Here is a 57671-nt window from a genome sequence, read left to right as displayed (position 1 = left end):
CCAAAATATCAACGCCATCCATTTCTTTTTCTGCAACTTCAGCCAATTGTTTAATCGATTGACGTTCAGAAAGATTAGCGGGAAACACAAAAACATTCTGTCCTAATTCTGCAGCCACTTCTTTAAGCTTGTCTTCACGTGTTCCATGAAGTCCAACAATGGCTCCCCTTGCATGGAAACAACGTGCAATTGCCTCACCAATTCCTCCTGATGCCCCCGTTACAAGAGCTTTACGTCCTGTTAATCTAAACATTTTTTTAAACTCCTTCATAGATTAAACGCCAAGCATTCCTAGCGCTGATTCTATTTCATTAACTGTTCCAATTGTTACCCCCTTTATATCCTTGTTAATACGACGCGTTAAACCTGTTAATACTTTTCCAGAACCAACTTCAAAAAGCGTATCAACCCCATGAAAACCCATCCATTCTATTGTTTCACGCCACCGCACTCTGCCTGTTACTTGTTGAACAAGAAGAGTAGCAATACGCTCAGGATCACTTTCTGGTGCAACAGAAACATTAGCAATCAAAGGAATAATAGGGGCTGCTTTGTTAACAGTCAAAAGCGCTTTCTTCATGACATCCGCAGCAGGCTGCATTAAAGAAGAATGAAAAGGTGCAGAAACCGGAAGAAGAAGCGCACGTTTTGCACCTTTTGTTGATGCAATCTCTACCGCTGTCTCAACGGCTTTTGCTGCACCTGAAATAACAATTTGCCCACCACCATTATCATTGGCAATCTGGCATAGTCCTTCTCCAGAAACAGTTTCACAAATTTCTTCTACCACGTGCTCTTCTAAACCGATAAGTGCGGCCATAGCGCCTTCACCAACTGGAACAGCAGCCTGCATGGCATTACCACGAATGCGCAAAAGCCTTGCCGTATCTGTAAGACTGAATGTACCAGCAGCACAAAGAGCTGAATATTCGCCTAAAGAATGACCGGCAACAAACTTTACCTTTTCTTCTATACGAAGCCCTAATTGTTCCATCACACGAATGACAGCCATGGATACAGCCATTAATGCTGGTTGTGCATTGGCTGTTAACGTTAAAACATCTGCTGGTCCTTCAAAAATGATCTCTGATAATTTCTCACCCAAAGCATCATCAACTTCCTCAAAAACCATTCGCGCCGTACAAAATTGCTCTGCAAGCGCCTTCCCCATCCCAACGAGTTGACTCCCTTGCCCTGGAAAAATAAAAGCTGCACCCATTCATCGACTCCTAATATTGTGCCATTAACTTATTTTCTTTTGACCTTATTCATCCGCAAAAAGTCAAGATAAAGTGCTTTATTTAGAATGAATATCTCTCTTCAAATTATATCTTAAGGGTGGAATTTGATATAAAAACTTAGGAAAATATGGAGCTATAAACTGAATAATTCCCAGACTTATGAGACTTCCTAAAATGATACCTGCTAAAATATCAAAGGGATAATGTACCCCCACAAAGATGCGTGCCCAACAGATCAAGCATAAAAACACTATAGCAAATTTAAAAGTACCTTTGTATCGGTAAAAATAAAAGCTTGCTGTATAAGCTGAAATGGTCAAGGCATGATTACTAGGGAAAGAAGCTGTTGCTCGATGTTTAATCAGCGGTGTCGTCAATCCTACAACGAATGGGCGTGGATGAAAATAAATGAGAGAAATAAGATAACCTATCAAAAGGGCTATGCTAATGCTCACGCAAATGCTTAGCACGACACATCGTTCCCTTTCCCCACCACAAAACCACAGCAGACAAAGATGAAGAGGTATAATGTAAATTAAAAACTTTGCGCAAAAAATACCGAACAAAACTAAAATTGACCAAGACTGATGGTTGCCGACAAACATCTTAAAGAGCGTAACATCAATCTGGTTTAAAAAATCCATTTTTCTCTCCTTTATCTGTATGTTACAGCACTATCTCTTTATGGAAGAGGGAAATATACTGAAAATATATCAAGATTTAATAAATCCATTTTTTTTATGTGTATAAGCTTGCTATTTTAAAGGATAACCTGTAGATATGAAATGTTCGTTGCCGGCATTTAGCTGGAGGTTGAACGGAGGACTGTAAAATGTCAGTAGGAAATACAATGTTTCCGTCCTCCCGTGTCTCCGCTCTGAGATGTCTCAAATTGTAAACGCGTCCTTTCTTCTTTGGGTTTTTCCAAAAAGACAAGTCGCAGAGGCTTTGCGCTAAAACCGGTGAGATTTAATTGAAGAAAGGCAAAACAATGGCTCTTTATGAACATATGTTTCTTGCCCGACAGGACATTGCACCGCAGCAAGTTGATGAACTTTTGAGCCTTTATAAAGGTGTCATTGAAACGTACGGTGGAAAGGTTGGGCGTGTAGAAAATTGGGGACTTCGTCCTCTTGCTTATCGTATTCGTAAAAACCGTAAGGCTTATTATGTCTTGGTCAATATTGATGCACCAGCTGCAGCAATTGCTGAAATGGAGCGTCAGATGCGAATCAATGAAGATATTTTGCGCTATATGACCATTCGTGTAGAAAAGCACGAAAAAGAAAAATCTGCGATGCTTTCACACCTTGATCGCAATACGCACGCTGGTCAGGATGAAGAGCGCTCTCGTTCCCCGCGTCGTCAACGTGAAAATGCTATGGAAGAGGTAGAATGATGACTGACACGAATCAAAACTCTGCACGTCGCCCTTTTCATCGTCGTCGTAAAACATGTCCTTTTTCAGGGGCTAATGCGCCTAGAATTGATTATAAAGATATCAAATTGTTACAACGTTATATTTCTGAACGTGGAAAAATTGTTCCTTCGCGGATTACGGCTGTTAGTCAGAAAAAGCAGCGTGAATTAGCTAATGCTATCAAACGCGCTCGCTTTTTAGGCTTACTTCCATACGTTGTAAAATAAATGATCAAGACACTTAAGCAATTGGAGGAACTCTCCAGTTGCTTTGGTTGTATGCTTTAGGAAAATAGCTTATTGAATCCTATGTTAAGCTATTAAATATAGAAGTTGGGGTATTGATCTGCCTCTAACTGCAGAAAGCAGGACAGCAATAAATGAAAAAAAATCGCACTTATGAGATATTAACTGGCGTTTTGGCGGGATTGTTCACTGTTGTGATAGGAATGGCTATCATCAGTGTTGCCAATATCGCTCCCTCTTTTTCTCTTCTTCTTGGCTGCTTTCTTTCATTGCCAATTTTTATTGTTGCATTCGGTCAAGGAACATTTGCCAGCTTCGTTGCCTTAATAAGTGCGACTGTTATTCTTGTCATAGCCACGGATATTTATATTGCTCTTGGGCTTATGCTATTATCTTTTCTTCCTGCTGTTTATGCCTCTTGGCTTCTCGGATTGGCACGACCAGCGCAAAAAGAAAACGCATTGATATGGTATCCATTATCATCCGTTATTTTTCATTTAACCAACTTTATTGCTCTTATAGTTACCTTCATTGGACTTTATATAAAAACCCGTCCAGACACCCCTCTCATTGCGAAAAAAATCATTGAAAACATCATACAAGCTTTACAACAAGTGCAGTCATTAAAAGAAGCTAATATACTGAATGTTAGTGAATTTTTAATGGCACATGCCGCAACTTTAGCAGCAATCGCTCTGACAGTTTATAGTTTGATTTTTCTCATTGGTAATCTTTATTTTTCAATGATAACAGCCCAATATATGAAGTGGCTGAAAAGACCTCGAGATGATTGGAGTAAAACTCTTCGCCTTCCAATTTCTGGAATTGTTATTTTCATCGCTGTTTCCATCGCCTCAATGGCTGAATTGAGTGATTCTATTAATTTAGGGACGCGCATCTTTAGCTCTGCTTATACTGTCATCATATCAATTAGTGGTCTAGCCTATCTTCATAATATTACAAAAGGAGTCAATGGTCGGGTTATTATACTTTCTTTTGTTTATATTGCTATTTTAACTGTTGTTTTTTTCCCACCTATTTCTTTTATGATGCTTTTGATGGGCATTTGGGCTGCTATTCAATATAACTTTCAATCACACAAAAAACTTCCCTAAATTTATTTGTTCGAAAGGAAAAACTATGGATATTATTCTACTTGAGCGCATTCCTCGTCTTGGTCAGATGGGTGATATTGTCTCAGTGAAAGATGGTTATGCACGTAATTTTCTCTTGCCTCAAGGTAAAGCTTTACGCGCAAATGAAGCGAATAAAAAACATTTTGAGACCCAACGCGCACAACTTGAAGCACGTAATCTCGAACGCAAAAGCGAAGCGCAAAAAATTGCTGAAAAACTTGATGGTCAATCATTTATTGCTGTTCGTTCTGCTGGTGAAACAGGACAACTTTATGGATCTGTGTCAACGCGTGATATTGCTGAAATCATAACAAATGAAGGATTCTCTATTGGGCGAAATCAAATTGAACTTAATCATCCAATAAAAATGATCGGTCTTCATACGATTACTCTTAGCCTCCATCCTGAAGTTCAAATTTCTGTGGTTATCAACGTTGCTCGCTCTACCAGTGAAGCACAACGCCAAGCAGAAGGTGAAACGCTTACTTCTTCTGAAGAAATATATGATATTCAAGAAGAAATATTAGAAGAAAATCAGGAAGAATTGTTGGTAGAAGAAATTAATGACAACAATATAAACAGTCCTCATCAAGAAGCTTAATTGCTCCTTTTACTTTCTGTTTTATATCTTTTATTCCATTTAAAAGACTGGTCATAAAATACTCACATTTTCAAACTGAGTATTTTATGACTATCATATGTAAAGAAGTAATTTTTATGAAAAATTAGAAGTATATTATATCAGCACATTCCATATCAGAAATGATAACATCAACAAGGAAAAATGCTTTTGCTTCTCCAGCATAAAAAATAATTTAAAGCTCTACCCTTAAGAGTGAATTTTGCATGAGCGGTAAATTAATGATATCCTCACGCGATCTGGTGTGAATTATAAAGAAGCCATTCCACTTACACCGGTATTAGAATCTTAAGATCACATAACTTCAAAATACTTCAATTTAGAGTACCAAAACTTCCACTTAAAAATCACATATTATAAAAATAAAATACACGAAATAGATGCTATATTAATAATACATGAATGATAAATGAGCCATTAGAAGAGAGTTTTTAAAAATTATAGATTTTAACTTAAAATGAAGCTTTGTAGCTCTATTCTTTTAATGTACGATTTTCAATTTATCGCCTAAAGTCGCTAGACTTGGAATTTTAGTGGGAAAAGTTTATGGAAGAAACTAGCGTTGTTAATATCAGCTCTTCGAAAAAAGAAGATTCTCCTTCTTTTCGGCAACTTCCACATAATATTGAAGCTGAGCAAGCATTACTTGGTGCTATCTTTATCAATAATGATTCTCTCGACCGCGTTTCGGATTTTCTAAAACCAGAACATTTTTTTGAACCGTTACATCAAAAGATTTATGCTGTTTTATCTCACCTTATTAAAACAGGCAAACGTGTAGATCCGGTTACAATCAAACCTCATATCCAAATGGAAGAGAAAATTGGAGATCTTACTGTATATCAGTATGTTGTTCGCTTAGCCAAAGAGGCAGTCACCATTATTAACGCTGAAGATTATGGACGCGTTATTTACGACCTTTTTATCCGTCGTTCTTTGATTAATCTTGGAACTCAAGTCGTCAATACAGCCTTTGATGCTCCTGTAGAGCTTACGCCTACCCAACAAATTGAAACTGTTGAAAATCAGTTATTTGAGCTCGCAGAAAAAGGAAAATATGGAGGCGGATTTGAGAATTTTAATGTGGCTGTCAAAAAAGCACTCGATATGGCAAGTGCTGCGAAGCAGCGTTCTTCGCAATTATCAGGGATAGCCACCCATATTAAAACACTTGATGAAAAAATGGGAGGGTTACAAGCATCTGACTTAATTATCCTTGCGGGACGCCCTGGTATGGGGAAAACCTCACTAGCAACCAACATTGCCTTTAATATTGCCAATGCTTATAATCATAATGGCAATACCGAAGAAAATGAAGGCGGTATTGTAGGGTTCTTCTCCTTGGAAATGTCCTCAGAACAGCTTGCAACTCGTATTATTTCTGAACAAACAGAAGTCTCTTCTTCTGATATTCGACGGGGGAACATTTCAGATGAACAATTTTCAAAAATTATTCGTGCGGTAAACCAACTCCAAAAGGCCCCCCTTTATATTGATCAAACTGGGGGAATATCAATTACGCAACTGGCTGCTCGTGCGCGGCGTCTTAAGCGACAACATGGCTTAGATGTCTTGTTTATTGATTATATCCAACTCATGACAAGTAGCTCAAAGCGTTCGTCTGAAAATCGTGTTCAAGAGATTACAGAAATTACCACAGGATTAAAAGCTTTAGCAAAAGAATTGAATGTTCCTATTATCGCTCTGTCACAACTTTCGCGCCAAGTCGAAAACAGAACAGATAAACGTCCACAACTCTCCGATTTACGTGAATCTGGTTCTATCGAGCAAGATGCCGATATCGTTCTATTTGTTTATCGTGAAGAATATTATTTCAAAAATGAAGAACCCAAACTGGGTACTCTTGAACATACAAAATGGCAAGATGAAATGGATAAAATTATGGGGAAAGCTGATGTTATTGTGGCAAAACAGCGTCATGGCCCCACAGGAATCGTATCCCTTGCCTTTCAATCTGACTTTACACGCTTCAGTGATCTGGCAGATAGCAATTATCTTCCAGAACAAATCGGTTAAATTACCATGGTACGCAACCGTATTCAATTTGTCTGTCAAAATTGTGGAACTGTCTATTCTCGTTGGGCAGGGAAATGTAGCGCCTGTGGAGAATGGAATTCCCTTATTGAAGAAAATGTAAATGGCGGCATAGGAAGTGCTCCTAAGCAGAGTACACGTAAAGGACGCATCGTCGCCCTTACATCTCTTTCTGGAGATATCCAAGATGCTCCACGTATTCACTCTGGTATTGCTGAACTTGATCGTGTTACCGGTGGGGGATTTGTTCGTGGATCAGCACTCCTTGTTGGTGGTGATCCAGGTATTGGAAAATCAACATTACTCACACAAACAGCTGCTGCTTTATCCCGCAAGGGGCATAATGTTATCTATGTCTCAGGTGAAGAGGCTATTGCACAAATTTGTCTACGCGCGCAAAGACTTGGAGCTCATAATACAGAGGTGAAACTTGCTGCTGAAACCAATGTTGAAGATATTCTTGCAACCTTAAGCGAACATAAAAACCTTGACATGGTGATTATAGATTCAATTCAAACTCTATGGTCAGATACAGCAGATTCAGCCCCCGGCACTGTCACACAAGTCCGTATTGGTGCTCAGGCAATGATCCGCTTTGCCAAGAAAACAGGAGCCGCTGTTGTTCTTGTTGGTCATGTGACAAAAGATGGGCAAATTGCTGGACCTCGGGTTGTTGAACACATGGTTGATGGTGTTCTCTATTTTGAGGGTGAAGGAGGACATCATTATCGCATTCTTAGAACTGTAAAAAATCGCTTCGGACCAACAGATGAAATTGGTGTTTTTGAAATGTCTGATAAAGGATTACGCGAAGTGATAAATCCATCCGAATTGTTTTTAGGAGAACGCAATGAAAAAGCACCAGGTGCGGCTGTTTTCGCCGGTATGGAGGGAACTCGCCCGATATTGGTGGAAATTCAAGCCCTTGTTGCTCCTTCTTCTCTTGGAACACCACGACGTGCGGTTGTCGGATGGGATGGAAATCGTCTTTCTATGATTCTTGCCGTTTTAGAGGCCCATTGCGAAATTCGTTTTGGACAGCACGATGTCTATCTGAATGTGGCGGGGGGATATCGTATCTCAGAACCTGCTGCTGATTTAGCTGTAGCTGCTGCTTTGGTCTCTTCTCTTGCCAATATCCCTTTGCCAACGGATTATGTATATTTTGGTGAAGTCAGTCTTTCAGGAGCTACCCGCGCTGTTGCACATTCAGCACAACGCATTAATGAAGCAAAAAAACTCGGCTTTCAGGGGGCATTTCATCCCACAACAACAACCGAAATGATGAAGTCACTCAATTTTCAGCAAAAAACTTTCTCCGACCTTCCCGAACTCGTCGCCACTCTTACTACAAGTAAAAAATGGTCTACACCACAGGCAGGATAATATAGAAAAAATGCTATAAAATACAAAATATCCTTGCTATAAGAATAAAAAATGACCTAACAAAAATATATTTGCACACAGATTTAAAGAACACAACTTTATGTATAAGGAACAAACAAATGATCATAACAATCCTTGATGGAATTGTCGTAGTCATCATCCTGTTGTCCGCTTTTCTTGCTATGCTTCGAGGATTTTCACGTGAAGTGCTATCGTTGATTTCTTGGGCAATCGCAGCTGTTACGACACTGTTTTTATTCAAACCTGTCTTACCTTTCTTTGAACAATATTTTTCTAATAAAATGATTGCATTGATCACAACATTGGTCACAATTTTTATTATTGTTCTTATTATTACTTCGATTATTACAATGAAGATCTCCGATTTTATTATTGATAGTCGAATTGGTATCCTTGACCGTACTATTGGTTTTATTTTTGGAGCACTTCGCGGTTTACTGATTATGGTCATCGGTATGTTGCTGATTAATGCACTTATTAAACCCGAACACCAAGCAGACTGGTTAAAAAATGCCAGAACAAGGCCTATTTTAGATTCACTAGGACAAAAAGTTTGGGAAATACTCCCAAAAGATCTTGGATCTGTTCTCGAAAAGGCAGAAAAGTTGTTTAAAGACAACGATAAACATACGAATAAACAACCTCATGAAAAAACACTTCTCAAAAATGGAGAATAGCTTTTCATAAGGAAAGAGAACTCAATGATGTAAAATGTGATATGGATGATTCCTCTCTATCACAACTGAAAGAATATGATGATAAAAAGCGATATTTCTTTTCAAAAATTTTCATTAGATGATGATACCCTTCATGAAGAATGCGGGGTTTTTGGCATTCTTGGGCATGAAGATGCAGCGACATTAACCGCTCTTGGACTCCACGCACTTCAGCATCGTGGGCAAGAAGCAGCTGGTATTGTTTCTTACCATAATAAAATGTTTCATCAAGAAAAGCATCTAGGTCTTGTTGGTGATCACTATACAAACCCTGCAACACTTGCGCGCTTACCAGGAAATCGCGCGATTGGACATACCCGTTATTCAACAACTGGAGAAGTGGCATTACGCAATGTTCAACCCCTTTTTGCTGAATTGAAAGTTGGAGGTATTGCTATTGCACATAATGGTAATCTTACCAATGGTCTTACATTGCGCCGTAAACTCATCGCTTCTGGTGCTATCTGTCAATCAACGTCAGATTCAGAGGTTTTTCTCCATCTTATTGCCCGCTCACGTTATGAATCATCCTCTGATCGTTTTGTTGATGCGATTCGGCAAGTAGAAGGCGGATATGCTATGTTAGCGCTCACACGTACAAAGCTTATTGCAGCACGCGATCCAACAGGAATTAGACCTCTCGTGATGGGAGAACTTGATGGAAAGCCTATCTTTTGTTCTGAAACTTGTGCCCTTGATATTATTGGAGCAAAATATGTTCGTGATGTTAAAAATGGAGAAATTATCATATGTGAAATACAAAAAAATGGAGAAATTACGAAAAAAATTATAAAACCAGAAAATGAAAAACCAGAAAAACTTTGCTTATTTGAATATGTTTATTTTGCCCGTCCGGACTCAATCGTTGGTGGGCGGAGTGTTTATACAACACGCAAAAATATGGGAATCCGTTTAGCCCAGGAAGCTCCTTGTGAGGGTGATCTGGTAGTTCCTGTTCCAGATGGTGGAACACCTGCAGCGATTGGCTATGCACAAGAAATTGGAATCCCCTTCGAGCTTGGTATTATTCGTAATCACTATGTTGGCCGCACTTTTATCGAACCAACACAACAAATTCGCGCTTTTGGCGTCAAGTTAAAACATTCTGCAAACCGTCCTGTGATTGAAGGAAAACGGGTTATTCTGGTTGATGACTCTATTGTACGGGGAACAACATCCCTTAAAATTGTACGAATGCTTCGCGATGCAGGAGCAAAGGAAGTTCATATGCGCGTCTCTAGCCCTATGATTTTCTATCCCGACTTTTATGGCATTGATACACCTAAAGCCGAAAGTCTTTTAGCGAATCAATATCCAGATTTAAAATCTATGTGCAATTTTATTGGAGCAGACTCTTTAGAATTTCTTTCAACGGACGGATTATATCTTGCTGTAGCAGGGGAAAAACGAAATAACGCCGATCCACAATTTACTGACCATTATTTTACTGGATATTATCCTACGCATCTGGTTGATCAAGAAAATCTCTCCAAAATTCATCAATCATCTGTTCTTAAAACAAGAGATTAATGATGACAAAATATGACTTTAGTCTCCATGGGCGCGTTGCACTTGTTACTGGTGCATCAAGAGGTATTGGCTATTATTTGGCACTTGAGCTTGCTGCACGCGGTGCTCATATTATTGCTCTTGCACGAACAGTCAGCGGACTTACTGAATTGGATAATAAAATCCGAGAAAACGGAGCTCTTGCTACCCTCGTTCCGCTCGATTTACATCATATGGAAAACATTGATGCTCTTGCACTCTCAATTGCCAATCGCTGGAAAAAACTCGATATTGTCATTGCAAATGCAGGAATCCTTGGAACACTCTCACCAATAGCGCATATAGAAAACGCGGTCTTTGAAGATGTCTTTCAAATAAATCTTTTCAGTCAATGGCGCTTAATAAAAGCTGTTGAACCCTTATTACGTGAATCTGACGCTGGACGAGCCATCCTGTTATCCTCAAGCGTTGCGCATGTTGCTCGCCCGTTTTGGGGGGCTTATGCAGCCTCTAAAGCAGCTTTAGAAATGATTGCTCGTTGTTGGGCAGAAGAACTCAAACAAACGCCTATTAAGATTAATTGTGTTAACCCTGGAGCCACACGCACTGCCATGCGCGCTGAAGCTATGCCTGGTGAAGATCCGCAAACGCTCCCTTCACCACAAGAGGTTGCAAAAAAAATAGTCCATTTACTATCACCTGATCTGAAGGAAACTGGCAAACTTTTTAATGTCCGTGAAAATCGGTTTGTGGATTATCATGCTCCTCATTGATCATCATCTGAAACGTAACTCGTTGAATCTCTCTTTTTTCTGTGCTTCTCAACAGAATAAAACAGTTTATGATTCTTGGATAGCTTTTTTAGCATCGTCCTTTTTTTCTTCTAAAGCAGCGCGTTTATTATAAGCAATAAAACTACAGGGGAGAAAAATCATATAGCTAACAGCTGTAATCAATAAAGTTTTCCATGTGTAAGTCGCAAGAAAACCGACATAAATAACAATGACCAACATGCAAGGTATAACGATATCACGCCTCAAATTTTGATCAATTGTCTTTGCATTCCACACTGGTAGGCGACTAATCAAAAGAAAAGCAATAATGACTGTATAAAGACTAAAAAACAATGCCCACCCCCAATTGGGAACCAAACCAAGAGTGCCTAAATAGGTGGGTAGTAAAAGAAGTAACGCTCCTGCAGGTGCAGGAACACCAACAAAATAATTTTTCTGCCATTGTGGTATATCTGCATTATCCAACATCACATTAAAGCGCGCTAATCGCAAACAACAAGCCACACAATAAACAAGAGCTGCAACCCAACCGATGTGGTGTGCTTGATTCAAAATAAAAGAATAAACAATAAGCGCAGGGGTAACACCAAAATTGACAATATCAGCAAGAGAATCCATCTGTGCCCCGAAAGATGAACTTCCATCTATTAAACGCGCAATGCGACCATCAGCTCCATCTAAAACTGCAGCCAAAAGCACCATTAAAATAGCAGCTTCATAGCGATTCTCAAAAGCCAAACGAATGCTACTCATCCCTGCGCAAATTGCCAAAATAGTAATGATATTGGGAATCACATAGCGCATTGATGTCGGTGAACGTCGCCGATTTGCAACATCATCATGCTGCCCTTCAGGATTGAATGAAGAAAATGGCGAAAAATTTTTCATTGTGTAGTCCTAATCGTATCTGAAGTCCGTTGTGGCACTCTTATCATCAAAAGAACCTAAAACTGTCTCTCCAGCAATGGCTGTCTGCCCAACAGCAACACGCAATTTTATTTCAGTGGGGATATAAATATCAAGGCGAGAACCAAAACGAATCAACCCGAATCGCTCTCCTGTGATAACGGCATCGTTTTCTTTTGACCAACAAACAATCCGACGGGCAAGCATCCCCGCTATTTGTACGATACCAATTTTACCATGTTTGCTATCAATGACCACCCCATTCCGCTCATTAAACTGACTAGCCTTATCAAACTCTGCATTGGTAAACCGACCTGGATGATAAACAATAGACTCTACTGTACCACTGATAGGAATACGGTTGATATGGCATGAAAAAACGTCCATAAAAATAGAAATACGAACCATTTCATCTTTCCCTAAGCCTAATTCTTCAGGTGGAATACATGATTCTACAAATGAAATACGCCCATCCGCAGGCGACAGAACCCAATTTGAATTTAAAGGGATCACACGATCTGGATCACGGAAAAAATATATACACCACACAGTGAGAATAAGACCACACCAAAACAACGGACTCCATATCCAACCAAGAATGAGCGAAATAACAAAAAATGCTACAATAAAAGGATAGCCTTCTTTATGAATCGGCACAAAGCTATTATGGACAGATTGTAGAATACTCATATCATTTCCTATTCATCGTAAACTTAAAACAAGCAATAAATCTTTTTGTTCCTCTTTCTTTTATGTATTTAATCAATCACTCCATATAAAGATAGAGATTACATTTTGCCCACCTTATTTTTTACGATTAACAATACCCGTCTCGTCTTCTTCACGCATTTTACGTAATTTTTCTTCAGCTTGCGATGCTTCAAGCTGCTTATTCCACATTGAAGCATATAAACCTTTCTTTCGTAAAAGCTCTGTATGCGTCCCATTTTCAATAATACGACCACTTTTAAGAACCAAAATTTCATCAGCATTAATAACCGTAGAAAGACGATGTGCAATAATCAATGTTGTCCGTCCACGGCTTACAATATCCAATGCTTGTTGAATTTCCTGTTCTGTCGCCGTATCAAGAGCTGCTGTTGCTTCATCTAGAATAAGAAGTGGGGGAGCTTTTAAGAGTGTCCGAGCAATAGCCACACGTTGTTTTTCACCCCCTGATAATTTGAGGCCACGCTCTCCTACCATAGACTGAAAACCTTCTGGTAACATCTCAATAAATTTTGATATTTGTGCCATTTCAGCAGCTTTTTGCATCTCTTCATCTGTTGCACTTGGGCGCCCATAGCGAATATTATAGGCAATTGTATCATTAAATAACACCGTATCTTGTGGGACCATGCCGATCGCTTCACGCAAACTTTTTTGTGTTATGTCACGAATATCCTGCCCGTCAATTGTAATAGAGCCTGCATCAACATCATAAAATCGAAAAAGTAATCGAGAAATGGTCGACTTACCTGCACCAGAAGGACCAACAATGGCGACTGTTTTTCCTCCAGGGACTTCAAAATCAATATCTCTGAGAATCTGACGCGTCGAATCATAAGAAAATTTTACCTGATGAAAACGAATAGTCCCATTGCTTATCTCTAACGGTTTAGCATTCGATTTATCAACAATCTCCTGCTGAACATCTAAAAGATCAAACATTGCTTCAATATCTGTTAAACCTTGTCGAACATCACGATAAATTGAACCAATAAAATTCAGTGGAATGGAAAGTTGCATTAAAAGGGCATTAATAAAAACAAAATCCCCTAAAGTTTGTGTCTTATAAAAAACTTCATAAGCTGACATCAGCATCATGATCGTCATTCCAATACCAAAGATAAGAGCCTGACCAAAATTAAGCCAGCTTAATGATGTCCAAATCTTTGTTGCGGCTTTTTCATAACCTTCCATAGAAGCATCAAAACGATCGGCTTCTAGAGTTTCATTGCCAAAATATTTGACCGTTTCAAAATTTAAAAGAGAATCAACAGCGCGCGTATTCGCCTCAGTATCTGCTGTATTCATTTGTTGCCGAATACGAATACGCCAATCACTCGCCTTAATCGTAAAGAAAGTGTATAATAAAACCGTTGCAACAACAATGAGAAGATAATGCCATCCATAGTTGAGGTAAAAGACAAGAGCCGTTAATACAAATTCTAAAACTGTCGGTACGGTATTGAGAATTGAAAATCTTACGATCGCCTCAATTCCTTTTGTCCCACGCTCAATCACACGAGATAGTCCACCAGTTCGGCGTTCTAAATGAAATCGTAAAGATAACTCATGAATATGAACAAAGGTTTTATAAGCGAGTTGACGAACAGCGTGTTGACCAACAGTGGCAAAAAGGGAGTCGCGTAATTGATTTAATCCAGCCTGCATAATCCGCGCGACATTGTACGCCAAAACGAGCATGATGGGGATAATTAGACTGGATGGAAACCATTCAGGCAGCTGAAAGCTTGTATCAAGCACATTCGTAGAATATTTAAAGAAATACGGTACAGATATAAGAATGAGCTTGGACACAACAAGATAAAATATTGCCCATAGTACACGTATTTTCAGATCACGCCGATCCACCGGCCACATATAAGGCCATAAATTGTAAAGTGTGTGTAGAGTTGTCCCTGTATCTGATGATACAGTTTTCGTCATTTCATTGCGTTTCATAAAGCCCTTACTTCTCTATCATCCACACGAAAAAGGCAAACACCCCCCTGTGGTTGTTTATAAGTTTCTTACGCTTTTCAATAAGCTAGCTAATCGTTATTTGAGGTTAGACTGTTTTTGAAAAAGGAACAAGAAATAATCCATTATACAACTTATTATTTTGATCTGTATTCTCATACCACTCTGCTGCAAATAAATTTTCAACTTTTACATGCTTTTTTTTCAATTCTGCCTGAAGCCACTTTTTTGTTTTACCAATCTCTTTAAGACCATCATCAATAATTTCACCATTTTCTACGACAATCGTCGATTTCTTTCCCTCTTCCTTTTTAATAACAGTGCAATCACCATTGGTTTCCAAACAAACAAAAGCTGCTTCATGTAAACTACAGCCTTTAGTACGCAACATTGTAATCAAATCATTCACACTGATCCCTAAGTTCTTAATCTTATCCATTTGAAAGACCCCATCTAAAACCAGTGCAATATTTCGTCCTGCAATGAGACGACGAAAAAAAACTGAATAGCGTGAAAAAAAATTAAAAGAGGTAACCAAGGCTTGCCAAATCAGTAAAACAAGCAATAATTGTATGCAGCTAATATTCTGATTATAAATAACGCCTCCAATGATACTTCCCATCACAAAATTACTGACCAAATCAACCGGCGTCATTTGACTAAGACTACCACGACCTGTTGTTCTTAAAATAAATAGAAAAGCAACAAGACCTACAGCCAGCTTAAGCGCGATATATCCATAGTGATATAAAAATTCCATCATATTCTCCTTTTAATTTATGAGAACTGCTGGAATAGAGAAATTAGAATCGTTTTATTTCCCATACGGTTATGCGCTCACCACTCTGCGGATCCTTACTATCTTTTAAGAGAACCCCCTCGGCTGCAAGCTCATCACGAATTGTATCCGCAGCTTCCCACTCTTTATTATGGATAAGCCGCAATCTTTCGGCAATGCGCTGGTCAATAAATTTTGAATCAAGAGACGTTTTTTTTATAAATAATGGGCAGTCTATTTCTTTAATCCATTCTTGTCGTAATAGTCCTAATACATTCATCCCATTGGCAAGAGCCAAAGCATCGCCTGCTTTATAAAATTTTCGCAAAAGAGTAAATGCTTTTGGCGTATTAAGATCATCACTAAGAGCATCTATCAAAATATCATCAATCGCTTTATTGTTTTCCATCATATTCTTTTTATGGCGAAGCAATTCATACCAACGATACAGTTCACTGCTCGATTGCATTAAACGCTGCGCTGTCCAATTTAACGGTTCACGATAATGCGTTTGGAGCATCGAAAAACGTGCAGACAAACCCGCCCAATTTTCCTTCATTTCATCGGCCAACACACCATTAAATTCCAAAAAATTACTCTCTAAAACAGAACGAATAGTTATGAAATTGCCAAAGCTTTTCGACATCTTTTTACCTTCAACTTGTAAAAAGCCGTTATGCATCCAAAAATTAGCCATTCGCTCTGTCCCAAAAGCGGAACAACTTTGTGCAATCTCATTTTCATGGTGAGGAAAAATTAAATCAAGACCACCACCATGGATATCAAAAATATTCGCATTTGGATCAGCACAAGTTAAACCACCACCGTAGGGCGCTAATAACTTTGCCATTGACATGGCAGAACACTCAATATGCCAACCTGGACGACCTAAAACAGGAATTCCGCCCGGCGATTCCCAACCTGGCTCTCCTTCCACAGAAGGCTTCCATAAAACAAAATCCATCTCTTCCCGCTTATAAGCAGCAACATCAATACGCGCCCCCGCCCTCATTTCATCTAAAGAACGATTTGAAAATGCCCCATAATGGGGAGGATTTTTGATGCTCTTTATAGAAAACAATATATGATTTTCCGCTTTATAAGCATGTCCCTTTTCAAGCAATCTTTCGATGAGAGCGCGCATCTCCTCTAAATGCTCGGTCGCGCGCGGCTGGCTGGTTGGCAATAGACAACCAAGTGCTATTGTATCTTGTTGAAACTGAGAATATGTGCGTTCTGTTAATTGACGAATAGCATCATTCAGTGAAACGTTTGGATATTCGTGGGCGGCTCGTGCATTAATTTTATCATCGACATCTGTAATATTACGCGCATAGAGAACATGATCATTGCCATAAACATGACGCAATAAGCGAAATAAAACATCAAAAACAATGACAGGGCGTGCATTTCCTATATGCGCGTAATCATAAACTGTTGGACCACAAACATAAAGACGTACTTTTGTCGGATCTATTGGTGTAAAATTTTCTTTTTTACGTGTCAGCGTATTATAAAATCGCAACTCTTTCATCATTATACTCCGTAAACGATATTACGCACCGTTCTTTTGAATGCCTCTTCTCTCAAATGATCACATTATGCGGTTTAGACTAAAATTTCACCTTACCATCACTTCTTTTTCCCCTATGGTATTTACGGCTGTCTTTATCATTTATCCTAAAAACAATCTCTTTTATTTCATTGGACAAAAGCATTCTATAGATTTAGAGAGCTTTTCCCTTCTTGAAGGAAACAAGTTTAGAAAAAATTCCATAGGCAATAGAATATTTATATGAAAAATAGATTACAGGAAACAAATCTTAAAACTTTAACCCCATAAAGCTTCATCAGTATTTTCAATATTCTACAATGGGTTCCTTATTCTCTCTTACGCCCTATATTTCATAATCAATCATTGAGAATAATGTCGCAATTAACCCTCTTTTTTAACAGCGTTCTCATGACACAATTATTTTATCTGTACAGAGTTTTATTCAAAGAAAGCAATCAAAATAATGCGTCATAAATTGAGAAAAATCACTCTTTTAATATTTCTTGTCATTTCAATGCCAACCTTTGCACAACAATCTCCACCTTATGAGAAAAAATTACTTCGCCTCGCAGAAATTTTAGGATCACTGCATTTTCTCCAAAATCTTTGTGAGCCTCCAACAGACCAATGGCCAACAAACCAATGGTATGATTATATGAACGCACTCATTGAAGCAGAACACCCCATTCCACAAAGACGCGCTTATTTTTATGAAGCATTTAATGAAGCGTATCGTGCTTTCTCAGAAAATTATCACCATTGTACACAAGCAGCCATTGAAGCTAATCAAAAATATATTCAAGAAGGAAGAGTTTTATCCGAAAACCTTCTCATGCATTATAATAATTAACCTGTATCAAAAGTATCTCTTTCAATTTAAGTGATATCAATGATGTCCCCTTACAAACGAATAGAACAATAAATTGTCTTCTCGAAAATAGAGAAACTTTTGAAAAATAATGCTTCGGTGTGCTTGTATTCTTATGAGCAGCTTTTCCGTATCACTCTTGGCTTCTCTCCACACCTCAAAGGACGAACATTCCAACCAACCTAGTTTGTAAATAGCCCAAGTTCTATTGAGTTCCACTTGGCTTCCCATTTATGTGATGTGCTTTGAGACTCTACAAAAAAGCTTAAAAACATTCATCACGCACTAAAAAACATTTATGTGTTAAGGAAATTGATATGCCTTATATCACATCACCACTCTAAAAGATGATGTTTTTGGCATAACAAAATAAAACTGATGCTGTTTACACTAAAGTTTCTATAAATTTAACAGGCTCTCCTTGTGAAGGTGTAACAATTTCACCTTCCCACATAACGCGCATACCACGGATAACCGTTCCGACAGGCCAACCTTTAACCTTTTGACCATCATAAGGTGTCCAACCAGCACGTGAACCAATTAAGCTATTCGTTATGACTTCTTCTCGCTTAAGGTCAACAATGGTCAAATCAGCATCATATCCAACAGCAAGACGTCCTTTACAGCTTATACCAAAAATGCGACTAGGGCCATGTGACGTGAGATCAACAAAACGCTCAAGAGACATTTTTCCTGCATTCACATGTGTTAACATAATGGCTGCTGTTGTTTGCACCCCTGTCATTCCTGAAGGTGAAGAGGGATAAGACTGAAGCTTGTCCTCAAGGGTATGAGGTGCATGATCTGAGCCTAAAACATCAATAATCCCCTGTTGAACACCATACCAAAGAGCTTCACGGTGGCGCGGTTCACGAATAGGTGGATTCATTTGAATTAATGTACCAAACTGCTTATAATCATCAGCCGTAAGAGTCAAATGATGGTGTGTCACTTCAATTGTTGCGACATCTTTATGTTTTTTGAGAAAATCAATTTCTTCTTCTGTCGAAAGATGTAACACATGAATGCGTGCCCTCATTTCATGGGCAATTTTTACTAAACGCTGCGTACACTTTAACGCCGCAATCTCATCACGCCAAATCGGATGTGAAGATGCATCCCCTTCAAGACGCAGTATTTTACGCTCTTTAAGCCTTTCCTCATCTTCAGAGTGAAAAGCTGCTCGACGGCGTGTATTTTGCAAAATAAGGCGTACACTTTCATCATCATCAACCAAAAGATCACCGGTAGAAGATCCCATAAAGACTTTAATTCCAGCTGCACCAGGAAGTCTTTCTAATTCAGAGAGTTCATGAGCATTTTCACGCGTTCCTCCAACCCAAAATGCAAAGTCACAATGCATACGATGGAATCCGCGCTTAACCTTATCGCTTAATGTTTCTTCTGACGTTGTCAATGGATTGGTGTTAGGCATCTCAAACACTGCTGTAACCCCCCCTAACACAGCGGAATATGAACCACTTTCCAAATCTTCTTTATATTCATTGCCTGGCTCACGAAAATGCACTTGACTATCAATAATTCCCGGCAAAATATGAAGCCCCGTACAATCAATCACCTCACCAGCTGAGGCACATGTAAGGTCGCCAATTTCAGCAATACGGCCATTTGTAACACCAATATCACGCTTGCTTTTTCCATCATGATTCACAAGTGTTGCACCTTTAAAAATTGTATCAAATGTTTTAAACATAGCCATGCTCCTTACATATTGCTCACTTATCGATTATGTAACTTTGAGCAGAAAGGCAAGAACCATGATTGAAAAACAAAATGCCATTTGCTTAAAAAACCGCAAAATTATTCAAATTACAGGCGAAGAAGCAACAGATTTTTTACAGTCCCTGATCACAACAGATGTAAAAAAAATAAGTCCCCAAGAAATTTTCCCTGGAGCCCTCTTATCCCCACAAGGAAAGGTCCTTGCTGATTTTCTTATCGGTAAAAGAGAGAATGGTTATTTTATCGATATTGTGATGTCTTTGGCCGATATACTCTATAAGCGTCTGTTGCTCTATAAACTGCGTAAAAAAGTAGAAATTACACAACCATTACAAGGTCTTGTTATAGTTTCTTGGAAAAATGAATCAGATACTTTAAGTTTTGATTCAAATTTTGTTGATAAACGCTTTCCACAACAAGAAAAAATAATACGAATCTATAGCAAAGTTCCTTTTTTGGTTTCAGAAAATTATGACACATGGAATCAATTGCGAATTCGTTATGCAATTGCAGAAAGTGATCAAGACTATGAAGTTGGCAAAGTTTTTCCTCATGATATTAATTACGATCAAATCAATGGATTAGCCTTCAACAAAGGGTGTTATATTGGACAAGAAATTGTTTCACGAATGCACCACCGACGTGCAGCACGTCGCCGTATCTTGATTGTAAAAGGCCAGCGTGATCTCCCCCCTCAATCGAGCCTTGAAGCAGGAACAAAAGTACTTGGCCACTTGGGAACATGTGTTGCAAATGAAGCTCTTGCTTTAATGCGTATTGACCACGTCAAAGATGCTATGGATCATAACATTCCCTTTACTGTAAAAAACATTCCTGTCACTATAAGCATTGCTGAAAATATGAATTTTACCTTTCCTGAAAATACGATAGAAAATACGCATGGCTAAAGCTGAATTATTAAAAAGTGGAGAAGCGCGCGCTTGGCAACGAATGCTCTCTGGACGCAGACTTGATCTTCTCAATCCTTCTCCTTTTGATATTGAAATTGAAGATATTGCTCATGGACTTGCGCGTGTAGCACGTTGGAATGGTCAAACACGAGGAGAATATGCCTATTCTGTTGCACAGCATTCACTTTTGGTTGAACAAATATTTCGAAAACTTTTTCCACAGTCGCTGAAGCATGAATGTCTCTGTGCGCTCCTTCATGATGCACCAGAATATGTCATTGGCGATATCATTTCACCCTTTAAAGCTGTCATAGGTAAACAATATGAACGCATTGAAAAGCGCATCCAAGATGCAATCCACATGCGCTTTTCTCTTCCCGTTGATCTTTCTCAAAAACTTTTAAAAAAAATTAAACAAGCCGATCGTATTGCCGCATATCATGAAGCCATCACATTTGCTGGATTTAATACAGAAGAAGCCCTTCGCTATTTTGGCTCTCCCAATAATATTTCATCCGATGATCTAAATTTACACCCCTCCTCTACTCAACAAATTGAAAACGCTTTTTTAACGCGCTTTAATGACTTAGATGGCCCCAAATTATAGACTCTTCGCATTGTTGACTTTTTGTCATTACAGACTCATCAAACTGATTTATAATAATAATTTGTCGTTTTTCACATTAAATGAGTTCCCTCTAATATGGCAAGAGTCACTCATTTCAAATCTGTTTATATTAAATCAATCAAAATCACTTACTTGCACGTCATAAGCAAAGAAAGCCCTAGGGATAAAAACTGTAAAAAAGACTAAAAATACCGCTTATGAGCCCTCTCAAGTGGCAAGTTCTCGTCAACAACGTTGGTCGTTGGCAAAATGTGTGAGATGGTGCCCACTTGTTTTTTTATGAAGCATAAAGAGGGTTGTGCTTTATAAAGTTTATACAGTCCCTAGGGACTTTTCCATTATAGCATTCACGAGTGCCATGGCAAAATAGAATGAGGTGTCTAAATATTTCTTTTTAAAAGTACATCAATTAGCATTCCAATGACATTCTATTTTACATCAGAAAACTGCCTCCATTAAAGAAATAAAAAAATCATAGCTAAAATTTCATACAAAAATATATTGAAATAATGCACATTCATTACAAAAATAGACAAATGTTCTCTTATCGAACTTTTTAGCTTAAGCTAAGATTTATTTCAGTTTATAAACTTCCCTATCCGCTGGAAAAGAACGGGATGTAACATCCTCTGCATAGTTTTTGATTGCGGTTTTCATGGCTTGTTCAAGGTCTCCATAACGACGTACAAATTTGGGTACGTGAGCACCATAGCCCAACATATCTTCCATCACCAAGACTTGTCCATCACATTGATTGGATGCACCAATACCGATTGTTGGAATAGAAAGCTTTTCTGTCAATTTTACGGCTAAAGGTTCGACAATCCCTTCCAAAACAATAGCAAAAGCACCAGCCTTTTCAATCGCTGCTCCGTCATCTTCAATTCTTTGCCAATCACTCTCTTTACGTCCTTGTGTCTTAAAACCACCAAAACGATTGACCGCTTGGGGAGTAAGACCAATATGTCCCATCACTGGTATGCCACGTTTAGATAAAAAATCTATTGTTTCCGCTATATAAACTCCACCTTCAAGCTTTACAGCTCCACACCCCGTTTGTGCAAGAATACGCGATGCATTTAAAAAAGCTTGCTCTTTACTTTCTTCATAAGAGCCAAAAGGCATATCAATAACGACAAGAGCTTTTTGAGATCCACGCACCACAGCCTGCCCGTGTAAAATCATCATATCTAAAGTAACAGGAAGCGTTGTCTCAAACCCATATACAACCATACCAACGCTATCACCAACCAAAAGGATATCGCAATAGGGATCAGCAATCCGCGCAGTATAAGCTTGATAAGCTGTTAAAGAAACAATTGGCTGTTGTCCCTTTCTTTCGCGTATTTGAGAAGATGTTATACGCTTTACAGTTCTATGGATACTCATTTTCCACCCTTCTCTTGCAATATGTATTGATCAATAAGTCTTACCTCGCCAAAGCGAACAGTAAGAAGTAAAACCGCTGGTTTATTCAATGTTCCTTTGACCTCGCATAAAGTTTCCATATCCCGTAAATCTATCGCTTCAATGATTGCACGCGTTTCTTTTTGTAAAATATTGCGAACAATTTTGCATAATTTATCAACCGACCGCTCACCTTCATGGTAAAGTTTTTGAGCCACTTTTCCACTTTCAGGAATAATTTTGGCCGCTTTACGATCTTCTAATGTTAAAAGTTTATTCCGCGAAGAGTGGGCAACACCATCTGCTTCTCGTAAAATAGGGACGCCAATAATTTCAACAGGAAAAGCTAAATCTTCAACCATACGCTGAATAATTAAAATTTGTTGAAAATCCTTTTCTCCAAAAAAAGCTTTATCAGGCTGAACAATATTAAAAAGCTTAGCAACCACACTTGTTACACCACAAAAGTGCCCTGGACGTAATTTTCCCATCAAAATACGTGATAATTTTTCCACTTGCACAATTGTATCATTTCCCAAGGGCCACATTTCTTCCACAGAAGGCGCAAAAACACATTCAACACCCGCTTTTTCCAATAAAGCACAATCGCTTCTTAAGTCTCTTGGATATTGATCAAAATCTTCATCAGGTCCAAATTGTTTTGGATTGACAAAAATAGAAACCAATACGCGATCACACGTTGCTTTTGCACGCTGTACTAATGCCAGATGCCCCTCATGAAGAGCTCCCATTGTTGGGACTAAACCAATCGAAAAGCCTAAACTTCGTTCTTCTGAAGTATATTGGCGAACTTCAGCAATTGTCTTTAAAATTTCCATTTTTCCATTCTATTCAATTATGATTGGGTCAACAAACAAATGCTTGCATACCAAATCGACGCTCAAACAACTGTATCAAATTCATTCGCACCGACGGCTGTTTTATATCTCGTGGCTCCCAGACATGACGCATAAGAAAAAAACCCGTTAAGTTAAAACCATTTATTATATCCCTAAAATCAGTAGGACGAGTCGTTCTTTGCACCAGAAACTGTGGAAGAATGAGAAGCTTTTTTTTCCAAGGTTCCCCTGCTTCTTCACAGACAGCCCGCCCAGATTTTGGCGATACGTAATAAAGTTTTTGCTTACGACCTGTCGCAGCACAACAAGATAAATCAAGACCAAAACCAAGTTCTTCAAGAAGCCGCATTTCAAAACGTACAACTAATTCCGCATTTACAAAGGGTTCATCAAAATTCTGCATAAAAAGGTGTAAAATATCATATAAAGCGGGGTGCGGATCACGCTCAGGAAGAAGCCGCAGATGAAAAGCGACCAATTGCAAAGCATAAAGTGCTTCTGGTAGACAGATTAATCGCGCCGCATGTAAATCAAGTGCTTCTAGACGAAAAAGTCCCAAATGTTCTTCTAAACGCGCACTCCATTCAGCCTCCACAAAATTCCCAGACTGAAGAAGAGCTGCCATACGACGCGAACGCCCCCCTTTTACCACCCCCATATAACGACCGCGTTCACGCGTCATAACCTCAAGAATAACACTTGTTTCACCATATTGGCGTGCCCCAAGAATAACAGCTTGTTCTTTCCATTTCATTGTATTTTAATTATTTTTTAAAATATTATTTAAAAAAAATCCAATCCCATTTCGCGATAACGTTCTGGATCGGTATCCCAATTATTACGCACTTTCACAAAGAGAAAAAGATGAACCTTTTGATCCATGATTTTCATAAGCTCCTTGCGAGCTGCTTGACCAATCGTTTTAATTGTATCGCCTTTTGTTCCTAAAATAATTTTCCTCTGACTCTCACGCTCTACATAAATAACTTGATTAATTTTAACGGAACCATCTGACCGCTCTTCAAAGCTTTCTGTTTCAACCGTTGAGGAATAAGGAAGCTCATCATGAAGACGAAGAAAAAGTTTTTCACGCGTAATTTCAGCAGCAAGATGACGCATAGGCATATCGGAAATTTGATCTTCCGGATAATACCATGGCCCCTCCTGCATCATGTTACTCAACGCATGAAGTAAATCCTTGCAACCAGAACCATTTAGAGCAGAAATCATAAATGTTTGCGCAAACTTTACACGTTCATTTATTTTAGTGGTTAAGGCTAAAAGAGATGATTTAACAACTGTATCAACCTTATTGAGAACAAGAACTTTTTCTTGTCTCATAGTGTTTACAATATCTAACATCATATCAACTTCATCCGAAAGACCACTTTGAGCGTCAATTAAAACAAGCAGAACATCAGCGCTCTTAGCCCCTCCCCAAGCAGCAGAGACCATGGCACGTTCTAAGCGCTTGTGAGGACGAAAAACACCCGGTGTATCGACCAATATAATTTGCACATTATCATGAATGACAATACCGCGGATTAAAGTTCGTGTTGTTTGTACCTTATGCGTTACAATTGAAACCTTTGTTCCAACCAATTGATTAACCAATGTCGATTTACCAGCATTAGGCAGCCCGATAAGTACAACAAACCCAGAACGCGTTTTCATAACGTCACTCATGATTGCTTTTTCCTACGTTTTTCCATACTCCCTCTCGTCGCAAAATCTTCTCAGCGGCCATTCTTTCAGCATATCTTTTAGAGCTCCCCTGCCCAATCTCTGAAGCAAAACCTGAAATACTAACCTCTACCATAAAAACAGGATCGTGATCTGGACCTGAACGTTTGATGACCTGATAATGTGGTTGTGCATTGCCTTGGATATGCGCCCATTCTTGTAACTCTGTCTTGGCATCACGTCGAGCTGCATTCATTTTCTTTGCCCGACTTTGCCAATATTTTTGAATAAAGGGGCGCACACTTTCCAATCCTCCATCAAGATACATAACAGCAATCAAAGCCTCTACGACATCTGCATGCATATTGATGAGTCGACGCCCTTCAAAATTTCTCATCTCAAAACCGACTTGGATCATATCAGGCAGCCTCATTTCACGTGCAATGTCAGCACATGTCTGCGCATTAACCAGATGATTCAAACGGACTGATAATTCACCTTCACTTGCCTGAGGGAAAAGTTGATACAGCATCTCCGCAATCAAAAGCCCTAGAACCCGATCTCCTAGAAACTCTAATCTTTCATAATTCCCTTGTTCCGAATCTTGCACACTCGCGTGTGTTAATGCTCTTTTTAATTTCTCTTCATCTTTAAAACGATGCCCCGTCAGCTTGAAAAGCTGATCAATCATGAGACGTTTCATCGTTGTTTCCTTGCTTGATAAGCGGCAAATCATGAACCTTATTTATGAAAGAAAACAAACGTTTCCAACGTACATCAAATGGCCAGCGCCAAATCTGCCAAGCACTTGAACCGTTACTGATAGAAAAGAAAATCACGCTCGCGCGACCAATAAGATTTTCTTCTGGAACATAGCCTACATCCAAACGACTATCATCTGAATTGTCACGGTTATCCCCCATCATAAAATAATGTCCCTGAGGAACTTCAAAGACTTTCGTGTCATCAACTTTTGGGATGAAAGCTAAATCAAGCGTATCGTAGCGAACACCATTCGGCAATGTCTCGCGATAGACCTCAACAGGATAGTTCACTTCCGTTATATCAGAATTATCAATCTCTCCCATAAAGTGACGAGAAACAGCCTTATCATTAATATAAAGAACACTTTGACGAACTTGTATACGATCACCTGGCAGCCCAATAACGCGTTTTATATAATCGATCTTCGGATTACTTGGTAAACGAAAAACGACCACATCTCCCCGTTGAGGTTGGGATGCCCAAATACGTCCAGAAAAAAGGGGCGGAGAAAAAGGAATGGAAAAATGAGAATACCCATATGCATACTTAGAAACAAAGAGATAATCCCCTACAAGCAAAGTAGGACGCATGGAACCAGAAGGAATACTAAAAGGCTGGAAAAAAAGTGTCCGAATAAACGCTGCTAAAAGCAGAGCCTGTATTAAAACAGAAATTAATTCAAGAATCCCACCTTTTTTTTCTTTTTTATGCACTTTATCTTTTTGGACCATCACCAACTGCCTTCCCATCACAAATATAACTTTTTTTCATCATAATATCCAAATAACAAAAGCACAATCTCTCACGCCATCTATCCACGTGGAAGTGCTTCAATAATAACAAATGCCTGCGCCCAAGGGAAATCATCTGTTATACTGAGATGAATAACCGCCTCATGATGAGGAGGTAATAACTTTTGAAGTTGCCCTTGCGCACGATTTGTTAATTGCATGATTGGTTTCCCAGAGGGCAAATTAACCACCCCCATATCTTTCCAATTGATACCACAAGCGATTCCCGTCCCTAAGGCTTTAGCACACGCTTCTTTAGCAGCAAATCTTTTCGCATAAGAAGAAGATTTCTTTTTGAGATTTTCGGACCTATTCCTTTCAATATCCGTAAAAATGCGCTGGATAAAACGCTCGCCATAACGAACCAACATTCTCTCAATACGCCGTATATCAACCAAATCATTTCCAAGACCAACAATCATAAGATATTATCCGATCTTTCTTACGATGAACGCTTCTTTAAACGCCTTTTTTTTATAATCTTTTGATATCGCTTTTGTTTAAAACGAGCCGTTGCTCTGTAAACACCTATATAAGATAAACCACCAAAAACAACACCTAAAAGAGTTCCACCTAAAATCATAGGACTCATAATTGTATCCCATGCCCCTTTAAAAAGGAGAGAGAGATTTGACACTGTCAAACCGTTAAAAAGAGAACGAATTTGAGAAAGAGAGATCTCATTGACATCGCTAAAAAGCGATAAACAAAAATACCCTACTTTATAATCAGCCATGACAATCAATAAAAATGTGAGTGGATTAGAAAAAACCGTCCCAATGATTGCAGCCGCAAAGTTTGCACGCAAAATCCAAGAAAAAAATATTGCCAAGATAATATGCACCCCGAAGACAGGAGAACAGGCTAAAAAAATACCAATAGAAAACCCTAGTGCAACCTCATGCGGTGTTGCTGATATACGCAAAATACGTTTATAGATGTAAGAAAATGAGCGGGAAAATGAACGACGCGGCCATAACCAAAGTCGAATACGCGTTACAAAATCTACTGGTTCTCGACGACGAAAAAGCATATGACTCTCAATATACATCTTTTGATGATAAAATAACCTATATCATCCAAATTAATCTTTTTAAGTTTTTGCATAAAAAAAAATAGAAAGACAATTAAATATTTCGACTGCCTGGTTTAATCGCTGGAAGAGCAGAAAGATCTGCAGGAAGTTCCTCACTCGCATAAGAAGCGATCTCATATTCAGCTAGCGCAATCAACGGAACGCCAACATCAACCTTACCACCAGAACGATCAAGGATGCATGCACTTGCCAAGACCTCTGCTCCTGCTGCCACCAACGCCTCAACGGTCTCACGAATAGAAAGACCCGTTGTCACAATATCTTCAACAATAACAACCCGCGCACCCTTCTTGATTTCAAAACGACGCAATTCAAAGACGCCATTGACACGCTCTACCCAAAGAGAAGGAACACCAAGGTGACGTGAAGTCTCATAGGAAGGAATAAGACCACCAATTGCGGGACCAACAACATAATCAATTTGTTCCTTGATCGATTCTTTGATTTTTTCAGCCAATCCACGACAAAGTTTTTCCGTCAAGTCAGCATGCATAAACACTTTTGCCTTTTGCATATAAGTTGCACTATGGCGTCCCGATGTTAAAATAAAATGCCCCTCTAAAATAGCATCTGCTTGTTTAAAAATATCAATGACTTCTTGTGTATTCATTGCAAAATCTTCCTTGTTATCCATGAACCCGCCGTACTGTACTGACTGAATTTGCCTTTTTTAACTGAGAGAAAATACGATTCAAATGTTTTAAATCCCAAACTTCCAAATCAATCATCATTTCTGTAAAATCTGGTGCCGTCCGGATCAAAGATAAATTTTGGATATTGGCATCGTTAGCAGAAATTATTTGCGTAATTTCAGCTAAAGAACCAGGACTATTGACAACCAAAATATTTATTCGCGCAGGAAAACGTTCATTCATTTGAGCATCAATATCCCAGCGGACATCAATCCATCTTTCTGGCTGATCATCATAGGCCATCAACGCCGAAGACTGAATTGGATAAATAACGATCCCAGCACCTGGTTGCATAATACCAACAATCCGATCCCCAGGCACTGCTCCTTCTGGTGAAAAACGGACAGGTATATCTCCACGGGTTCCTCGAATAGGTAAGGCTTTAGATTGTTGATTCTCAACCATTGTATCCTTTTCATTTTCCGGAACTTTAAAAATCATCCCTTGAGCATTTTCAATATTGAACCACCCTTCTTCCCCAGGCTTAAAAGATGATTTTTGGACTACACGCTCTTGATAATCAGGATAAACCGCTTTAATCACATCAGCAGAAAATAATTCTCCACGCCCAACAGCAGCCAAGACATCCTCTACATCTTTACGCGCCAAACGCGGTAAAACTTTCTTCAAAACATCTTTTGAAAATTGTTTTCCCATATATTCAAATGAACGCTCAAGAATACGATATCCTAAGCCTGAATATTGCTTACGCACCGCTGCTCTGCTTGCGCGTCGGATAGCTGAACGCGCTTTACCTGTGACAACAAGAAATTCCCACGCAGCGGGCGGAATTTGAGCGTGTGAACGGATAATATCAACTTCGTCACCATTTTTTAATTTAGTCATTAAAGGCATAATACGACCATTGATTTTTACGCCCACACAAGAATCGCCAATGTCTGTGTGGACAGCATAAGCAAAATCAATAGGTGTCGCGCCTTTAGGAAAAGCAATTAATCGACCTTTTGGTGTAAAACAAAAAACTTGGTCTTGAAAAAGCTCAAGTTTTGTGTGTTCTAAAAACTCTTCCGGATTATCTCCATCAGATAAAGATTGTATCGTTTGACGTAACCACGCATAGGCGTTCGTTTCGCTTGATAACTTCGAAGTTGAATAATTGGAACCCTGCTCTTTATATATGGAATGGGCAGCAACTCCATATTCAGCAACCTCATTCATGGCAGCCGTTCTAATTTGCAATTCAACACGTTGTCTCGAAGGCCCCACAATAGTTGTATGAATAGAACGATAATCATTTTGCTTTGGTATGGAGATATAATCTTTAAAACGACCAGGAACCATCGGCCAAGTCGTATGAATGACACCAAGAGCACGATAACAATCATTCACGGATTCAACAATCACACGAAATCCAAAAATATCCGATAACTGTTCAAAAGATAGTGCTTTGCTTTCCATTTTGCGAAAAACAGAATAAGATTTTTTCTGACGGCTTTTAACATCTGCTTTAATGCCATTTTCCAAAAAAAGTTTTGTCAATTCATTTTCAATTGTGGAAAGCAAATCACGATTGCGCTTTGATAATTCAGAAAGTCGATTGGTAATCGTACGATGACCTTCTGGATTTAAATAAAAGAAAGAGAGATCCTCTAATTCCTCGCGCATATCCTGCATCCCCATACGGCCCGCAAGTGGCGCATAAATATCCATTGTCTCCTCAGCAATTCGTCGACGTTTATCATCGCGCATGACACCAAGGGTACGCATATTATGAAGGCGGTCTGCAAGTTTGACTAAAAGAACACGGACATCATCAGAAATGGCAATAAGAAGTTTACGAAGATTTTCTGCCTGTACAGCTTTCTTTGATACAAGATCAAGCTTATTAAGCTTTGTAAGCCCCTCAACCAACTTCCCAATTTCAGAACCAAAAAGCTGATCAATTTCTGCTCGTGTAGCACTTGTATCTTCAATTGTATCATGCAAAAGAGCAACAGCAATCGTCGCCTCATCCAACCGCATATCCGTTAAAATAGCAGCAACTTCCAAAGGATGGGAAAAATAAAGATCACCCGAAGCACGCTTTTGATGTGCATGCTTTTTCATTGCATAATCATAGGCTCTTTTTAGAAGAGCCTCATCTACGTCAGACTTGTAACGCTGAACACGCCCAACAAGCTCACACTGACGCATCATACGAGCATATCCTTTATCTTTTCACACCTCTAACCCTTATTGAAAATGCCTTATCAATAAAGGACAAGAAAAATAACCGCTCCTTATATGACAAGCTATCTTCACTCCTGTAATATCAACCGCCGTAATTAATAGTCGTCACTTTTTTCTGGAACAACTAAACCTTCAATCCCTGCTAAAAGCTCTTCTTCTGACATCTGATCAAATGAAGCTCCTTCTTCTTGCGATGATGCATTAAAAACACTTTCAGCTTCACTTGAATGGGTGATAAATTCACTTGCCATTTCTGGCTCATCTACTTCCACATGCTTTTGTAGCGAATGAATAAGATCTTCTTTTAAATCAGCCGGCGACAGCGTTTCTTCTGCTATTTCACGCAAAGCAACAACTGGATTTTTATCATTATCACGATCGATTGTAATTTGCGCTCCTTGTGAAATCTGACGCGCCCGATGACCTGCTAAAAGTACCAATTCAAAGCGGTTATCAACTTTATCAATACAATCTTCTACCGTTACGCGGGCCATTTATGCCTCTTTCTCAAATAAAAAAATTTAATAGTGGATGAGGGGAGTATATACAATAATCAAAATAAAACACAAGAAAAACAATATAAACTTTTATATTTTTTGCTTAAAAAACTTATTTGAGAAAATTCTTGGTAACTTTATAAAAAAATGTGTGTCCTCCTCATGCTCGTTATCAAAGCCGCACTTTAAACAATTCCAATAGATTGGATTTGAGCAAAGGAAAGTGTTTCTTGATAAAATAGCTCTTCGGAGTCTTTATTCTTTTAAAAGAAATACAAGCTCTTAAAAATCCTTTCCAATAACAACAGCCTTATGAAAACTTTTTATGATACTATATTTATGAAAGACAGAATTTTTTCTTTAAACAGCGTATATATTGCACTCTTATTCATCATATAAATGACTGCAAGATTGCTTCTTGTTACATCATCATTAGCCATAATTTATATTAAACTTTCTTCTCAAACAGTTTATTGATATTCTGGATTCCTTATCAAAACATGATCCATCATATACGCCATAAAAGACTTAAAAGAATAAAAACGATTGATGCCTAACAATATGAATAGCCCATTAACATCGCTTTGCCCAGAACCACCCCAAAATTGCAATTTATGCCCTAGGCTCCATCAGTTTATTGCTGACTGGCGTGTGAAAGAACCAAGTTGGCATAACGCACCGGTACGCCCTTTCTTTCCCTATAAAGGAGCAGACACAACGCGTCTTCTCATTGTTGGTCTTGCTCCTGGATTACGCGGAGCCAATCGAACTGGGCGTCCATTTACGGGTGATTATGCTGGGCACCTCCTTTATTCTACTTTGAAAAAATTCGGATTTGCCCAAGGAACCTTTGAAGAAAGAGCTGATGATACTCTTGAACTGATTGATGCTGCAATCGTTAACTCTGTTCGTTGTGTTCCACCAGAAAATAAACCCACCGGTGCTGAAATTAACACGTGCCGCTCTTTTTTTTCGCCTCTTTTAACAAATCTTCCCAAACTTAAAGCCGTTATTACCTTAGGCACCATTGCACACCATTCAACCATACGCGCTCTTAATGCAAAAGTTTTAGCACATCCTTTTGGACATGGCACAATCAATAACATTGGTAGATTACGCATCTTTTCCAGCTATCACTGTTCTCGTTATAATACCAATACTGGTCGCTTGACAGACGCTATGTTTCACCAAATTTTTCAAGCAGCAAAAACATACTTAGATCAATGCTAAATCAATAAAGCATATCCAAATCGATCATCCATATCTTTTTAAAAGTCTTGCTTTTTCTCGTCCCCAATCACGTTTTTTTTCCGTTTCACGCTTATCATGAAGTTTTTTCCCACGGGCTAGAGCAATCTCTAACTTAACGCGCCCACGTTCATTAAAATAAAGTTTGAGAGGAATAAGTGTCATTCCTTCACGGGATGTTGCATTAAAAAAGCGTGCCATCTCACGTTTTGAAAGTAATAATTTACGCAAACGTCGCGGCTCATGATTAAAACGATTAGCCTGCGTATATTCAGGAATATAGCTGTTTACTAACCATAATTCTCCATTTTCAAAACTGGCATAGCTTTCAGCAATATTAGCGTGATTAGAACGTAAAGACTTCACTTCCGCTCCTTGAAGAACAAGACCCACCTCAAGATTATTCAGAATTTCAAAATTAAAACGTGCTTTACGATTGTCAGCAATTATTTTTCGCACAGACGCGTTCTTTTTTTTATTCATGGCTTTGTCAATATCATTTTATGCTTTTAAAAGACCCGCATGACTAAGAGCTGCATCAATAATCTTCTTGGTGCTCTGTGTTAATGGAACAATCGGAGAACGCACTGTCTCACCACAAAATCCCAATTTTGCAGCAGCATATTTAATCCCTGCAGGGCTAGGTTCAATAAACACAGCTCGATTGAGAGGCATGAGGCGATCATTTAATTCTCGTGCTGTTTTATAATCTCCATGGAAACAAGCAGCTTGAAGTTCTGCACAAAGTTTTGGAGCAACATTGGAGGAAACTGAAATACATCCGACACCTCCATGGGCATTAAAACCTAATGCTGTACAATCATCACCAGAAAGCTGCACAAAATCTTTGCCACATTTTTCACCTTGTTCACTCACGCGCTCAATTCTGCTCGTTGCATCCTTAATACCAATGATATTGTTAAAGTCTTGATAAAGGTCTCTCATCGTTTCCACAGCCATATCTATAACAGAACGACCCGGAATATTATAAATTATAATCGGAATAGAAATAGCTTTAGCAATGGAAGAAAAATGCTTATATAAACCAGACTGATTGGGTCTATTATAATAGGGCGTAACAACCAAAACGGCATCTGCACCAGCTTTTTGCGCATGTTGTGCGAGCTCTATAGCCTCACTTGTACTATTGGATCCTGCTCCAGCAACAACAGGAACACGTTTTGCAACCTGCTCAACACACAATGCTATAATTTGCTTATGTTCTTCATGACTTAAAGTTGCTGATTCACCTGTCGTCCCAACAGGGCTTACACCGTTAATCCCTTGTGTGATTTGCCATTCAACAAAATCACAAAACGCTTTCTCATCAATTGCACCCTTCTGATCAAATGGTGTAATAAGCGCAGTTATAGCTCCCTTGAGCATGATAAACTCCCTATAATGTTCGCTTTTATTTTTTTAATAATCGCCTTTATAAATTTTAAATAGAGCATAATCTTGCTCTATCATCGAAGCAAGATGAATTTCAAAAAAAGCCTTTATAAGATCAACATATTCTTCCTTAAATTTTGAACATTTCTTTAAAATAAGCCGTCTGTATTAACGTGTTTTTCATGCTTGTATTCTATAAAGCTTTAGGTTTTTTTTACAAAAAGCAAGGTCTCAAGGTCTTTTCTCTATGCGTGTATTTTCCACCTCTCTTTTCGTAGCAACCTTTACTACACTTATACTGGCAATAAGAATTTTATTTTCAAATGCCTATGCACAAACACCTCTTTTACATGGGAAAGCACCAATCCCTTCGGCACGCCCTACCGCTCTTAATGTCAAACAAATAGCTCAACCTCTTCAACAAAGACACACAACATCGCACAATACTGCGACACTCAAACAACTAAAAGCTGGGCTAGAAGCCCTTGCAAACAACAATATTGCAAAAACAATAAATCTTCGTAATTCACTGGAAAAACATAACCTTGATCGTTATATTTTAACATGGGCGCTGGGGCTATCAAACCAAGATAATATACCAAGTTCTGAAATATATAATGCCATCAACATGCTAAAAGGATGGCCTGGTATAGAGACGATGCAACGCAATGCTGAACGTGCTTTTCTTAACGAAACCAATGTCACACGCGCCATCATCCAAAAATTTTCTCATCATCCCCCTCTTACAGCACAAGGTATGGCTCTCTTCGCTAAAGCACTTATTGTGATGGGACAAACCACTCGTGCTCAACATGTTCTTGCACCGTGGTGGCATAAAACACCGCTTAATGCAAAAGAAGAAGTGTTCGTTCTTAAAAATGCAAGTGCGGCCTTAAAACCTATTGATCATTTAAAACGCATGCAGTTTATGCTGTATGCACATCGTTTTGATTCAGCGTCCCGCATTGCAAAATTAGCCCATGCTCAAGCTCTTTTTGATGCTTTTGTGGCCGTTGAAAAAAATGATCCTAGAGCGACACAAAAATTACGCGCTATCGAGAGAATATGGAAAAAAGATCCTCTCTTCCAGTTTGCTCGAATGCGCCATCTTCGGCGAACAGAGCAATATGATGCAGCCGCAACACTTATGATGAAAACATCAAAAGATGCATTCCATCTTATGAACCCTCATTCTTTGTGGAAAGAGCAACGCGCCCTTTCTCGCGAAATGCTTGATTTAAACAAACCAAAAATGGCTTATCAACTCGTTGCGATGCATACTGGCATGACATCTGCATTAGCCGTCGATGCTGAGTTTCATGCAGGATGGTACGCACTACGATTTCTTCATAACCCTAAATTAGCCATGCAGCATTTTTCACGTATTCCTCAACTCTCTTCTTTACCTTTTTCTGCATCACGTGGCTATTACTGGATGGGACGAACAGCGGAAACGCTAGGAGAACATAAAAATGCTCAGCACTACTTTCATCGCGCAGCGCATTTTGGTGCAACTTATTATGGTCAATTAGCCGCCGCACGACTCAACCAAAAAAGGCTTAACATTTCCTTTCCTAAACCAACAAATGCTGAGCGACAACATTTTAGTGCACGAAAAGCTATCAAAGCAATTCAACGTCTTGAAGAAGCTGGCTATGCTGATTTTGCTAAAATTTTTTATAGAGAACTCGGAAAAAAAATAGAAAGCCCCGGTGAATTAGCTCTTCTGGCTGTTATGGCAGAAAAAAATGGTGACTATTATACCAGCCTCAAAATCGGAAAAATGGCTGCTTTTCAGGGTAAAAATGTCGGGGCACTTTCTCATCCGCTGGGTGCTATACCGGCTTCTGCTCATATTTCTGTAGAAGAAAAATCGCTTATCTATGCCATTGCTCGCCAAGAAAGCGAATTTAATCCAACAGCCATATCAAAAGCAGGTGCACAAGGAATCCTCCAATTGCTTCCTACAACAGCAAAAGCACTCGCAAAAAAATACTCAATCGCATGGTCTCCTAAAAAATTCGGCAGTGATGCTCATTATAATGCAACATTAGGAGCCCATTTTCTCAATGAACAATTGGAACGTTTTAATGGATCCTATATCTTAACGCTTATTGGCTATAATGCGGGGCCCCGCCGAGTCAATGAATGGATAAAACGTTATGGCGATCCTCGAGGACAATCTCTCGATCGCGTCATTGATTGGATTGAGCGCATTCCTTATACAGAAACACGGAATTACGTGATGCGCGTCATGGAAAATTACGGCGTCTACAAAGCAAGACTCACTGGGAAAATAGATATAAAAACCGACCTGCTTTCTGGTCGATGGAAATAATATACCTTAATCTTCTCAAACTAAGAGTGCACTCTTAAGAGAATTTTTATTTCTCCCTAAAAGAGTTTAAACATACAGACTCACTTTTAACGTGTAAGTAAGTTAAGTGATTTTAATGGATTCAGTATCAATAGAGCTGAAATAGGAAAATCCTAAGCTATTCTGGGCTCTCATTCCAAATATAAAATAATAGAATGATCATTATAAATCATCATGTTGCGCAAATAGTTCATTTCTTCTCAATGCATAAACGATAATATTATAGAGATTATCAATATGAGAAGAGTGAAACGAATAGCGTATCCTTTTATTGTTGCTTATTCATCAACATTCACATCTTGTACAATAGCATGTTTTGAAAGTGTTTTTTCTACTTACAATATTTCTATACCCCATAGAGGAGCGTTATGACTATACCTGTTTGGATCATATCTAAAGAAAAAAGATAGACTCATTGAATAAGACAACCTTAAAGATAAAAAATATCCTTCTGCACCTTCCCTTTTCATTCAGCTTTACGTCTTTCAAACAATTAATATTTTAGGAATGAAGGTGAAGCTTTACCTTTTATTTCTCTCATTTTTATGTATAAGCTCGCCCCTTTATATAAAACAGAATATCGAGCCCAAATAGTATGTATTTCTTATGCCTATTTTTATTTTAAAAGGCATTTTTTAATGCTTGTAAGTTCATTTCACAACGGTGAACCTGAAAAGTGCTTATGAAAATCTTCTCACGAATGGTATATCGATTAGATATATTACTTTTAATGAGATAAAAGCGATAGCCTTATCATCCCCTCATGCCCAATATTGCAACAGCCCTTTCATTTGGAATATTTATAAGAAATATGTTCATTCCTAAAACTTTTTATCTATGTTCTCCCCTATGTCGTCTTTAAGCGAATGGTTTTGATTGATTCAACGTCAAAAAGATCTAGAAAAACTATATTTCATTCATATTATAAACTGATGAGCCATCATTCTAAACCAATATATTACAGAGCTCCCCATAAAAATCAGCTAAATATTAAGGATACTCTAATCGTTTTATTCACTTTTGATGGTGGCGGGGGAGGAAAAGAACCGACACGTTGAAGGGCTGCCAGAGCCAATCGATCAAGTTCTGGATCACCAGCCGAAACGACGACACGGCTAGAAAAAATACTCCCTCGCTCATGGACTCTAAATTCTAACTTCACCGTTCCTTTAGCCCGACTGATACGTTGTCTTACAACATAATTTTTCTGCTTTTCTAATTGCGACTGTACCTTTGCTAACCACTCCATTAACACGATATCTTCAAGCCCTGCTGTACTGCCACTCTGTCTGGTGGATGATGAACGCACAGACTTTACAGGTGGCTGCTTAATAACTGTTTTTGGTCTCGTTTTTTTTTCAAATATTTTATCTTCTACTTTGTGAGGAAGAGATTCTTCCAAAAATTTTTCTGTAAAATCATCTTTTTCTACAGTATGCTGTGGCTCTTCCGGTTGAATTTCATCCACCGTCTCCGATATCTCTGGCTCTTGCTCAGAAAGATCCGGCTGTAGCAATTCTGATTTTGTGCTCACATTTGATAAATCTGTATCATGATCTGGATTCGAGGAATCTCTATCAGCATCCAGATATACACTCTCTTGGACAAGAGTTAGCATAACCGTCGACGAGAGCATACCATTACTGACGCCAATCTTTCGAAAATAAAACTGTGCTCCCAATGCAAGATGCAAAAAAAGAGCGCCCAAAAATGCACCAATCCAAAGAGCTGATAACTGCCTCATATTTGCAAAGTTCATCGTTTCTTCCGCCGCTATTCTAAGTGCAATGTTGGTCTTTCATCTCATTAAAACAAGCTATTTCGAAATTGCAACTTTTTTCTTGACTGATTTTATCATGTTTAATATGGTTTCTCTGTGATTTTATATTGTTAAATCATTCCTGCTTGGTTGGCTAACTTTTGATAGGGTTAAGTCAAGCGTTTTTATGTAAAATTTCAAGCTTAGAGAGGGGATGTTTTTAAAAAAGGTTATAATGTGTTATGCGAATAAGACGAGAAAATATCCATAGGAGCTGTGTAATTTTAGGTGCGTTGTCGGTTTGTATACCTTCATTTGTTTTTGCACAAAGCAGCGATAAGAATGTTGTGACGGAGCTCAAACCAATCCTTATTAAAGGAAAAAAAATAGAAGATGCTTCAAATTCAATAACCATTCTAACTGATCGTAAAACCAACAAGAATATTGATGAAAAACAAATAACTGATGTGTATGACGTGAGTCGTCTTAATCCTTCTGTCTCCTATAACTCAGAAAATAATAGTTTTGTTATTCGTGGTTTAGATGCAAACCGTGTTGTTATGACAATGGATGGTATTTCTCTCCCATGGTTTAATGATATATTCCGTGGTGGCGGTGGAAACACAACTTTTGATTTCAATGCGCTTTCTACGTTTGATACTATTCAGGGATCAGATTCTAGTCTTTATGGTTCTGGCGCTTTAGGGGGAATGATTGCATTGCGTACCCTTAATCCTGAAGATCTTATTGGGGAAGGAAAAAATTGGGGAAGCCTTATAAAAGGTGGTTATCACTCTGTTGATAACAGTTGGCGCATCGATCAAGCTTTTGCTGTGCGCAATTACCGAACATTTATGCTTTTCCAAGGGTCTTATGTAGAAGGTCATGAGCGCAAAAATATGGGAACAGTGGAAGGATATGGAGAACGCACGCGTAAAAACCCTTCTCATTTTGACAAGAATAATTTGCTTTTTAAAATTCATCAATATTTGAGTGATAACCATCGGATTGGCTTTACTGCAGAACGTTTTGGTCATAATAGTAACACCCATGCATTAAATTCATCTAAAAGATATGCTCCAGGTTCCGTTTATGAGCGGGATGATAAACTTCGTGAGCGCTTTTCTCTTTCTTATAATTATAACGGTGATGGCGACGCACTTCTTGATGCTTTTAGTGGGAAGCTTTATTGGCAAAGACAATCAAGTCGTGCCGTTACGACTGGCGTTCGTGTTTCAGCCCCCAAAGGGGATTATTTGAGAGATAATTTTTTACGTAATATCAATTATGGTTTCAGTGCTAATGCACTTAAAAAGGTGGATTTTAGCACTGTAAGTCATACGTTAAAGTTTACAACAAATGTTGAGTCATCTAAATTTCATCACTATTTGTTTGGTAAAGATAACTGCCATATAAAAGAATACGCGCGAGGATGTCTTTTTGTTCCTGCTAATCGGTCAGATTCACCAGATACAAATGGTTATAATTTAGGGCTTGCTTTTGAAGATGAAATTGGATTCGTTGATGATCGTTTTCGTGTAACGCCAGGATTCCGGTATGATTGGTACAAATATGTTCCTCAGAAAACATCTTCTTATGAGAAAGCTCTGATTTCTGATAAATTCCCTCCAGAAAGAAGTGGATCACGCTTTTCTCCTAAATTGCGCATGGAATGGGATGTTCGGGATCAAGTGACACTCTATGCCCAGTGGGCGCAAGCTTTTCGTGCACCACGTATTCCAGAGCTTTACGTTTCTTATATCAAACCTTCTGCTTATTACGTGAAAGGAAACCCTGATCTTCAACCAGAAATAAGCAATGGCTATGATATTGGTCTACGGTATGGAAATGCAAATTTTGGTGGTTCCTTTAATGCCTTTATAAACCAATACAAGAATTTCATAGATACCGAGGATAAAGGGCCATCCGAAGAATTCAAATTTGCACGTCGGCATTATATGAATCGTTTCCGTGTGCAAATTTTTGGTGTTGAAACAAAAGCACATTTAGTTCTTAAAAATGGTTTTCATGGCTCTGTTGCTCTTGCTTATTCACAAGGAAAAGATCTTGATAAAAAAGAGTATCTTAACTCAATTCCTCCTTTGAAAGCCGTTATCGGATTAGGATATGCAAAAGAGGTTTGGGGAAGCGATATTACCCTTACATTAGCAGCCAAACGCGACAAAGTAGCCAAAGAATCTGATTATCAAAAAATTCCAGGATACCATGTCGTTGATATGACAGGGTGGTGGAAACCATTCGGTGAAACAGGGCCTATCTTAAGAGCCGGTGTTTATAATCTTTTCAATACAAAATATTGGAATGCATCAGAACTTCCTTCAAGTAAGAGTTCAACACCGAAAGATTATTATAGCCAGCCTGGTCGTAACTTTAAGGTGTCGTTCGTACAAAAGTTTTAGTCACTTCTATGAACGATTAGGTCAATAAAATTATCGATAAAAGGATGAATTATTGTGTTTCTATTTTCAACATCTTTAAAATTACAAGAATTGAGTAGAAAAGTTTTAATTCTTTCTGTTTTATCGTTTTATGATTGTTCGGCTGTTGGCGATAGAGCGTTATTTTGTGATAGATTGAACTCTTAAAAGAATTTAATCTATTGCCTTGGAATTGTAAAATTTGAAAGTTAGTTTTTGAGTTAAGTAACATAAAGGTAAAGTCCATGGCATATACAGCTGAAATGATTCTTCGTTTACGTGAAGAAAAAAAAGAAATGCGAAACCGCGATTTTGCGGTTTCGATTGGTATATCTGAAGCAGAGCTTATTGCGGCCTATTGTACCATTGGAAAAGCAAAAAGACTACAAATTGATGTTGCTACTCTCTTGGAAAGTGCACCTCGGCTTGGAAAAGTTATGGTCTTAACACGCAACGAGCATGCCGTTCACGAAATAACAGGACGTTTTGAAAAAATTGTTCAAAATGAACATATTCCTATCACACTTGGTGAAATTGATTTGCGTATTTTTGCAAAACAATGGAAGTTCGGTTTTGAATATGATGTCATTATCCTTGGAAAGCCTGCAAAAAGTCTACAATTCTTTGATGAGCATGGCGTTGCTATTTTAAAAGTCTATTCTAAAGATATGACCAACATGGAAGAGTGGAACAAACTTGTTGAAAAGCTTCTTCTTGAAGATCAATCCTCTGTTCTTGATATTCTTCCCGTTTCTCTTCCAGTTCAATGTGACATAACAGAATTGGATATTGAGAATTTTCGGGATCGTTGGCGTAAAATGACAGATGTACACCAGCTTCACAAAATTATTTCCGAATTTAAAATTAATCGGCATCATGCTGTAAAATATGCTGGCAATGAGTTTGCCGATGAATTACAGGTAAATGCTGTTGAAATAATGCTTACTCAAGTTGCAAAACAAGAACTGCCCATTATGTGTTTTGTTGGTAATAAGGGGTGTATTCAAATTTTTAGTGGAACTGTGAAAAATATTAAGCAAATGGGACCTTGGCTTAATGTTCTTGATCCAGGGTTTGACCTCCACTTACTTACGTCTGGGATTGCTAGTGTATGGCATGTTCGCAAACCTACTCGTGATGGTTATGTCAGTTCACTTGAAGTTTTCGATAAAAATGATGGTATGATTGTTCAATTTTTTGGCTTGCGTAAAGAAGGTCAAAAAGAGCGTGAGGATTGGCGTTCTTTATTGAAGTCTCTTCCTCCCTATCAAGAATTAGTCGTCGCTTAGAAAGATAAAATATGCTTATACTTTTTTTGCGTAGACACTTAGGCTTTTTTCTTCTTTTTATACTGCTTTCTCTTAGCTTCTTTTCTCAGCGTGTCATTGCTGAACCTACAACGCATTTTTCTGAAAATGCGCGAATTGTCTCTATTGGTGGTTCCTTAACAGAAATTGTTTATGCATTAGGCGCACAGGATCAACTTGTTGCCCGTGATAGTACAAGCGTTTATCCTAAAGAAGCCCTCAAACTTCCTGTGCTTGGCTACATGCGTGCTCTTTCACCTGAAGGTGTTCTATCTCTTGCTCCAGAAGGTATCTTGCTCGTTGAAGGAAGTGGGCCTCCTTCAACAATTGAAATTCTCAAAAAAACATCAATCCCTATCGTGATCATACCAGAAAACTATTCTCGAGAAAGCGTCATAGAAAAAATTCGACTCGTTGGAAAAGCTATCCATCGTGAAGCACAAGCCGCTGCATTAATTCAAAAAGTAAGCCGTGATTTTGTAGACAATGATGCTCTTTTGACAAAAGTAACGAAACCAAAGCGGGTTCTTTTTATTTTATCTGTACAAAATGGGCGTGTTATGGCATCTGGAACAGATACAGCGGCTGATGGTATCATAAAACTTTCAGGGGCTATCAATGCCATTACCGATTATAAAGGGTATAAGCTTCTCAATAACGAAGCGTTATTGAAAGCAAATCCTGATGCTATTTTGCTTATAACACATAGTGGAAAATCTATTAATCTTGAAAAGCTTTTAGCTATACCAGCAATTCAAGCAACAACCGCTGCCAAAAATCATGCTATTAAACAAATGGATGCTATGTACCTTTTAGGATTTGGTCCACGCACTGCAAATGCATCAAGAGAACTTATTCATATGCTTTATGATGCAAACTAAAACGGTAAAAACGGGTAAAATTGGTAGAGAAGCCATCCATGGTTTACGCATCTGAAACAGAAAAACATAAAAGAATAAAGCGCGAAAATTTGAGAAAAATACTCTTTTTCGCTCTCATAATATTCCTCATCTTTAGTATTTTAAGCGGACTTTTAAATGGCGCTTCAAATACTTCATTCTTTGATTTTCTTTATAATATGTTTACACAAGAATTTTCTGTCAGTAGAAAAACACGCGATTATCTCATATTTATTGATATAAGGCTTCCTCGTGTTATCTTAGGGCTATTGATCGGAGCAGCTTTGGCTGTTTCTGGTGTTTTGATGCAAGGACTTTTCCGTAATCCTCTTGCAGATCCTGGAATTGTAGGTGTATCGGCAGGAGCCGGTCTTGGCGCTGTTTTGGCCATTGTTGTAGGCTTTGCCTTTCCTGTTTCATTTGCACCTTTTCTAGAGCCGTACAAGGTTATCATAGGCGCTTTTTTGGGTGGGCTTTTATCAACGATTGTTCTCTACATAATAGCAACGCATCATAGCTTTACCTCTATTGCAACCATGTTGCTTGCTGGTATTGCCCTTGGAGCCTTAAGCAGTGCAGTTGTTGGAACGTTGATTTTTATCGCAAATGACCAGCAATTACGCGATATTACTTTTTGGAGTCTTGGCTCTCTTGCGGGTGCGACATGGCTGAAAGTATGGCTTGTTCTCCCTTTCATCTTTGTTGGTCTTCTTTTCTCCCCCTTTTTATCACGAGCCCTGAATGCTCTTGCGCTTGGAGAAGCCGTTGCTGGTCATATTGGCTTTCCAGTTCAACGCGTTAAAAATATTGCCATTCCCCTTGTTGCTCTTATGTGTGGAAGTGCTGTTGCTGTCAGTGGTGGTATTGGTTTTATTGGGATTATTGTTCCTCATATTTTACGTCAGCTTATTGGTCCTGATCACCGCTATCTCATTCCTTACTCTGCTCTCTTGGGAGCAGCATTACTTATTTTTGCTGATACGTTTGCACGCTTAATTGTTGCTCCCGCAGAATTGCCAATTGGAATCGTAACAGCACTTTTTGGTGCTCCCTTCTTCCTGTGGATCCTTATATGCAAACGAGGAACAGACTTTTCATGATTGAGGCGACAAACATTTGCGTTCAGCGCGGAAAGAAACAGATTCTTAACCACGTTAATCTTCAAGCTAAAAGTGGCGCTTTTACCATTATTATCGGTCCCAACGGATCAGGGAAAAGTACTTTCGTCAAAGCATTAAGTGGAGAAATTCCTTACAGTGGGAAAATAACCTTAAATGGTTATGATGTACGCCAAACAAAGACTTATGAAATGGCAAAAATGCGAGCTGTTTTACCACAATCAACAACGCTCGTATTTCCATTTTTGGTCCATGAAGTTGTAGGGCTTGGCCTTTCTGTAAACCAAATTACTATTGCCAAAGCCGAATTACACAATCTTATCCAGGAAGCTTTAGAACGCGTTGATCTTTCTGATTACGGTAACCTGTATTATCACCAATTATCAGGTGGAGAACAAGCGCGTGTACAACTTGCGCGTGTTCTTTGCCAAATCTGGAAACCCATTTATAATGGAGTTCCTCGTTGGATGATATTAGATGAACCTATTGCTAGCCTCGATATTCAACATCAAATTATCGTTATGGACATTGCAAAACAATTTGCCCATTCTGGTGGTGGCGTTCTTGCTGTTCTTCACGATCTCAATCTCGCAGCACATTATGCAGATAACATGATCTTGCTCAAGGAGGGTGAGATTTATTGCGAAGGAAATGCCTCTGCCGTTTTGACAACACAAAATCTCCGCAATGTTTATCATTGTTCCTTAAACGTTTCTGAATTACCTAAAGAAGATATCCCATTTATACTCCCTCAAACGGCATCCTCCTGTGAAGCTAGATCTCAAAGCTATCGGCTTCAATCTAAAAATTAAAACACGAAAAGATCCAAGAGTCTGTTTTATTTTTAAATGAACTCTTTTCTCTAAATCCATAGAAGATTTATTTGTGGTTTTAGTGGCATTATTTTTTTCATAACGCACGTGTTTTAGCTGTTTTTATCAATAGATAAATACGGATTTATAATGATCATTTACCTTCCTCTATAGTCAATAAGAAGATCAAATATGATCATATTTTTCACTTTTCTTCTTCTATTTTAAAAATTGTTTTTTGACTCTCTCAAGTATCATATAAACCGTATAGAGGTTTCCTCTTTAAATATATAAAAACTAACGCGGAATTACTCCGCGTTAACAAAATTATCAAATGTATATAGATTCTGTATTTCCCAATCATACTCATGATTTTATAGCATAGACGACTGTTGTATTAACAGGGCGCGTTTCAGTCTCACCCGTATGGGCAAGAGTTACCTTGTGTGTATGTGCACCAGCAGAATCTGTTGTTCCTTGCAAGGTAGCATTATAGGTATAATAATTCGGTAATCTCCCAATATTACCCGTTGGCCATCCAACGCCTTTATACTGAAAATTGTGTGTATGCTCACCTGATTCTTCAATGTTACCAATATGCGTATGCGATTTTATGCTATCTTGTTGTTCATCAGCAAATTTTCTATTATCATCTAAACCCCGACCATCATCAAAGCCCCGTAAAAACATGCCTCTAAAATCAGGAACTTTAAAAGTTGTATCACTGTCTTTTCCCCATTTATCCCCTATTGCCTTGAATAACTGTGGATAATCTTTGCGCTTATAGGCCTTACCATCACATAAAAGCCAACCGGTTGGTATTTCTTGCATAGCAAATGTCGCAATAAATCCTGTAGGAAAACTTTCTATCTTTGGTGGTGTAGGATTTAATAAATACCAACCATCTCGACCTTCTGTTGAAATATTGCCATTATATACCATTTCATAAATACCGTGTGTTTGTAGCTCTCCCCCTTCTAACGGTATAACGCCTGTATTCGTCGCTTTATAAATAGGCTTTTCTTCCATGCTATTAACTTTTATTGTCGTCTTGCCAACATTCACGCCATGGGCCTTAAAACGTATGATGATATCATTGTTATATTTCTTTATCGGTGAAACTGTCTTTAAGGTAATTAATGTTGTTTTATCTTCCGCATTGATCATAAAGCCTGAATCGATAGATCCACCATTATCTGCAAGATATTCACGCACGCGCTGCATCATCGCCCTTGCACTATCATTGACAGAACTAGGCGGCTGACCTTCTGACCAATTAATAATATTATCTGAATGAGCATTTTCATCAGCCTTTAGCGACCAATCGTAAATATTCGACATTATAAATCCCCCATTATTTTCATCGTTTTTCTAATAATTTCTTGTTCTGTGCTTTAAAATGTGTCCACCGCATTGGTACATCATAACCACAGACCCATCCGTATTTTACGCATTCTTTCTCTCTTTACTCCTTTCAATTTAATAAGCTGATTTCATCAGACTTTTTTCATAACATCAGTCTTAATGCTTCCACCTCTCATGCGTAATGTAGCTCCTCATCTGATGTTATTTGGTATCTTGTTCTGTTTCTTTGCTATCGTTATACAGTTTCATTTTTTAATCTTGTATCTTGTTGCAAAGTGTTACAAATACCGTTCAAACTTTTTCTTACTATGGATTTCATATAACCATTATTAAATGCAATAACTTGTCATTTGCATAGAAAGTCGCTGATTTAAATTTTTAATGAAACGTTTTATTTGTTCAATATGTTAAATCTCTCTTTTGATTATGATTTGTATTTTAAAAATTTAAAAGCTAACTTCAAACTCTTTGCATAGCTCATTATGTTTTTATTGACATGAGGGTGCTTTATTCTATTTCATTCAATCTATTTCTGAATTTGTATTGCGAGATCAATACCAATGTTTTTTGAACAGAAATCTGTTCAACCTCAATGCATCATAGAGAATATATTCGATATGATAATTTCTTCTCTTCAGTAAACTGGAATACTAAGGAGAAATTACAGAATCTCCCTGAATCTGAAGGTTGCATCCGATCCAGATACTAAAAAAACACCCCACCCCTTAAGCCTTTACGAACAAATCTCACGTCTTTTTAAATCAACGCTCTACAACCAAACCCGCTCTCACTTAAACTGGCTCCCCCTATGTATATATTTTATTATAGGTATATTTTTTTTGCAAGAACAATAAATCCTTTTGAACATGATCTCGCAATTATTGGTGTTCTCCTTAATTGATTACGATATCAAAGTAAGTACTCTCGTAAACTATTTTGCTAACTCATCTGCCTCATCAATCCAAACAACAAATGCCTGATTGATTTATATTTTCTACCCCTCCCCCTCAGTTATCAAAGACGATTTCTTAATATATAAGTTTATCACTTCATAATGCCTCTTTTTATTCTTAAAAATACGCCAAAATCGTTTAAAATACATCTTTGTGATTGACAATGTCCGTATTTAAGCCAATCATACCGGTGCTAACAAAAGTGTTTATATGGGGGAGTGCAGATATTATTTAGATATTGCATTAATCTTTTCAAAATAAATTTTCTTAAGCTTTATTGAAGATCACTTACTATAAAATGTTAGAAGCATTTCTTCATTCAAGAGTACGTAATTGATCATTTGAATATATCCCCATACCACCTTAGTTTTTGAACTCTGTGTTTAGAAGGAAAAAATTTGTGCCAAAAAATATTCCATCAATCAGTTGCAGCCCCTTTCCAGCCTCACGCAAAATTTATCAACAGAGTCCTCTTTTTTCTGATGTGCGTGTCCCCTTGCGTGAAATTTCATTAACCGATGGGAGTGGTGAAAAACCTTTAAATGTTTACGATACTTCTGGTCCCTATACCGACAAAGATGCAATCATTGATCTTACAAAAGGGTTACCCGCAATTGGCTCATCTTGGCTCTCTAGGCGTGATGATACTGAACCTTATCCTGCACGCCCAATAAAACCTGAAGATAATGGATTAACGCGCTCTCCTATACCCGCCTTTGAGAAAAAACGGTCTATTTTGCGCGCAAAAAATGGCAAAGAAATTACACAAATGGCATATGCACGTGCAGGTATTATTACAGAAGAAATGGAATATGTCGCTATACGAGAAAATGAAGGGTTCTCAATAAAAGATCCACAACAAGCGCAATCAAGTCCATTGGGTAGAGGAATACCAGAAATTTACACTGCGGAATTCGTTCGGAATGAAATTGCCTGTGGGCGTGCTATTATTCCTCAAAATATCAATCATCCAGAATGCGAACCAATGATTATTGGGCGCAATTTTCGTGTTAAAATTAATGCCAATATTGGCAATTCAGCTGTAACATCTTCAATGGCAGAAGAAGTTGATAAAATGGTTTGGGCTATTCGTTGGGGCGCAGATACCGTGATGGATCTCTCGACGGGGCGAAATATTCACAATATCCGTGAGTGGATTATTCGAAATTCTCCTGTACCCATCGGGACCGTTCCTCTTTATCAAGCGCTCGAAAAAGTACAAGGTATTGCTGAAAATTTAACATGGGAGATTTTTCGCGATACTCTTATAGAACAAGCAGAACAAGGGGTTGATTATTTTACTATTCATGCTGGCTTAAGGTTGCCATTTATTCCGATGACCATTGATCGTGTAACAGGGATTGTGTCTCGGGGTGGATCTATTATGGCAAAATGGTGTCTTCATCATCATAAAGAAAGCTTTCTCTATGAACATTTTGATGAAATTTGTGATATTGCAAGCAGCTATGATATCTCTCTTTCCTTAGGAGATGGATTACGCCCTGGCTCTATTGCTGATGCTAATGATGAAGCCCAATTTGCTGAACTTAAGACTTTAGGAGAATTGACAAAAGTTGCTTGGGAAAAAAATGTACAGGTTATGATTGAAGGACCAGGACATGTCCCAATGCATAAAATTAAAGAAAATATGGAACAGCAACTCGATCTTTGTCATGAAGCCCCTTTTTATACTTTGGGGCCTCTTACAACTGATATCGCTCCTGGTTATGACCATATTACATCCGCCATTGGTGCAGCTATGATTGGATGGTTTGGAACCGCTATGTTGTGCTATGTAACGCCTAAAGAACATTTAGGACTTCCCGATAAAAATGATGTCAAAACGGGAGTCATCACTTATAAAATTGCCGCTCATGCTGCTGATCTTGCAAAAGGTTTGCCCAGCGCACAATTACGCGATAATGCTCTTTCGCGTGCACGCTTTGACTTTAGATGGCATGATCAATTCAACCTTTCTCTTGATCCAGAAACGGCTTGTGCCTTTCATGATGAAACAATGCCTAAAGATGCGCATAAATTGGTGCATTTTTGTTCTATGTGTGGACCAAAATTCTGTTCTATGCGTATTTCTCATGATATTCGTGATGCTGCATCACTCAAAATGGCAAAAGGTGAAGGTATGGTCGCTATGGCTGAAAAATATCAAGAAAGTGGTGACCTGTATGTCAAAGCCCCTCAAAAAAAGAGAGTCAACAGTTGAAGAATATTCTGATCAAAGGTGCGGGGATTGGTGGTTTAACCGTTGCTTTTATGTTACAACAAAAAGGCGCTCATGTTACTGTATCGGCCCCTCCTCTTTCTCCTATAGGAACAGCAAGTTGGTATGCAGGAGGAATGCTTGCGCCTTACTGTGAAAGAGAAAATACTGAACAGATCGTTGAAGATCTTGGTGTACAAGCCATACAATGGTGGCGTAAAGCATTTCCAGATCTTGTTATACGAAAAGGAACTTTAGTTGTCGCACCAGCACGAGATAAGGTAGAACTTGAACGATTTTCAGAGCGGACACATCATCATAGAATTATAAACGGTGAAGAAATAGCGCGTCTTGAACCTGATCTTGCAGAACGTTTTAACCATGCGCTTTTTTATGAAAATGAAGCCCATCTTGATCCTCGTAAAGCGCTCATTGCTTTAAAAGAAATCTTGATAAAAAACGGTGCATGTTTTGTTGGTGTCAAAACATCTGAAATAAATTTTGATATGATCATTGATGCAACAGGAATAGCACGTTTAGGAAAAGATAAAAATATACGGGGGGTGCGTGGTGAAATGCTGCTCGTACGCTGTAGGGATATTAAACTTTCCCGCCCCATTCGTCTTCTTCATCCACGCATCCCACTTTACATTGTTCCGCGACAAGATAATATTTTTATGATTGGCGCAACGATGATTGAAAGTGACTTTGACGGTGCCATCTCTGTGAGATCAATGATGGAATTGCTCAACGCAGCCTATACCTTGCATCCTGCTTTTGCTGAAGCAGAAATTGTTGAATCTGGCGTTGGAGTCCGCCCTGCTTATCCTGATAACTTCCCTTCTGTATACAAATATGGTAATCATATTTCTATAAATGGATTTTATAGACATGGTTTTCTTTTATCTCCAGAAATGGCAAAACGCGCGGTAAAATTGGCATTGGAATAAAACATGCAAATCTTTGTTAATGGTGAAAAAGTTCAAACAGAAACCACTTTTCTCAATCTCTTGCTTGAAGAATTGGGGTATGAAGGAAATTGGCTCGCTATTGCTGTTAATGCAGAAGTTGTTCCTGTAGAGGCACGCAACCAATTTATTTTACATGAAGGAGATAAAGTAGAAATTTTAAGCCCAATGCAAGGAGGCTAATATTTATGTTGAATCTTTATGGGCGTGAATTCTCATCTCGTCTTATGTTAGGTACAGCGCAATATCCCTCACCTGCTGTTCTTCGTGATGCTATTCATAAATCGAATACAGAAATTGTAACCGTTTCATTACGCCGCGAAAGCGCTGGTGGCAAACAAGGGGGACAATTTTGGCAATTCCTTCAAGAGCTTGATATAACAATACTTCCCAATACCGCAGGTTGTTATACTGTTAAAGAAGCTGTAACGACAGCCCATTTAGCACGAGATCTCTTTAAAACCTCTTGGATTAAACTCGAAATTATCGGGAATGCTGATACCTTACAGCCAAATGTTTTTGCTCTCATCGAAGCAGCGCAAGTTTTAAATAGTGAAGGTTTTCACGTTTTTGCCTATACAACCGATGATCTCATTGTTGCTGAAAGACTCTTAGATGTTGGTTGCCAAGTTATTATGCCTTGGTGCGCGCCTATTGGCTCTGCCAAAGGTCCTCATCATACCGATGGACTGCGCTCTATTCGTGCTTATCTTCCTGATGTTACTCTTGTGATTGATGCTGGCATTGGGCGTCCATCTCATGCTGCTGTTGCTATGGAAATGGGTTATGATGCGGTCCTTCTTAATACCGCAGTTGCTAAAGCAGGTGATCCTGTCTTGATGGCTGAAGCATTTTCTAAAGCTATCCAGGCAGGACGTATGGGATATCAAGCAGGCATTCTTGAAGCACGCAATGTCGCCGTTCCTTCAACACCCGTTATTGGAAAAGCAGTGTTTTCATGAAATTGGATCCATTTTATCTCATCGTTGATAATGCTGATTGGATTGAACGCTTGGTTCCTCTTGGTGTCAAACTCATACAACTACGTATGAAAGACGAAGATCTTCAAACAATCCGTCAACATATCAAACGCGCAAAAAATATCTGTGATAAATGGGGAGCACAACTCATAATTAATGATCATTGGCGCATTGCCATTGATGAAAAATGCAATTTTATTCATCTTGGGCAAGAAGATCTAAGCAATGCTGATCTTCCTGCAATTCGCAAAAATGGTATAAGATTTGGTCTTAGCACCCATGATGAACATGAATTGGATATCGCCCTTTCTGTTCATCCTGACTATATTGCTCTTGGTCCTATTTATCCGACAATCTTAAAAAAAATGAAATGGCAACCTCAAGGATTAGAAAAAATTAAACAATGGAGAAAACGGATTGGTGCTTTACCTTTCGTTGGCATTGGTGGTTTAAACCCAGAACGCGCAATAGATGTTTTGAAAGCAGGAGCCAATAGTGCTGCTGTTGTCACAGACATTATCCTCCATAAAAAACCTGAAGAGCGGGTAGAACAATGGTTCAAGGTGACCCAGCCATGGCGTTAACACCTGCTGTTCTCATTGTTGCAGGCACTGATCCAACAGGAGGTGCTGGTATTGTTCGTGATATAGAAACAGCTGCATATTTTCATATCAAAGCTAATTTAGCCATCACTTGTGTCAATGTACAAGATGATCATCACGTTGCTGAAATTGTGCCCATGAATGAAAAACTTGTTGCTGCGCAAATGCGCAGTGCCCTAGAGGCTCATTCAATCAGCGCAATAAAAATTGGTATGACAGGAAATCAAGCCATTATCGCGGCAATTTGTCATGTACTCGAAGATTATCCCCATATTCCCGTTATTCTTGATCCTGTTCTGGTTGCCTCATCGGGGGGAAAACTAACAACGGAAAAAATCACAGAAATTATGATCAATCAGCTTCTCCCATATGTTACTCTTTTAACACCAAATAGAGATGAGCTTGCTCTTCTTAGCCAAACCCCACTGGCATCTCATCATGAAGAGACAATACAACAAGCAAAAAAACTTTTATCATTGGGCGCTCGTTCTATTTTAGTAAAAGGAGGGCATGCAGAGGGACCTCTTGCAATCGATAGCTTCATTGACAAAATGGAAGTTATCAATATTTCTGCTCCACGTTTAAAAGGGACAATGCGTGGAACAGGGTGCATTCTCTCAAGTGCTATTGCAGCCCATTTAGCGCTCAATGAACCTCTCATTTCAGCCATAAAAAAAGCAAAAGCATATACCCACACAGTGCTTTTAACTCATTGTAAAAACATTTTTTAAATAATATAAGCTTATATAAAAGTAATATTTATGTATTTTATTTATATAAATAATATTTTATACTTAAATTTACTATAAAAGATAATTTCATTAATTATTAAATATAAAACATAATGATAAATATTTTATTATTTAATCACTTGCATAAAAGTGAAAATTCTTTTACCGTGAAAAAATTAGTTTGTTTAAAAAGCTATAGTGTATCTAAGCAAATTTTACATTTAACGATGTATATAATTGCAAACTTCCGCATTTTATGATGTGCCTTTTTTATGAAAAGAGAAAATGCTGTCAGCGTTTTTAAGTACGAACAAACACATTTATAAAACTTGAAGGATAATTTTGTTTGATCTATAATTGCTAGATCATTAGAAAAAACGAAATGTTAAATCAAACGCCGTACTCAATTTCCTATGAAGAACTTTTGAACTTTTATAAAGAAAGTGGTGCAGATGCTGTTTTGACAGATTTACCGATTGATCGTTTTAAGCAGTCTGCTTGTTCAGAGAAAAAATTAACACCTGTTGTAAACATTTCTCATAATCAACAAACATCCTCCAAAACATCTCCAACTGTAAAATTAGATCATCATCCGCTCCATAACTCGAGGTCTATACAAAACGAACCTTCTGCTGTAGAGAGTGCCAAGAATGCAACGACACTTGATGAATTAAAATCTGCTCTTCTTGCATTTAATGGCTGTTCATTAAAATTGACAGCAAAAAACACCTGTTTTTCAGATGGAACAGCAGGAAGCCCCCTGATGCTTATAGGTGAAGCCCCAGGACGAGATGAGGATCTACAAGGCATTCCTTTTGTGGGAAAAGCAGGAATGTTACTGAATAAAATCCTCGCATCAATTGGCTTAACAAGAAATAATGTGTACATTGCTAATACTATTCCTTGGCGTCCTCCAGGAAATCGTACACCAACACCAAGAGAAATTGCCTTGTGCCGCCCTTTTATTGAACGACACATTTATTTAGCACGTCCTCGTGTGCTCATAGCACTAGGAGGCGTTGCAGCACAATTCCTTACCGGATCTCAAAATGGGATCATCCGAACACGTGGGAAATGGCATGTTTATGAAAGTGAGGATAATATAAAGATACCTGTTATGCCAACTTTTCACCCTGCTTACCTTCTTAGAACCCCTAGTCAAAAGAAGCTTACATGGATAGACTTCTTAGAAGTAAAAAATCGTCTCGATAGCCTTTTGTAATTCTTTAATCTTCTTTGACACTAAAATTAAAAAACTTCTTTAACTCTTAAAACACGAATGGGAAAAACTATGGAACAGCCAACAACAGCTCTTTATCGTTTGGAAAACTATCAGCCAACCCCTTACGCTATCCCTAAAACACAACTTTTTTTCCAATTGGCACCAACAAAAACCTCTGTTACAGCCATATTGTCTATTGAACCCCGTCATGATACAAAAGAATTAACACCTCTTGTACTTTCAGGCGATGATCTTACTTTAATTTCTGTTGCGATTAATGGTGAAATATTAGCCCCAAACACTTATAAAGTTACGCCTTCACGTTTAGAAATTACCACGCCACCAGCCACTCCTTTTACATTGGAATTGGTTACAGAACTAAATCCTGAAAGCAACCGCCAACTTATGGGGCTTTATCTTTCAAATGGTGTTTATTGCACACAATGCGAATCGGAAGGTTTTCGTCGTATGACTTATTTTTACGACCGTCCAGATGTTCTTTCTACCTATAGAGTAAAAATTGAAGCCGATTCCCAAACAATCCCCATCTTGCTTTCAAATGGCAATCTGGTGGAAACAGGAACTTTAGAGAATAATCGCCATTTTGCCGTTTGGGAAGATCCTTATCCTAAACCATCTTATCTCTTTGCTTTGGTAGGTGGCGATCTTGATAAGTTAGAGGACCATTTTACAACTGCATCTGGACGACGTGTCGAACTTGGTATTTATGTAGAAAAAGGAAAAACCAAACGCGCTGCTTATGCAATGGATGCGCTCAAACGTTCCATGCGTTGGGATGAAAAATGTTTCGGGCGTGAATATGATCTTGATGTTTTCAATATTGTTGCTGTTTCAGATTTTAACATGGGAGCAATGGAAAACAAAGGTCTTAACATTTTTAATGATAAATATGTTCTCGTCGATCCTGAAACAGCAACCGATCAGGATTATAGAAATGTTGAACGCGTTATTGCTCATGAATATTTTCATAATTGGAGCGGTAATCGTGTTACCTGTCGCGATTGGTTTCAACTCTGTTTAAAAGAAGGCTTCACTGTTTATCGTGATCAGGAATTTTCATCAGATCAAAATGTACGCAGCCTGCAACGAATTGAAGATGTAAAAGCATTAAAAGCGACGCAATTTGTCGAAGATTCAGGACCTCTTGCTCATCCTGTCCGTCCTCGTCAATATAGCCAAATTAATAATTTTTATACCACAACGGTTTACGAAAAAGGTGCTGAAGTTGTCCGCATGATACGAACGATTTTAGGTCCCTCTCTGTTTCGTAAAGGCACTGATCTTTATTTTCAACGGCATGATGGACAAGCTTGTACAATTGAAGATTTTATCACCTGTTTTGCTGAAGTGTCTGGCCGAGATTTCTCCCAATTCATGCTGTGGTATGAACAAGCTGGAACCCCCAACGTAGAAATTGATAGTCATTACCGTGATGGTGTTTTAACAATTCATGCAAAGCAACATATTCCTGCAACCCCACAACAAAACACAAAAATGCCCATGCTTCTTCCTATTGCATTTGGCTTATTAGGCTCTAATGGAGAACGCCTTGCTTATGAAGCGGAAGCAGATATTCAATCAGACGTTATGCTGTTGTCCAAGGAAAGCCAAACCTTTACATTAAAGGGTCTCCGCGAAAAACCTGTTTTATCACTGCTGCGCGATTTTTCTGCGCCAATCATTCTACACACCCCATTTAATGAAAGCGAACTTATTTTTCTTGCACAACATGATGACAATCACATTAATCGCTGGCAGTCTCTTAATCAATTAATGATGCAAGCTTTGATTCAAAGCATTCAAGATAAAACACAGACAAAAGCAACACTCCCCTCTGCTTTGCTAAAGCTGATTGAAACGATCATAACAGATGAAAACTTAGAGCCTGAATTTCGTGCCTTCTGTTTAAATTTACCTAGTGAAGTTGAGCTTGCTCATATAATCGGTAAAAATATTGACCCAGATCGTATTCATTATGTCCGCAATCAGTTTTTAGCTTCACTCGCACAAACCCATCAAGAGCTCTTAACAAAATTCTATGAGAAAATGCAAAGCCAAGAGCCCTATTCACCAAACGCTGCACAAGCTGGAAAGCGAGCATTCAAGAATATCATACTGGATTATCTTTCCATCGCCGAAGCCAATCCAAATCGCGCTGCTCTACAATATGCAACAGCTGATAATATGACTGATCGTATGGCAAGTATCGCTGTTCTCGTGAAGCGTTTTAATGAAAGTGAGCAGTCACAAAATGCTTTAAATGATTTTGAAAACCGCTATCGGCATGACCCTTTGGTCATGGATAAATGGTTTTCTATTCAAGCAATGGTTGCTGGCGCATCAACACTCGAGAATGTTCAAAAGCTCATGCAACATCCGCTGTTCTCACAAGATAATCCTAATCGTGTACGGTCCTTGATTGGTGTCTTTGCCTCTCATAACCCCACAGGCTTCAACAGAGTGGATGGAGCATCTTATCATTTTCTTTGCCAAATCATTTTAGAAATTGACAAAAAAAATCCACAGCTCGCTTCACGATTATTAACAATGATGCGTTCTTGGCGGCAATTAGAACCCATTCGGCAACAAAAACTTGAAACTGAATTAAAAACAATCGCTGCTGCGCCAAAATTATCAAGTGATGTCGCTGATATCATCAACCGTCTACTTACTTAAAACAAAAAAATATTTTAAATCAATATGATATGAGTATTTTTAAATAAATTCTAAAAACACCTCGATCACTATTAAACCGATAAATAGGCAATCCAAACCTATTTATCGGTTATGTTTCAAATACCTTTTCCTTTTCATATTCCACATTCATAAAAGTAAAATACTTTTTTTTAAAAAAAAGACTGGACAGAAGACTCCTGTTTTGATTCACTGCGCTTTGATGGGGTTACTCATGAAGATCGAAGCAGTTTTTAAATCACATTATTCCGCAATTAAAGGAACAAGAGATGACTAAATTGGACGCATATAATGCGCCAACGGAAATATATGCTGATTCAAAATCGAGCGCTCAAAATCATAAAGCGCAGACAGAGCCTATTCATCTGCTTTCTGGCTCTACTTATCAAAAGCTTCTCTTTATTGAACCTTGGTTACGACGCTCACTTCCATTTGTCATTGTCGCATTTCTTATTGTTCTTGCAGTCATTCGTTTTGTATCAATCTATGATTGGCGCAATACAATTGATAAAAGCACGCGTTCTACTATCGCTCTCTTAGCTTCTCATATTACCAATACTATTGATCATGACTTATTGGTTGTTTCCCAGAAAGGAAAAGTCTCTGCCCTTTCTCATGATCATTTGCAAAATATCCTCACCATTTTTCGCAATCAAGAGCTTATTAATCCTAGCACTCTCATCGCCATTGTTGATCAAAAAGGTAATGTCTTGGCTTCATCCAGTTCAGAGATCATCTTAGGAAAACCTTTACAAGATTTTATCTCTGACAGCATTGCTTTACAATCGCTTGGACAACACGCTGGAATTATGAAAATTACAATAGGCAAGGATACTCCTGCTCTTGCTTCATTTCATCAAACAAAAAACGGGCAATATGGCGTATTCATTAGCGAAAAGATGCAAGATAGCACTATGGAATGGCGCAGATTTTTTTCGCTTAATATAACCCTCTTCATTGGAACAAGCGGTATTATTCTTGTTCTTCTGTTTGCTTATTATAATCAGCTTTTACGAGCACGTAAGACAGATCTTGTTTCAGAAAAAAATCAAAACCGTATTGATATGGCAATGATGCGTGGGCGTTGTGGGTTATGGGATTGGAATATGGCAAGTGGACGTGTCTATTGGTCACGAGCAATGTATGAAATGCTTGGCTATGTCCCTCAAGATGCATTGCTCTCCATTTCCCAAATTAGCGCCATTATCAACCCTAATGATGCCAATTTTTTTGATCTTGCTCAAGAATTAATGGGAGGCAAAAAAAAACATATCGATATCAATATTCCCATGCGTCATGCTGATGGTCATTATGTATGGATGCGACTT

At 38.5% G+C, this 57671-nt stretch carries 52 protein-coding genes (2 of these 52 cut by a window edge); 28 read left to right on the top strand and 24 right to left on the bottom strand.

The window, feature by feature from the left end:
• The 3 genes from fabG to FJG96_RS05110 form a co-directional block, all read right to left on the bottom strand.
• On the bottom strand, nt 1-253 hold the beginning of the coding sequence (gene fabG, locus FJG96_RS05120) for a 3-oxoacyl-[acyl-carrier-protein] reductase (protein WP_139413036.1). It extends 485 nt beyond the left edge of the window; the window shows 253 of its 738 coding nt (coding positions 1-253); it begins with the start codon at nt 251-253; its stop codon lies beyond the left edge, outside the window.
• 21 nt (nt 254-274) lie between these two features.
• Complete coding sequence (gene fabD, locus FJG96_RS05115) at nt 275-1219, bottom strand: ACP S-malonyltransferase (protein WP_139413035.1); 945 nt, start codon at nt 1217-1219, stop codon at nt 275-277.
• Nucleotides 1220-1297: 78 nt separating this feature from the next.
• Nucleotides 1298-1885, bottom strand: a complete 588-nt coding sequence (locus FJG96_RS05110) for an undecaprenyl-diphosphatase (protein WP_139413034.1) — start codon at nt 1883-1885, stop codon at nt 1298-1300.
• Nucleotides 1886-2232: 347 nt separating this feature from the next.
• Here FJG96_RS05110 and rpsF point away from each other — a divergent pair, with 347 nt between their 5' ends.
• The 9 genes from rpsF to FJG96_RS05060 all read left to right on the top strand — a co-directional run bounded on the left by rpsF (nt 2233) and on the right by FJG96_RS05060 (nt 11142).
• Nucleotides 2233-2640, top strand: a complete 408-nt coding sequence (gene rpsF / locus FJG96_RS05100; protein WP_139413033.1) for a 30S ribosomal protein S6 — start codon at nt 2233-2235, stop codon at nt 2638-2640.
• Nucleotides 2640-2888 carry a 30S ribosomal protein S18 gene (rpsR, locus tag FJG96_RS05095; protein ID WP_139413622.1) on the top strand — a complete coding sequence of 83 codons (249 nt, stop codon included), beginning with the start codon at nt 2640-2642 and terminating at the stop codon, nt 2886-2888. Before rpsF ends, rpsR begins: the two co-directional genes overlap by 1 nt.
• Before the next feature lie 152 nt (nt 2889-3040).
• Nucleotides 3041-4021 carry a hypothetical protein gene (locus tag FJG96_RS05090; protein WP_139413032.1) on the top strand — a complete coding sequence of 327 codons (981 nt, stop codon included), beginning with the start codon at nt 3041-3043 and terminating at the stop codon, nt 4019-4021.
• A 25-nt stretch (nt 4022-4046) separates the two neighbouring features.
• Entirely contained in the window at nt 4047-4643 is a 597-nt protein-coding gene (gene rplI / locus FJG96_RS05085) for a 50S ribosomal protein L9 (protein ID WP_139413031.1), read from the top strand.
• A 585-nt stretch (nt 4644-5228) separates the two neighbouring features.
• On the top strand, nt 5229-6719 hold the full coding sequence (locus FJG96_RS05080) for a replicative DNA helicase (RefSeq protein WP_139413030.1): 1491 nt from the start codon (nt 5229-5231) through the stop codon (nt 6717-6719).
• A 6-nt stretch (nt 6720-6725) separates the two neighbouring features.
• Nucleotides 6726-8123, top strand: coding sequence for a DNA repair protein RadA (gene radA / locus FJG96_RS05075; protein WP_139413029.1), 1398 nt, complete (start codon nt 6726-6728; stop codon nt 8121-8123).
• 119 nt (nt 8124-8242) lie between these two features.
• Nucleotides 8243-8821, top strand: coding sequence for a CvpA family protein (locus tag FJG96_RS05070; protein ID WP_139413028.1), 579 nt, complete (start codon nt 8243-8245; stop codon nt 8819-8821).
• A 75-nt stretch (nt 8822-8896) separates the two neighbouring features.
• Nucleotides 8897-10390, top strand: coding sequence for an amidophosphoribosyltransferase (purF, locus tag FJG96_RS05065; RefSeq protein WP_180338244.1), 1494 nt, complete (start codon nt 8897-8899; stop codon nt 10388-10390).
• Between the two features lie 2 nt (nt 10391-10392).
• A complete protein-coding gene (locus FJG96_RS05060; RefSeq protein WP_139413620.1) occupies nt 10393-11142 on the top strand; it encodes an SDR family NAD(P)-dependent oxidoreductase in 750 nt (249 codons plus the stop codon).
• A 66-nt stretch (nt 11143-11208) separates the two neighbouring features.
• Here FJG96_RS05060 and pssA read toward each other — a convergent pair whose 3' ends face one another.
• The 5 genes from pssA to cysS form a co-directional block, all read right to left on the bottom strand.
• Nucleotides 11209-12051 carry a CDP-diacylglycerol--serine O-phosphatidyltransferase gene (gene pssA, locus FJG96_RS05055; RefSeq protein WP_139413027.1) on the bottom strand — a complete coding sequence of 281 codons (843 nt, stop codon included), beginning with the start codon at nt 12049-12051 and terminating at the stop codon, nt 11209-11211.
• A 9-nt stretch (nt 12052-12060) separates the two neighbouring features.
• Nucleotides 12061-12759, bottom strand: a complete 699-nt coding sequence (locus FJG96_RS05050; RefSeq protein WP_139413026.1) for a phosphatidylserine decarboxylase — start codon at nt 12757-12759, stop codon at nt 12061-12063.
• Nucleotides 12760-12873: 114 nt separating this feature from the next.
• On the bottom strand, nt 12874-14757 hold the full coding sequence (locus FJG96_RS05045; RefSeq protein WP_139413025.1) for an ABCB family ABC transporter ATP-binding protein/permease: 1884 nt from the start codon (nt 14755-14757) through the stop codon (nt 12874-12876).
• A 106-nt stretch (nt 14758-14863) separates the two neighbouring features.
• Complete coding sequence (locus FJG96_RS05040; RefSeq protein WP_139413619.1) at nt 14864-15535, bottom strand: DUF421 domain-containing protein; 672 nt, start codon at nt 15533-15535, stop codon at nt 14864-14866.
• 43 nt (nt 15536-15578) lie between these two features.
• On the bottom strand, nt 15579-17087 hold the full coding sequence (cysS, locus tag FJG96_RS05035) for a cysteine--tRNA ligase (RefSeq protein ID WP_139413618.1): 1509 nt from the start codon (nt 17085-17087) through the stop codon (nt 15579-15581).
• A gap of 484 nt (nt 17088-17571) precedes the next feature.
• Here cysS and FJG96_RS05030 point away from each other — a divergent pair, with 484 nt between their 5' ends.
• Nucleotides 17572-17958: a TIGR02301 family protein gene (locus FJG96_RS05030; RefSeq protein WP_139413024.1), complete on the top strand. Its 387-nt coding sequence runs from the start codon at nt 17572-17574 to the stop codon at nt 17956-17958.
• A 403-nt stretch (nt 17959-18361) separates the two neighbouring features.
• Here the strand turns inward: FJG96_RS05030 and FJG96_RS05025 are convergent, their stop codons facing one another.
• Nucleotides 18362-19690, bottom strand: coding sequence for a dihydroorotase (locus FJG96_RS05025; RefSeq protein ID WP_139413023.1), 1329 nt, complete (start codon nt 19688-19690; stop codon nt 18362-18364).
• 64 nt (nt 19691-19754) lie between these two features.
• Between FJG96_RS05025 and ygfZ the strand changes: the two genes are divergently transcribed.
• Entirely contained in the window at nt 19755-20627 is an 873-nt protein-coding gene (ygfZ, locus tag FJG96_RS05020) for a CAF17-like 4Fe-4S cluster assembly/insertion protein YgfZ (protein ID WP_139413022.1), read from the top strand.
• Nucleotides 20620-21237 carry a YfbR-like 5'-deoxynucleotidase gene (locus FJG96_RS05015; protein ID WP_139413021.1) on the top strand — a complete coding sequence of 206 codons (618 nt, stop codon included), beginning with the start codon at nt 20620-20622 and terminating at the stop codon, nt 21235-21237. The genes ygfZ and FJG96_RS05015 overlap by 8 nt, the downstream gene beginning before the upstream one ends.
• Before the next feature lie 594 nt (nt 21238-21831).
• On the opposite strand, the gene panB is transcribed toward FJG96_RS05015, so the two are convergent.
• From panB to rpoZ, 11 genes are all read right to left on the bottom strand, one after another.
• On the bottom strand, nt 21832-22647 hold the full coding sequence (panB, locus tag FJG96_RS05010; protein ID WP_139413020.1) for a 3-methyl-2-oxobutanoate hydroxymethyltransferase: 816 nt from the start codon (nt 22645-22647) through the stop codon (nt 21832-21834).
• The gene (panC, locus tag FJG96_RS05005) at nt 22644-23504 is read right to left on the bottom strand and encodes a pantoate--beta-alanine ligase (protein WP_139413019.1); all 861 of its coding nucleotides are present in this window, start codon (nt 23502-23504) and stop codon (nt 22644-22646) included. Before panC ends, panB begins: the two co-directional genes overlap by 4 nt.
• A gap of 28 nt (nt 23505-23532) precedes the next feature.
• Complete coding sequence (gene recO / locus FJG96_RS05000) at nt 23533-24279, bottom strand: DNA repair protein RecO (RefSeq protein ID WP_139413018.1); 747 nt, start codon at nt 24277-24279, stop codon at nt 23533-23535.
• Between the two features lie 29 nt (nt 24280-24308).
• On the bottom strand, nt 24309-25211 hold the full coding sequence (era, locus tag FJG96_RS04995; RefSeq protein ID WP_139413017.1) for a GTPase Era: 903 nt from the start codon (nt 25209-25211) through the stop codon (nt 24309-24311).
• Nucleotides 25204-25911: a ribonuclease III gene (rnc, locus tag FJG96_RS04990; RefSeq protein WP_139413016.1), complete on the bottom strand. Its 708-nt coding sequence runs from the start codon at nt 25909-25911 to the stop codon at nt 25204-25206. Before rnc ends, era begins: the two co-directional genes overlap by 8 nt.
• Entirely contained in the window at nt 25892-26704 is an 813-nt protein-coding gene (lepB, locus tag FJG96_RS04985) for a signal peptidase I (RefSeq protein WP_139413015.1), read from the bottom strand. Before lepB ends, rnc begins: the two co-directional genes overlap by 20 nt.
• 80 nt (nt 26705-26784) lie before the next feature.
• Complete coding sequence (acpS, locus tag FJG96_RS04980; RefSeq protein WP_139413014.1) at nt 26785-27186, bottom strand: holo-ACP synthase; 402 nt, start codon at nt 27184-27186, stop codon at nt 26785-26787.
• Between the two features lie 20 nt (nt 27187-27206).
• Nucleotides 27207-27797 carry a DUF2062 domain-containing protein gene (locus FJG96_RS04975; protein WP_139413013.1) on the bottom strand — a complete coding sequence of 197 codons (591 nt, stop codon included), beginning with the start codon at nt 27795-27797 and terminating at the stop codon, nt 27207-27209.
• A 94-nt stretch (nt 27798-27891) separates the two neighbouring features.
• Nucleotides 27892-28470, bottom strand: a complete 579-nt coding sequence (pyrE, locus tag FJG96_RS04970) for an orotate phosphoribosyltransferase (protein ID WP_139413617.1) — start codon at nt 28468-28470, stop codon at nt 27892-27894.
• Nucleotides 28471-28486: 16 nt separating this feature from the next.
• Nucleotides 28487-30709 carry a RelA/SpoT family protein gene (locus FJG96_RS04965; RefSeq protein ID WP_139413012.1) on the bottom strand — a complete coding sequence of 741 codons (2223 nt, stop codon included), beginning with the start codon at nt 30707-30709 and terminating at the stop codon, nt 28487-28489.
• Nucleotides 30710-30837: 128 nt separating this feature from the next.
• Nucleotides 30838-31236, bottom strand: a complete 399-nt coding sequence (rpoZ, locus tag FJG96_RS04960; RefSeq protein ID WP_139413011.1) for a DNA-directed RNA polymerase subunit omega — start codon at nt 31234-31236, stop codon at nt 30838-30840.
• Between the two features lie 564 nt (nt 31237-31800).
• Between rpoZ and FJG96_RS04955 the strand changes: the two genes are divergently transcribed.
• Complete coding sequence (locus FJG96_RS04955) at nt 31801-32469, top strand: uracil-DNA glycosylase (protein ID WP_139413616.1); 669 nt, start codon at nt 31801-31803, stop codon at nt 32467-32469.
• A gap of 24 nt (nt 32470-32493) precedes the next feature.
• Here FJG96_RS04955 and smpB read toward each other — a convergent pair whose 3' ends face one another.
• A complete protein-coding gene (smpB, locus tag FJG96_RS04950) occupies nt 32494-32970 on the bottom strand; it encodes an SsrA-binding protein SmpB (RefSeq protein ID WP_139413010.1) in 477 nt (158 codons plus the stop codon).
• An 18-nt stretch (nt 32971-32988) separates the two neighbouring features.
• Nucleotides 32989-33873: a 4-hydroxy-tetrahydrodipicolinate synthase gene (dapA, locus tag FJG96_RS04945; RefSeq protein ID WP_139413009.1), complete on the bottom strand. Its 885-nt coding sequence runs from the start codon at nt 33871-33873 to the stop codon at nt 32989-32991.
• A gap of 253 nt (nt 33874-34126) precedes the next feature.
• Between dapA and FJG96_RS04940 the strand changes: the two genes are divergently transcribed.
• Complete coding sequence (locus FJG96_RS04940) at nt 34127-36217, top strand: lytic transglycosylase domain-containing protein (protein WP_139413008.1); 2091 nt, start codon at nt 34127-34129, stop codon at nt 36215-36217.
• 1018 nt (nt 36218-37235) lie between these two features.
• On the opposite strand, the gene FJG96_RS04935 is transcribed toward FJG96_RS04940, so the two are convergent.
• Nucleotides 37236-38015, bottom strand: a complete 780-nt coding sequence (locus FJG96_RS04935; protein ID WP_139413007.1) for an energy transducer TonB family protein — start codon at nt 38013-38015, stop codon at nt 37236-37238.
• 242 nt (nt 38016-38257) lie between these two features.
• Here FJG96_RS04935 and FJG96_RS04930 point away from each other — a divergent pair, with 242 nt between their 5' ends.
• The 5 genes from FJG96_RS04930 to FJG96_RS04910 all read left to right on the top strand — a co-directional run bounded on the left by FJG96_RS04930 (nt 38258) and on the right by FJG96_RS04910 (nt 44589).
• Nucleotides 38258-40435, top strand: a complete 2178-nt coding sequence (locus tag FJG96_RS04930; RefSeq protein WP_139413006.1) for a TonB-dependent hemoglobin/transferrin/lactoferrin family receptor — start codon at nt 38258-38260, stop codon at nt 40433-40435.
• Between the two features lie 263 nt (nt 40436-40698).
• A complete protein-coding gene (locus FJG96_RS04925; RefSeq protein ID WP_139413005.1) occupies nt 40699-41742 on the top strand; it encodes a hemin-degrading factor in 1044 nt (347 codons plus the stop codon).
• Between the two features lie 11 nt (nt 41743-41753).
• Nucleotides 41754-42641, top strand: coding sequence for a heme/hemin ABC transporter substrate-binding protein (locus FJG96_RS04920; protein ID WP_139413004.1), 888 nt, complete (start codon nt 41754-41756; stop codon nt 42639-42641).
• Between the two features lie 38 nt (nt 42642-42679).
• Nucleotides 42680-43759 (top strand): FecCD family ABC transporter permease, encoded by a 1080-nt coding sequence (locus tag FJG96_RS04915; protein ID WP_139413003.1) that lies wholly within the window; start codon nt 42680-42682, stop codon nt 43757-43759.
• Nucleotides 43756-44589, top strand: a complete 834-nt coding sequence (locus FJG96_RS04910; RefSeq protein ID WP_139413002.1) for a heme ABC transporter ATP-binding protein — start codon at nt 43756-43758, stop codon at nt 44587-44589. Before FJG96_RS04915 ends, FJG96_RS04910 begins: the two co-directional genes overlap by 4 nt.
• Nucleotides 44590-44955: 366 nt before the next feature.
• Here FJG96_RS04910 and FJG96_RS04905 read toward each other — a convergent pair whose 3' ends face one another.
• Nucleotides 44956-45930 (bottom strand): tail fiber protein, encoded by a 975-nt coding sequence (locus FJG96_RS04905; RefSeq protein ID WP_139413001.1) that lies wholly within the window; start codon nt 45928-45930, stop codon nt 44956-44958.
• Nucleotides 45931-47307: 1377 nt separating this feature from the next.
• Between FJG96_RS04905 and thiC the strand changes: the two genes are divergently transcribed.
• The 9 genes from thiC to FJG96_RS04860 form a co-directional block, all read left to right on the top strand.
• Nucleotides 47308-49128 (top strand): phosphomethylpyrimidine synthase ThiC, encoded by a 1821-nt coding sequence (gene thiC, locus FJG96_RS04900; RefSeq protein ID WP_139413000.1) that lies wholly within the window; start codon nt 47308-47310, stop codon nt 49126-49128.
• Nucleotides 49125-50075 carry a glycine oxidase ThiO gene (gene thiO, locus FJG96_RS04895; protein ID WP_139412999.1) on the top strand — a complete coding sequence of 317 codons (951 nt, stop codon included), beginning with the start codon at nt 49125-49127 and terminating at the stop codon, nt 50073-50075. The genes thiC and thiO overlap by 4 nt, the downstream gene beginning before the upstream one ends.
• A 3-nt stretch (nt 50076-50078) precedes the next feature.
• Nucleotides 50079-50276: a sulfur carrier protein ThiS gene (gene thiS / locus FJG96_RS04890; protein WP_139412998.1), complete on the top strand. Its 198-nt coding sequence runs from the start codon at nt 50079-50081 to the stop codon at nt 50274-50276.
• A gap of 5 nt (nt 50277-50281) precedes the next feature.
• Nucleotides 50282-51055 (top strand): thiazole synthase, encoded by a 774-nt coding sequence (locus FJG96_RS04885; protein ID WP_139412997.1) that lies wholly within the window; start codon nt 50282-50284, stop codon nt 51053-51055.
• A complete protein-coding gene (locus tag FJG96_RS04880) occupies nt 51052-51657 on the top strand; it encodes a thiamine phosphate synthase (protein ID WP_139412996.1) in 606 nt (201 codons plus the stop codon). The genes FJG96_RS04885 and FJG96_RS04880 overlap by 4 nt, the downstream gene beginning before the upstream one ends.
• A complete protein-coding gene (locus FJG96_RS04875; protein WP_139412995.1) occupies nt 51648-52406 on the top strand; it encodes a hydroxymethylpyrimidine/phosphomethylpyrimidine kinase in 759 nt (252 codons plus the stop codon). The genes FJG96_RS04880 and FJG96_RS04875 overlap by 10 nt, the downstream gene beginning before the upstream one ends.
• A 382-nt stretch (nt 52407-52788) precedes the next feature.
• Entirely contained in the window at nt 52789-53628 is an 840-nt protein-coding gene (locus tag FJG96_RS04870) for a uracil-DNA glycosylase (protein ID WP_139412994.1), read from the top strand.
• A gap of 69 nt (nt 53629-53697) precedes the next feature.
• On the top strand, nt 53698-56325 hold the full coding sequence (pepN, locus tag FJG96_RS04865; protein WP_139412993.1) for an aminopeptidase N: 2628 nt from the start codon (nt 53698-53700) through the stop codon (nt 56323-56325).
• Nucleotides 56326-56612: 287 nt separating this feature from the next.
• Nucleotides 56613-57671, top strand: the 5' portion of a protein-coding gene (locus tag FJG96_RS04860; RefSeq protein ID WP_139412992.1) for a sensor histidine kinase. 1263 nt of this gene lie beyond the right edge of the window; the window shows 1059 of its 2322 coding nt (coding positions 1-1059); its start codon is at nt 56613-56615; its stop codon lies off the right edge, out of view.

This window comes from Bartonella mastomydis (genome assembly GCF_900185775.1).
Classification (GTDB): domain Bacteria; phylum Pseudomonadota; class Alphaproteobacteria; order Rhizobiales; family Rhizobiaceae; genus Bartonella; species Bartonella elizabethae.
This window is presented reverse-complemented; position numbering and strand designations above follow the sequence as displayed.

Excerpts from the sequence above, each read along its gene's own strand:
- FJG96_RS05040 (WP_139413619.1), bottom strand. The coding sequence starts at position 15,535 with ATGGAATTTTTATATCACTATGGATATATCGCGCTTAAGCTGGCTGTA.
- FJG96_RS05070 (WP_139413028.1), top strand. The coding sequence starts at position 8,243 with ATGATCATAACAATCCTTGATGGAATTGTCGTAGTCATCATCCTGTTG.
- FJG96_RS04920 (WP_139413004.1), top strand. The coding sequence starts at position 41,754 with ATGCTTATACTTTTTTTGCGTAGACACTTAGGCTTTTTTCTTCTTTTT.
- panC (WP_139413019.1), bottom strand. The coding sequence starts at position 23,504 with ATGGAAATTTTAAAGACAATTGCTGAAGTTCGCCAATATACTTCAGAA.
- FJG96_RS04875 (WP_139412995.1), top strand. The coding sequence starts at position 51,648 with ATGGCGTTAACACCTGCTGTTCTCATTGTTGCAGGCACTGATCCAACA.
- cysS (WP_139413618.1), bottom strand. The coding sequence starts at position 17,087 with ATGAAAGAGTTGCGATTTTATAATACGCTGACACGTAAAAAAGAAAAT.
- FJG96_RS04905 (WP_139413001.1), bottom strand. The coding sequence starts at position 45,930 with ATGTCGAATATTTACGATTGGTCGCTAAAGGCTGATGAAAATGCTCAT.
- FJG96_RS05015 (WP_139413021.1), top strand. The coding sequence starts at position 20,620 with ATGGCTAAAGCTGAATTATTAAAAAGTGGAGAAGCGCGCGCTTGGCAA.
- FJG96_RS05060 (WP_139413620.1), top strand. The coding sequence starts at position 10,393 with ATGACAAAATATGACTTTAGTCTCCATGGGCGCGTTGCACTTGTTACT.
- rpoZ (WP_139413011.1), bottom strand. The coding sequence starts at position 31,236 with ATGGCCCGCGTAACGGTAGAAGATTGTATTGATAAAGTTGATAACCGC.
- FJG96_RS05110 (WP_139413034.1), bottom strand. The coding sequence starts at position 1,885 with ATGGATTTTTTAAACCAGATTGATGTTACGCTCTTTAAGATGTTTGTC.
- era (WP_139413017.1), bottom strand. The coding sequence starts at position 25,211 with ATGAGTGACGTTATGAAAACGCGTTCTGGGTTTGTTGTACTTATCGGG.
- radA (WP_139413029.1), top strand. The coding sequence starts at position 6,726 with ATGGTACGCAACCGTATTCAATTTGTCTGTCAAAATTGTGGAACTGTC.
- pssA (WP_139413027.1), bottom strand. The coding sequence starts at position 12,051 with ATGAAAAATTTTTCGCCATTTTCTTCATTCAATCCTGAAGGGCAGCAT.
- rplI (WP_139413031.1), top strand. The coding sequence starts at position 4,047 with ATGGATATTATTCTACTTGAGCGCATTCCTCGTCTTGGTCAGATGGGT.
- thiS (WP_139412998.1), top strand. The coding sequence starts at position 50,079 with ATGCAAATCTTTGTTAATGGTGAAAAAGTTCAAACAGAAACCACTTTT.
- FJG96_RS05050 (WP_139413026.1), bottom strand. The coding sequence starts at position 12,759 with ATGAGTATTCTACAATCTGTCCATAATAGCTTTGTGCCGATTCATAAA.
- FJG96_RS05030 (WP_139413024.1), top strand. The coding sequence starts at position 17,572 with ATGCGTCATAAATTGAGAAAAATCACTCTTTTAATATTTCTTGTCATT.
- FJG96_RS04965 (WP_139413012.1), bottom strand. The coding sequence starts at position 30,709 with ATGATGCGTCAGTGTGAGCTTGTTGGGCGTGTTCAGCGTTACAAGTCT.
- FJG96_RS05090 (WP_139413032.1), top strand. The coding sequence starts at position 3,041 with ATGAAAAAAAATCGCACTTATGAGATATTAACTGGCGTTTTGGCGGGA.
- rpsF (WP_139413033.1), top strand. The coding sequence starts at position 2,233 with ATGGCTCTTTATGAACATATGTTTCTTGCCCGACAGGACATTGCACCG.
- pepN (WP_139412993.1), top strand. The coding sequence starts at position 53,698 with ATGGAACAGCCAACAACAGCTCTTTATCGTTTGGAAAACTATCAGCCA.
- FJG96_RS04975 (WP_139413013.1), bottom strand. The coding sequence starts at position 27,797 with ATGCTTTTTCGTCGTCGAGAACCAGTAGATTTTGTAACGCGTATTCGA.
- FJG96_RS04940 (WP_139413008.1), top strand. The coding sequence starts at position 34,127 with ATGCGTGTATTTTCCACCTCTCTTTTCGTAGCAACCTTTACTACACTT.
- pyrE (WP_139413617.1), bottom strand. The coding sequence starts at position 28,470 with ATGAATACACAAGAAGTCATTGATATTTTTAAACAAGCAGATGCTATT.
- FJG96_RS04915 (WP_139413003.1), top strand. The coding sequence starts at position 42,680 with ATGGTTTACGCATCTGAAACAGAAAAACATAAAAGAATAAAGCGCGAA.
- acpS (WP_139413014.1), bottom strand. The coding sequence starts at position 27,186 with ATGATTGTTGGTCTTGGAAATGATTTGGTTGATATACGGCGTATTGAG.
- recO (WP_139413018.1), bottom strand. The coding sequence starts at position 24,279 with ATGAAATGGAAAGAACAAGCTGTTATTCTTGGGGCACGCCAATATGGT.
- FJG96_RS04930 (WP_139413006.1), top strand. The coding sequence starts at position 38,258 with ATGCGAATAAGACGAGAAAATATCCATAGGAGCTGTGTAATTTTAGGT.
- lepB (WP_139413015.1), bottom strand. The coding sequence starts at position 26,704 with ATGGTCCAAAAAGATAAAGTGCATAAAAAAGAAAAAAAAGGTGGGATT.
- purF (WP_180338244.1), top strand. The coding sequence starts at position 8,897 with ATGATGATAAAAAGCGATATTTCTTTTCAAAAATTTTCATTAGATGAT.
- FJG96_RS04870 (WP_139412994.1), top strand. The coding sequence starts at position 52,789 with ATGTTAAATCAAACGCCGTACTCAATTTCCTATGAAGAACTTTTGAAC.
- fabD (WP_139413035.1), bottom strand. The coding sequence starts at position 1,219 with ATGGGTGCAGCTTTTATTTTTCCAGGGCAAGGGAGTCAACTCGTTGGG.
- ygfZ (WP_139413022.1), top strand. The coding sequence starts at position 19,755 with ATGATTGAAAAACAAAATGCCATTTGCTTAAAAAACCGCAAAATTATT.
- FJG96_RS04935 (WP_139413007.1), bottom strand. The coding sequence starts at position 38,015 with ATGAACTTTGCAAATATGAGGCAGTTATCAGCTCTTTGGATTGGTGCA.
- FJG96_RS04955 (WP_139413616.1), top strand. The coding sequence starts at position 31,801 with ATGAATAGCCCATTAACATCGCTTTGCCCAGAACCACCCCAAAATTGC.
- dapA (WP_139413009.1), bottom strand. The coding sequence starts at position 33,873 with ATGCTCAAGGGAGCTATAACTGCGCTTATTACACCATTTGATCAGAAG.
- rpsR (WP_139413622.1), top strand. The coding sequence starts at position 2,640 with ATGACTGACACGAATCAAAACTCTGCACGTCGCCCTTTTCATCGTCGT.
- FJG96_RS05045 (WP_139413025.1), bottom strand. The coding sequence starts at position 14,757 with ATGAAACGCAATGAAATGACGAAAACTGTATCATCAGATACAGGGACA.
- FJG96_RS04925 (WP_139413005.1), top strand. The coding sequence starts at position 40,699 with ATGGCATATACAGCTGAAATGATTCTTCGTTTACGTGAAGAAAAAAAA.
- FJG96_RS04885 (WP_139412997.1), top strand. The coding sequence starts at position 50,282 with ATGTTGAATCTTTATGGGCGTGAATTCTCATCTCGTCTTATGTTAGGT.
- FJG96_RS05080 (WP_139413030.1), top strand. The coding sequence starts at position 5,229 with ATGGAAGAAACTAGCGTTGTTAATATCAGCTCTTCGAAAAAAGAAGAT.
- FJG96_RS04880 (WP_139412996.1), top strand. The coding sequence starts at position 51,052 with ATGAAATTGGATCCATTTTATCTCATCGTTGATAATGCTGATTGGATT.
- smpB (WP_139413010.1), bottom strand. The coding sequence starts at position 32,970 with ATGAATAAAAAAAAGAACGCGTCTGTGCGAAAAATAATTGCTGACAAT.
- rnc (WP_139413016.1), bottom strand. The coding sequence starts at position 25,911 with ATGAAACGTCTCATGATTGATCAGCTTTTCAAGCTGACGGGGCATCGT.
- FJG96_RS04910 (WP_139413002.1), top strand. The coding sequence starts at position 43,756 with ATGATTGAGGCGACAAACATTTGCGTTCAGCGCGGAAAGAAACAGATT.
- FJG96_RS05025 (WP_139413023.1), bottom strand. The coding sequence starts at position 19,690 with ATGTTTAAAACATTTGATACAATTTTTAAAGGTGCAACACTTGTGAAT.
- panB (WP_139413020.1), bottom strand. The coding sequence starts at position 22,647 with ATGAGTATCCATAGAACTGTAAAGCGTATAACATCTTCTCAAATACGC.